This window comes from Eisenbergiella tayi (assembly GCF_001881565.1).
GTDB classification, from domain to species: domain Bacteria; phylum Bacillota; class Clostridia; order Lachnospirales; family Lachnospiraceae; genus Eisenbergiella; species Eisenbergiella tayi.
The window spans coordinates 132,442-190,112 of the sequence record NZ_MPDJ01000008.1; the positions used below are offsets into that span (position 1 = coordinate 132,442).

A 57,671-nucleotide genomic window follows, 5' to 3' on the forward strand; every position below is an offset into this window, starting at 1 on the left:
CTCGCTCGGATAAACACGCAGCGGTACTAAGGCTGCACAGGACGCAGCCTAAGGACCGGCGAGTTTATACGCCCCTTACAGGATCCCCTGTATAGCCGGGCAGGCAGGCGGGGAGACGGACAGCACGAAGGGCCGGAAGCAAATCAGGCGCAGGGGCCGGGGCAACTGTAGAGTATGGCTCTACTACCATTATAAAAGGAATGCTGCACCTACTCAATGTAGTATCTTTGCCGAAAAAAACAGTTCATGTATTATCTTGACTTCTTAAGAAATGAATAGTTCTGTTTGGAAAAGGGAAAACAATATCGTATAGTTTGTGGACGGTAAGAAATGTTATAAATTTATTTTCTGAAAAGAACCGATAGGATAAGAAAAGGCAGGGCATGCTCCCATTTTGGGAAAACAGCCCTGCCAATTTTTATTCGCAGAGAATGAAATTTTTATAGTTCTCAAGATCCTCCGGAATCTCATCGATCAGGATAGGGTACTGATCCAGATTGGCTATCTGGACCATGGTCACAATCCCGTATTTGGTATGATCGATTAAAAAATAAGGCTGACAGGAATTGTTCAGGGCCAGAAGTTTGATAACACGCTCGTTAATATCGTGGTTTGTAATGCCGGAGGTTATGGAAAAACCATTGGCGCCCAGAAAGCACTTGCTGAAATATAAGGTTCGCAGGGTGGTTTCCGTGATAGGGCCGATGCAGGAGTTGGTGGTTTTTTTGATGGAACCGCCCACCATGATGCAGGGGATATCAAGCGCAACCAGCTGGTTGATATGGGAAATCCCATTGGTGAGGACGGTGATATCCTTCCCGGCAAGAAAGGGTATCATTAAGTATGTGGTGCTGGACGGATCCAGAAAAATAGTATCGCCGTCCTCCACCAGCCCTGCCGCTTTTCTGGCAATACGTTCTTTGGCGTCCTTATTCATTTCAAGCTTGGTGAAAATATTGAGCTCCACAGTTTTCGGAGCCAGGCGTACGCCTCCTCCGTGAAGCAGTGTTATCTTTTTCTCCCCTTCCAGCTTAATCAGATCTCTGCGCAGCGTGGAGACAGATACCTGCAGCTCGTTCATGAGAGATTCCACGGTTACTATTTCGTTGTTAGATAAGATTTCCAGAATTTTTTCCTGACGTACAGCGGGAATCATTTGCTTTACCTCATTTCTGTTCAAAAAAGTGAACTGTCATTATACAAGTGCATTATAGCACGTGACGAGCAAAAAATGAATATTTTTTCATAAAAATGTGAAAAAATATGAAATCTAATGAAAAAGAAAGAAGTAGAGTACGTGATTACCAGCAGGGGCAGAGCATAAAGAACTCTATAAAAAGATATGAAATAACACGTAAAAAATATAAATGAGATCACATGGAAAAAAAGTTGTCCGGACGTCAGAATGAATTATGGAAGATTTTGAAAGAATCATGAAAAGTTTATGAACGAATTTGAAAAATGAAAAAAGATATAATGTGAGCCAGGATGATTGATAAATTACTTGATAAAGAAAGTGAAATAGTTATTAATTGTGCAAAATAACTAAAAATGTGAGGCACAATTTATTTATTATCACTTAAATGAGATGATTTATCTATTGCTGTGCAAAATAAATTCAATTTTATATCAAAAATATTCAAAATATATTCAATTATAGGTTGCAAAAGATGAATATATATGATAGTATAATGACACAAAGCAAACATGCTGATGAAAAAACAAGATAAATAAGGAGGAAATGGGAGCATGAAAAAGAAAATGTTGGCAGGCCTTTTGGCAGCGGCAATGGTGATGACGGCCCTGACAGGATGCGGCGCTAAAGACAGCAGCACCAAACCGGCAGCAGAAAGCACAGCAGGTGCAGCGGCAGGAACAGAGCAGAGCTCTGATGCACAGGCGGCGGCTGAAGATAACGGTGAAGTAGTGGAACTGGAATTCTGGGCATGGTGGAGCTCTGATGCGAGAAAGCCTTATGTGGAACAGATGGTACAGGATTTCAACGATTCACAGAGCAAATACCATGTTACCTATGTTGATATTCCCTGGGGTGATATCTTCACCAAAAACATCGCACAGATCGCGGCGGGAAAGCCCTGTGACATCATGGCGAACAGCATGGAAGAAGTGAAATTCCGTGCGCAGGAAGGCCAGGCGGAACCTCTGGACGCTTATCTTACGGACGATGTGAAGAACGCTTTCTATGAGCAGTATATGGATGCCTGCACAGGCGATGACGGTTCCGTATACGCACTGCCTCTTTCGGTAGACACACGCGTTATCTACTATAACAAAGCACAGTTTGAAGAAGCCGGCATCAACGCGGATGAAATCAAAACCTGGGCTGATCTGGAAGAAGCGGCTCATAAGCTTGATGTAAAAGACGGAGACAGGTACTCCAGAATTGGTTTTATGCCTACACTTGGAAACGGCGGCGTTGACACATGGCTGATTAATGCAAACAAGAAACCCTGCTGGTTTGATCCGGAGACGGGGGAGCCTACTGTAAACAGCGATGTGAATAAAGAAGCTTTTGCATGGGTAAGAAGCTGGATTGAATATTATGGACAGAGTACATACGATGAGTTCTCCGCAGCCTTCAGCTCCGGCATGACAGATCCTTTTGCATCAGGCGCGATGTCCATGCTGGTACAGACCTCCGCATATACTTCTTCCCTGGCACAGACAGCACCGGATCTTGATTATGGAATCATGCTGCTTCCTGAATTTAAGGAAGGCAACGGTAATACGGTAAACGGCGGCGGCTTTGTCCTGGAAATCCCCAAAGGAGCCAAATGTCCGGAAGGATCCTATGAATTCATTAAATTTGTGACCAGCTATGATACACAGGATTTCCTGTGCTCAAGCCTTGGAGATTTCTCTGCAAGAAATGACTTTGATGAGAATACCGAATTTTTCAAAAAACCCCATGTGGCTGAGATCGCTGAGGCACTGGAGCAGACCTCCACAGTTATTACCCCTAATGAAATCAAAGGCTACCAGGATGTGGTAAATCCGCTTGTAGAAGAAGGAACACTCGGAATAAAATCTACGGATGCGGCACTGGATAATGCCCAGAAGGCATTTGAAGATTTCAAGGCAAGCAATTAAAGGGAAGATAATTAAATAATAATCTGGCAGTCTGGCTTTATCGGGCTTTTCGGCCGGATGTATAAGAACTACTGAAGGGAAAGGCTCTTACTGACAAGTAAAGAGCCTTTCTTTATAAAGAAAGAAGGGGATGCGGTATGTTTGGTAAGGTACTTGACAAACTTGGCATTAAAACGAGAAAAGGGAAAGAAAATGCATACGGCTATATTTTTATCCTGCCGTGGCTGATTGGTATTTTGTGTTTCACTCTGGGACCTATGATTTTCTCCCTGATTACCAGCTTTACGAATTACAATATGCTGAAGATGGATTTTACAGGGCTGGCAAACTATAAAAAAATGTTTTTCCAGGATCAGCTTTTCTGGAAAGCGTTAAAAAATACATTATACTATGCGCTGCTGAATATTCCGCTGATAACCGCGGGCGGCGTCATTGTGGCGGTTATTCTGAACAAGTCCATTTTCGGATTGAGGACGTTCCGGACGATCTACTACCTGCCCTCCATCATGGTTGGTGTGGGAACCTACTTCTTATGGATGCTGCTTCTGGATCCTGCCAACGGCCTTGTAAACTCCGCGCTTGCCCTGATCGGCATTAAAGGGCCTGCATGGCTGACGGATCCCAACTGGACCAAACCCGCCATTATACTCATGCATTTGTGGGGGCTTGGGGGACAGATGCTTTTATATCTGGCAAGGCTTCAGAGTATTCCCCAGGATTATTATGAAGCCGCAAGCCTTGACGGCGCCAGCGGATTTAAGAAATTTACCAAAATTACGGTTCCGCTTCTTTCCCCGATTATTTTTTACAACCTGACAATCGGCATCATCGGAGCATTCCAGATTTTCCAGGAAGGATATATTTTTTCCGGAGACGGAACGGGAAAACCGGCGGGTTCCCTGCTGTTCTATAACCTGCATCTGTGGAACCAGGCCTTCAAGAATTTTAAAACGGGCTATGCCAATGCGATGTGCTGGTTCCTGTTTGCCGTTGTCATGATACTGACTGTGATAAACCAGAAAATCTCCAATAAATGGGTTTACTATGAGGAGGGAGAAAGCAATGACTAAATCAGTAAAACGAAGAATTACCAATATCCTGCTTTTTGTTATCCTTTCGCTGGGAGCGGTGCTCATCCTGTTTCCCATCGCGTGGATGCTGAGTACGGCATTAAAGTCGGCGCCTGAGATTGCCATGTATCCCCCCAAGCTTCTTCCTGAGAAGCTCATGTTTGAAAACTTTGCCATTGCCTGGAGCAAGGCGCCTTTTACCAGGTATACCATCAATACGCTGATCATTGTATTTTTTACCATCATCGGCAATGTCCTTGTGAACTCCTTTGTGGCTTACGGCTTTGCGAAGATCGATTTTGCAGGGAAGAAATTTCTGTTCAACGTGATTCTGGCTACTATGATGATTCCCGGATTTGTTACATTGGTTCCCACTTACGTTATTTTTTCCAAACTGCAGTGGGTCAATACCTATCTGCCGTTGATCGTTCCGGCCTTCTGCGGAAATGCCTTCCATATTTTCATGATGCGTCAGTTCTACAGGACCATTCCCAATGAACTGATGGAGGCGGCAAGAGTGGACGGAGCGGGTCATTTTTACATATGGGGAAGGCTGATGATGCCTCTTGTAAAGCCGGTTCTGGCTACGGTGGCGCTGATTTCCTTTAAAGGCGCGTGGAGTGATTTCCAGGGCCCTCTGCTTTATTTGAGCGACAGGGCGAAATACACCCTTCAGCTGGGCCTGCAGGTTTTCAAGGGGCAGGGCTTTACGGAATGGAACTATCTGATGGCGGTCTCCTTCCTTTCCATGCTGCCGATCCTTCTGTTGTTCTTCTGCTTCCAGAATTACTTTATTGAAGGCATGAATGTAGGCGGGGCGGTAAAATGATGAAAAAGAGTGACCATATACAGAATGGAGAAAATGAAATGGCTGATATACAGAACCTGACAAAACTTTTAGCAGATGCAAGAGAGAAAGGATATGCAGTGGGTTCTTTCTCTGCAAGATATACAAAATTAATCCGCCCCATTATCCAGGCGGCGATCAACACCAATTCTCCTGTGATTGTACAGCTGTCGGAAAAAGAAGTGATCCGTCACAAAGTGGGCATTAAGGAATTTGCGGATGAATTTTACCGTGTGGCGGAGGAACTGGATCCTCAGATCCCCCTTTCGCTGCATCTGGATCATACGAAGACATTGGATGTAATAAAAGAGGCTCTGGAAGCCGGCTTTACTTCCGTCATGATCGATGCGTCTGAAAAGGATTTTGATGAAAACACGGCCATCACTCAGCGGGTTATGGAAATGGCAGAGCCGTATCATGCCACGGTGGAGGCAGAGCTGGGGAAAATCGGCACCACGGACTTCGCGGAGACGGATACGGATGAAGAACTGTATACCAATCCGGAGGAAGCGGCGGAATTCTGCAGGCTTACCGGCGTGGACTGTCTGGCGGTTTCCGTAGGGACCGCACACGGCGTATATACGGTACGTCAGCCCAAGGTGGATTATGAGCGTCTGGAGGCTATTAACAGGCTGACTGACACCCCTCTTGTCCTGCACGGCGGATCCGGGGTGCCCAGCGAAATGGTGGTGAAGGCGGCGCAGATTCCCACAGGCGGCGTGAGTAAGGTGAATATTGCAACGGACATAGAGCTTGCCATGCTGGCGGTGATTGGCAGGGAAGGCCATATGACAGAGGAAGAACTGAATGCCTGCACGGCGGAGCAGATCGAAAAATCCCGGGAAGCGGTAAGGCTGCTTGTAGAAGATAAGATCAGGAATTACCTGCTGAGTGAAAACAGAGCTTGAGGAGACGGAGAGATGAAGGACAAAAAACTGTACATGATTGGAAATGCGCATCTGGATCCTGTCTGGCTGTGGAACTGGCAGGAAGGCTTTCAGGAGGTTAAGGCGACCTTCCGCTCAGCGCTTGACCGTATGAAGGAAGACAAAGATTTTGTTTTTACCTGCAGCAGCGCGGCCTTTTATGAGTGGGTGGAAAAAAACAATCCGGCCATGTTCGCAGAGATCAGAAAAAGAGTGGAGGAAGGGCGCTGGGAGCTGGCAGGCGGCTGGTGGATACAGCCGGACTGCAACATCCCGTCCGGGGAAGCCTTTGTGCGTCAGGGGCTGTATGGACAGCGTTATTTTCTGGAGAAGTTCGGAAAAATGGCGGTGACCGGCTACAACGTGGACAGCTTTGGGCACAACGGCAATCTGCCGCAAATTCTGAAGAAAAGCGGTATGGACAATTATGTGTTCATGCGGCCGATGCCTCTGGAAAAAGGGCTGCCGGGACGGATTTTCTGGTGGAAGTCCATGGACGGCTCCAAGGTCATGACCTACCGGATTCCCTATGAATACTGCAGCTGGGGCAAGGATCTGGAGAAATATACGGATCGTCTGAAATGTGAGCTGGAGGACGGTGAGGATGAGCTCATGATGTTTTACGGCGTGGGGAACCATGGCGGCGGCCCTACGAAGGAGAACATCAGAAGCATTCATGAGCTGAACGGCAGGGAAGATATGCCGGTAATGGAAATGGAGACCACGGAGAATTTCTTCCGTCAGGTGAAAAACAACGGAAAGGAATATCCGGAATTCATCGGGGATCTGCAGCATCATGCCAGCGGCTGCTACAGTGTGCTTTCCCGCGTGAAGAGGGAAAACCGCAGGGCGGAGGATAAGCTGGTGGAGGCCGAGGGCTGGAGCAGCATCGCCAAAGCCGTGGAAGGACAGCCTTATCCGGAAGACTTTAAGAAGGCCTGGAAGGGTGTCTTATTCAACCAGTTTCACGATATTCTGGCCGGAACAAGCATCCCTTCCGCCTATGAGGATGCTTCTTATCTGTTCGGACAGGCGATGGCGGTGGGACAGGAAAGCCTGAACTACGCCATTCAGGCGATCTCCTGGGATATTGATATCGAAGAAGATGTGACCATGCGCCCGATCGTGGTATTCAATTCCCACGCATGGGAAGGAAAAATGATCATCGATCTGGAGGTGCGCGGCCTCTCCAACGATAATTTTAAATTGACGGATCACAAAGGAAACGGGATCGCGGCCCAGAGGATTCAGTCGGAGGCGACGGTGAACGGGCAGTCCCGCCTTCTTTTTGTGGCAGAGCTGCCTTCCATGGGGTATGAGGTTTTCAAACTGTACCTGAACGTGGAGGATGCGCCCCGGACGGCCGCCGTGAAGGTGACGGATACCACACTGGAAAATGACCGTCTGGCGCTTACATTTAACCCGCAGACCGGATATATGGAAAGCCTTTACGACAAAAAGGCGGATTTGGAGGTACTGCGCAGACAGGGCGGGCGGCTTGCCGTGATCGAGGATAAATACGATACCTGGGCACACAACGTTTTCAAGTTTGACAGGCAGCTGGGCGATATGAAGCAGGTATACAGAAAAGTTCTGGAGGAAGGGCCGGTGCGCTCTTGCATCAGGATCAAATATAAGTATAACCAGTCCTATGTGGTACAGGATTTCCGGCTCTACCGTGATCTGGATTATGTCCAGGTCAAGGTCAGTGTGGACTGGCGCGAGCCTCAGACACAGCTGAAAATCAAGTATCCGGTAAACTTCAATTTCCGCAGGCCCACATATGAAATACCTTACGGCTATATTGAAAAGAGCGCCAACGGCGAAGAAGAGCCCGGACAGAGCTGGTTTGATTTTACGGGAGAACATTTTAAGAAGCCGGTGATGTACGGGCTGGCAATAGCCAATGATGCCAAATACAGCTACAACATGGATATTGATGAAATGAATCTGACAGTGCTGAAAAATTCGGTTTTTGCCCATCATGATCCCAAGCAGCTGGAGGAAGACTGTGAATATCGTTTTGTGGATGACGGACTTCAGGAGTTCACCTATATCCTGATACCTCACGAGGGTTCCTGGAAGGATGCCGATGTGGTAAAGCGGGCTAAGGAAGTAAACGTAAGGCCTCAGACGGTCATCGAGACCTTCCATGAAGGAAAGCTTGCCCAGCGCGGTTCCTTCCTGTCGCTGGAAAGCGATCATGCGGTGATCTGTGCGGTGAAAGAGGCGGAGGACAAAGACGGCGTGATCGTCCGTGCATACGAGACGAAGAAGCAGGCCGGAAGGGCGGTGCTGAAGGTACCGTTTTTAAACAGGGAGGAAGAACTCACCTTTACGCCCTGCGAGATTAAGACCGTGAAGCTTCCCTATGATCACAGCTGCCCGATACAGGAAGTCAATCTGCTGGAATTTTAGAGGTGTCATAAAATCTCTGTGACAGTACAAAATAGGGGAGGCATTTTCAGGATGGAATATCTTGCAGGAATTGATATAGGCGGTACGAAATGCGCCGTGACTATCGGTAAAATACAGGACGATCAGGTGGAACTTTTATGGAAGGAAAAATTTCCGACGCCGAAAGGCCCGCAGGCAGCGGTGGATAAGCTGGTGGAGACTTTGAAACATATGCTCTCGGCACATCCGGAAGTAAAGCTCACGGCTGTGGGAATCAGCTGCGGCGGCCCTCTGGATTCCAGAAAGGGGTTGATCCTTTGCCCGCCCAATCTGCCGGACTGGGACGGCATTGATGTGGTAACTCCTTTTGAGGAAGCCTTTCATGTGCCTGCGGCGGTGCAGAATGATGCCAATGCCTGTGCGCTGGCGGAGTGGTTCTGGGGAGCCGGCAGGGGAACCCGTAATATGGTTTTCCTCACCTTCGGGACGGGTATCGGCGCCGGCCTTATTTTAGACGGAAGGCTCTACAGCGGCACCAACGACATGGCCGGTGAGGTGGGGCATGTCCGCCTTCTGGAGGACGGGCCGGAGGGCTATGGAAAGAGGGGCTCCTTCGAAGGCTTCTGCAGCGGCGGGGGCATTGCCAGATATGGCAGGGAAAAGGTGGCAGAGTGGTGCGGCCAGGGAAAAGAAACGCTGATTTTAAAGCGCGGGCAGTCCATAGAGGAAGTGACTACCCGGGATATAGGCCTTGCAGCGCAGGAGAAGGATCCCCTGGCCCTTTCCATTTTAGAATATACCGGAAGAATGCTGGGAAGGGGAGTCGCCATGCTGGCGGATATTCTGAATCCGGAAGTGGTTGTGATCGGCAGTATTTTCCTGCGCCAGGAGGAAATCCTCCGGGGGCCCATGGAAGAGGTGATAGCCGAGGAGGCGCTGGCGCAGACCCGGCAGTCCTGCAGGGTGGTGCCCGCCGGGCTGGGCGAGCAGCTGGGAGATTATGCGGCGCTGTCCGTGGCCGGAAATCTGACAATATAGGAGAAAAGGTATGAAGGTAAAGGATCCTCATTTTATACTGGAGAAAATCGAAAAATATATTCAGGAGGATATCCGCCCGAGCCGCATCAGGGCGGCGGTGGATCTGGAAAACTGGAAGTATTATGAGACTTCCATGGAAGAGAAAACGGATACTGCCTGTGCGGCTGATTTTGATGACAGCGCATGGCAGGATTTTAAGCTCTGGGATACATGGGGCGGATATGACAGGGTGGCCTGGTTCCGGACGAAGGTGGAGGTACCGGAGGAACTGATAGGAAAGAATCTGGCAGTCCGGCTTTTGGTGGGGCCCAGAGACGGCGGCGAATCCACGGCGGAAACCCTGCTGTATATTGACGGCAAACCCGTACAGGGAATCGATATCTGGCATGAGGAAGCGCTTCTGGAAGAAGCTTTATGCCGGAAAAAAGAAATGCAGATCGCGCTGAAGGCCTGGAGCGGCGTGCTGGTTCCGCCCAGATTCCGCACCTTTAAGCTGGCGCAGCTGTTATGGATAGACGGCAGGGTGGACCGGTTCTGCTTTATGGCCGACACGGTACGCAGGTGCGCGCTTCTCCTGGATGAAAACGATCTGAGGAGAATACGGCTGACAAAGCTCCTGAATCAAACCTTCGAAAAGATTACCTTTTTGAATTTCAAAGAGGAAACCTATTATCAGTCCATTTATAACGCGCTGGACTTTCTGCAGGCAGGGCTGGACGAGATGGGAAGGACGGAGGAGATCAAGCCTGTGGTTTACGGCGTGGGCCATTCCCATATCGATATGGCCTGGCTGTGGAGGCTGTCCGCCACCAGGGAAAAGGCATCCCGCACGTTCTCCACGGTGCTCAACCTGATGAAGCAGTATCCGGAGTACCGGTATATGCATTCTTCCCCGCAGCTGTATCAGTTTTTAAAAGAGGATTATCCGGAGATTTATGAACAGGTGAAGGAACGCATACGGGAAGGCCGCTGGGAAATCACGGGTGGCATGTGGGTGGAGCCGGACACCAACATCCCCTCCGGGGAATCCCTGGTGCGGCAGTTCCTTTATGGGAAACGTTTTATCAGGGAAGAATTCGGAAAAGAAACAACCCTCTGCTGGCTCCCGGATGTGTTCGGCTATTCCGCTGCATTTCCGCAGATTATGAAAAAGAGCGGCATGAAGTATTTCATGACGACCAAGATTTCCTGGAATCAGTATAATCATTTCCCTTATGACACGTTCTGGTGGAAAGGGATTGACGGTTCCGAAATCTTCACCCATTTTATCACCACGCCGGAGGATGGTTCCTGGTTTTACACCTATAACGGGCACATGGATCCGGAAGAGGTGACAGGGGTATGGGAAAATTACAAGGATAAGGATAAAAATGACGAGCTGCTTATCGCATACGGATGGGGCGACGGCGGAGGCGGCCCCACAAGGGAAATGCTGGAGCAGAGCAGAGTGATGAAAAATATCCCGGGAATCCCCAGAGTGGAGATGAGTTCTGCGGAGGGGTATTTCCGGAGGCTGTATGACCATGCGGATAAGGAAAATCTGGGGAAATGGGACGGGGAACTCTATTTTGAGCTGCACCGCGGAACCTATACCTCTCAGGCGGAAACGAAGCGTTATAACCGCAAAACAGAGATCCTTCTTCATAATATAGAGCTGCTGGCGGCGCTGGCCCATCTGGATGGCGCGGCGTATCCCAAGGAAACACTGGACGGCATATGGGAAAGGGTTCTGCTGAACCAGTTCCACGATATTCTGCCCGGCTCATCCATCAGACAGGTATATGAGGATACGGCCCGGGACTATGAGGCCATTCGGGAAAAAGGAGCGGTGCTTTTAGAGGAAGCGAAGGAAAAGCTCTCAGAGAAAATCCGGGTGAACAGGAACAGCGTTGTTCTGTATAATACGGCGGGGTATGAACGGAGCGATTATGTTTGCATCCCTTACAGGGGCGCAGTGGAAAGGGATACCGTGCTTCTGGATGAGGACGGGCCGGTTTCTCAGACGGCAGGAGAAGACGGGATTCTGGCTTATGTGGAGAAGCTTCCGGCCTTCGGATACAAGACATTGCAGATCGCAGGGCAGGAGGCTGCCGCAGATGTCGGGGAAAAACGGGTATCGGTATGCTGTGATGCGGTGATCAGTCCCTTTTACCGGATCACCTTCAATGCCAACGGCGAAATAGAAACCTTGTATGACCGGGAAGCGGAAAGACAGGTGGACTGCGGACGTCCCATGAATGTATTTGCGGCTTTTGAGGACAAACCCCAGCGTTTTGATGCATGGGATGTGGATGTTTATTATAAAGAGAAGCCTTATGCGCCCTTTGTCCTGACCAAAAGAGAGGTGGTTTCCCAGGGAGAGACCGCGGTAATCCGTTCCTCCTGGAAGTTCAACAGGTCCGTCCTGACACAGGATATGATTGTCTATGCCGATGACAGGCGGATCGACTTTGTCACCACCGTGGACTGGAAGGAAAAACAGGTTTTCTTAAAGGCATATTTCCCTGTGGATGTCCATGCGGGCAAAGCTTCCTATGAAATCCAGTTCGGCAATATCAGGCGCCCCACTCATACCAATACGGAATGGGATTTTGCGCGCTTTGAGGTGCCGGGACACAGATGGGCGGATCTGTCCCAGGGTAATTATGGCGTGGCGATATTAAATGACTGCAAGTATGGCTATGACGTGCATGAAAACGTGCTGGGCCTGTCCCTGTTAAAATCGGCGGTAAGGCCGGACGAGACAGCGGACCGGAAGGTGCACCATTTCACATATTCGCTCTATCCGCACAGAGGCACGGCGGAAACGGCCGATGTGACAAAGGCTGCCATAAATCTGAATATGCCGGTGCTGACACAGTGCGTGCCGGCTGCCGGACAGGGGGAAAGCTTTGTACGGTCTTCTTTTGTACATACGGACTGCGGGCATATTCTTCTGGATACGGTGAAGCTGGCAGAGGACGGAAAGTCCTGTGTGGTCCGTCTCTATGAATATAAAAACTGCAGCGATGACAAGGCAGGACTGTTCTTTGACAGAAACCTGAAGCGGGTGACGGAAACCAATCTGTGTGAAGAAGAGGAAAGGGAAATTACTGTAAACGGGAACGGCATTGCCTTTGCCATAGGATGCTACGAAATCAAAACCTTTAAAGTGTATTTTTAAGCAGGAGCCGATATGAATATTTCACTGTCAGGATTACATTGGGAAGTAAAAGGATACTGGCCGTATGTGCCGGAAAAGGAGAAAAGCATGGAGACCGGCCAGACCCTGCATGGGGTGACGGACTGGCTTCCGGCAAAGGTTCCGGGAGGGGTGCACTATGACCTCTTCCGGGCAGGCCTTATCGAGAATCCTTATTATGGAAAAAACAGCCTGCATTGTGAATGGGCGGAAAACCGGTGGTGGATGTACCGCGCCGGTTTTCCGTCAGTTTTCAACGGCTGTGATCTGGCGAAAGAGAGAGTGAGGCTGACTTTTGAAGGAGTGGATTATGAAGCCTCCATTTTCTTTAATGATCAGCTGTGTGCAGAGCACAAGGGCATGTATGAGCCTTTTTCCATAGATCTCACCGGAAGGATCCGGGAAGAAAATAAGCTGGTGGTTCTTTTAAAGGGAATCCCTCAGGAGATGGGGCAGATCGGTTATACCTCCAGGACGTTTACCCAGAAGAGCCGGTTTAACTATAAATGGGATTTTTCCACAAGGCTGGTGAATATCGGTATCTGGAAGGATGTCGTGCTGGAGGTTCCGGGACAGGCAGAGCTGTCGGATCTGCATTTGGATACCGGCTATTATGAAGAAACCGGGAGGATTTATGTTTCCGGACAGGGGCAAGATTACAGAAACTGCCGGGAGACGCCTCTCTGGGTGAGGATCACGGCGGAAGATCCAGGGACACGCTGCAGCGGGGATGCGGAGCTTATACGAGAGCAGGGCGCTGGAACGGCGGGAAGAACAGCCGGAAAAAGGGACGGTATCAGCAGGACGGTTCCCCTTTGTGATGGGCGGTTTGATACCGTCCTTCTGGTAGAGGATCCGCTTTTATGGTATCCCAACGGCGCGGGCCCCCAGTATTTATACCGGATCCGGATAGAACTTCTGGAGGAAAAAGACGGACGGGAAAACGTGTTGTATCAGACGGAAAGAAATACGGGCATCCGCAGCCTGAAAATGGTGCATAACGAGAAGGAGCATGAAAACGCGCTGCCCTATACCTTTGAGGTGAACGGACGAAAGCTGTATATCAAAGGGGTAAATATGACACCCCTGGATCATATATATGGAAACGTGACAAAGGAACAATACGGCTATATGGTATCTGCCATGGTCAACGCGGGGGTGAACCTGGTGCGTGTCTGGGGCGGCGGCCTGATCGAAAAAGAGGAATTCTATGATCTCTGCGATGAAAACGGGATTCTGATCTGGCAGGAATTCATCCAGTCCAGCTCCGGCATCGACAATAAGCCGAGTGAACAGGAAGAGTTTCTGGAGCTTTTGAAGAAAACCGCAGAATGTGCGGTAAGGGAAAAAAGAAATCACGTTTCCCTAGCGGTTTACAGCGGAGGAAACGAATTGATGAAAGCGCCGGACAGGCCGTGCGGGATGGAAAATAAAAATATTGCCATGCTGGAAGAAATCGTGCGCAGGCTGGACGGGCGCAGGGCTTTTCTTCCTACTTCGGCATCCGGCCCCAGGGAATTTGTCACTTCCGAAAAAGGGGTGAGCCATGATGTTCACGGCAGCTGGCGTTATGAGGGAAATCCCGGACATTATGTGCTGTATGGGGAGTCTGACAGTCTGTTCCACAGTGAATTCGGGATGGATGCGGCAAGCTGTGAAAAGAGCCTGAAAAAGTTCCTGCCCCGGGCTTCCCTGCATCCGACCCCCATGTCCCAGGATCCCTGCTGGCAGCATCACGGAGAATGGTGGGGAACCTATTTCCGGGATTGCGAAATGTTCGGTTCTATAGAAAAGACACCTGAAAACCTCGGGCTTTTCACCAGATGCAGCCAGTACATGCAGGGGGAAGGGCTGCGCTTTATCCTGGAGGCGGACAGGAGAAGAGCCTGGCAGAACAGCGGAACCATCATCTGGCAGCTCAATGAACCATGGCCCAACGCTTCCTGTACCAATCTGGTGGATTATTACGGGGAAACCAAAACAGCCTATTACCAGGTGAAGAGAGCCTATGAGGAAAGACATGTATCCCTGGATTACCGGACACTCACTTATAAAAAGGGAGAAAACTTCTGTCTTCCGTTTTATGTTTCCAACAGCGGGGAAGCTTTTTCGGGAAAAGTGAGGATACTGGTCAGGAGTCTTTCCGGAAAAGTAATATCCGAAGACAGCCGGAGAGCTGAAATACCGGAAAACCGGAGTATACAGGCAGGAATAACGGAGGGAACAGTACCGGAGGAAGCGTTATTTTTTGTCACTTTATATCTGGAAGAAGAGGGCAGGACTCTTTCGGAGAATACATATATGTTCGGCACCCGGGAAAAAGAAGTGTTTGCCCCTCTTTTCAAGAATACAGGAAGGGCGGAACTCAAATCAGAAAAATGGGAGACATGCAGAGACGGCAGACAGTGTGTAAAAGCCACGCTCACAAACACCGGAGATAGAGCCGTGCTGGATGCGGGTATTGCCCTCGCGGGAAATCAATATTACCTTCTGGGCAGTGACAATGACAGGGTGCTGTTCCCGGGAGAAGAGAGGACTTTTTCTTTTGTTCTGATACCGAAAAAATCCGGAGGCTTTTCGGAGAGTGAAAACTATGACGGCAGCGAAGTGCCGAAGCTGACAGTACATTGGCTGTGAGGGGAGCTTTTTATGGCAACGATAGCGGACAGATGTGATTTTACGCTGGAACTGGAATTTACAAGAATATACAGGGAGAATGCCGCCGCCCACCGGGCGGTGCGGGAGGCCAAATGCCTGGCCTGGCAGCTGCCGCGGATCATCCTTGATATCGATGAGGATGATCTGGTGCCGGGAGGCTGCCATTATGGAGCGGTCGGTTTTTCCAGCCAGATCGGCGGATTCCTGTACTATGCACATGACAATAAGATCCGGGAAGAAATAGACAGAAACCGGGATCGTCCGGAATATTGCCGGCAGCTGGAGCAGATGAGAAGCTTCTGGCAGGAAGAGGACTGCAGGCACCGGCTGCGGCAGCGCTACAGCCCGCGGCAGCTTCTTGCCATGCCCACGGATGACTGGGAAGGGGAAAAAGCGATAACGTATCCTCTTTACCGTATCGCGGGAGGGATCCTGGATTTTCAAAAGCTGCTTTCCCTGGGGCTGCCGGGACTTAAGGCGACGGCGGAAAAAAAGTATAGTAAGACGAGGCCCGGCAGTGAAGAAGCAGGCGTGTATGAAGGAATGCTTTTGTGTCTGGAGACGCTGCGCGGGATCATGGAGATTTATGAAAAGAGGGCGGCACAGAAGGCGGATTTGATCGGACAGCGGGAGAATACGCCGGAGAACAGGAGCGCTTTTTTGCGGATGAAGGCGATTCAGGAAGCCATGGCGTCCATTCAGAGCAAAAGACCGGAACATCTGCTGGAAGCGGTGGAATTGTTCTGGATGTATGTGCTGGTGTCTGAGGTTCGCAATTATGGCCGGATCGACAGCTATCTGGGCCGTTTTTATGCGGATGATATTGACAGCGGATATCTCACGCAGGAAGAAGCGGATACCATCATACAAAAGCTGTGGGAACGGATGGGAAAACGGCGCACCATTACCGACGGCCGTATTTTTATCGGCGGCAGGGGACGGGAGCAGGAGGAAAAGGCGGACCGCCTTGCCAAAGCCTGTATCAGGGCCACAAGAAAGCTGAAAAATCCGGATCCCCAGCTTTCCCTGCGTTTTTACAAGGGAATGGATCCCGAAATCCTTCAGATGGCCTATGATGCTATTGGAGAAGGATGCACCTATCCTGTTCTGTACAGGGATGAAACCGTGGTTCGGGATGTCTGCAGGGCCTTTGAGCTTCCGGAGGAAACGGCAGTACACTATGTACCCTATGGCTGCGGGGAATATGTGATAGACCATGCCGGGTTTGGTACGCCAAGCGGCGTGATCAACCTGATGAAGGGGCTGGAACTGTTTTTATATACTCCCGGGGTGCAGAAAGAACCAGACGCGGAATACCTGCAGGGAGAAGAGGGAGAAAAGCGTTTGACGCTGCTGCGCAGGGAAGCCGGAATTACCCGGTGGGCTGAGGAATATGAAACCTTTGAGCAGTTTTATGAAGCCTATAAAAAATGGATTTCCTTCCATATAGAGGTGATGGCGGAGCAGGAAAGGATGGAATATGATTTTGCGGGGGAAGTCTGCGGCCTGTCTTATCTTTCCATGCTTTATGATGACTGCATGGAACGGGGAAAGGGAATTTTCTCCGGCGGCATACGTTATCTGGGCGGAACGCTGGAAAGCTACGGTAATGTGAATACGGCGGACAGTCTCACAGCCATCAGGAAGCTGGTGTATGAACAGAAGCTGGTGGGATGGCGCGAGCTTTTAACGGCATTGGAAGCGGATTTTAAGGGATATGATCTGCTTCGGAAGCGACTGAAGCGCTGTCCGAAGTTCGGCAATGATCAGGAAGAGGCGGACGGTATGCTGAAAAGTCTGCACCGGTTTGTCTGTCTGACCGCAAAGGCACAGGCAAAACGGGTGGGGCTGGACAGCTATCTGATCGTAGTAATCAATAACAGCGCGAATACTTCGCTGGGCCTTCTCACCGGCGCTGGCGCGGACGGAAGGCATGCCTTTGTGTCCATGGCGAATGCCAACAGCCCCCAGGCGGGGGCCGATGAAAACGGGATCACGGCGGTGCTGAATTCCATGCTGCAGGCGGATACGGATATCCATGCGGGGGCCGTGCAGAACATTAAGTTTTCCAAAGAAACCTTTAATGAATCCAGAACTGCGGCGGTGAAAGTAATGGAAAGCTACTTTGAACGCGGCGGTGCGCAGCTGATGGTCACGGTAGTGGGACGGGAGGATTTGGAAAACGCTAGGAAGCGCCCTCAGGATTATACAGGGCTTCTGGTACGGGTAGGCGGTTTTTCCGCACGGTTCGTCGAACTGTCTGAAGAGGTGCAGGAGGATATTTTGAGCCGCAGCTGTTACTAAACCATTACAGGATGTATGACGGCATACGGCGGCTTTGGAGGAAGAGATGACAGGAGAAATTTTTTCCATGGAGAGGTTTTCCATCCATGACGGCCCGGGGGTACGGACCAGTATTTTTTTAAAAGGCTGTCCCCTGCACTGTATCTGGTGCCATAATCCGGAAAGTCATGAGAGGGGCCCCGTACTGCAGTATCTGGAAAAAGAGTGCGTGGGCTGCGCCGGCTGTGTATCAGCCTGTCCGTCCGGGGTACACAGCTTCATAAACGGTAAGCACAGGATGGATCGTGGGAAATGTACCGGCTGCGGACAGTGCTGTCTTGCCTGCCCGGGGGATGCCCTGCGTATCCGGGGAAAAGCCTGCACCGCAGAAGAAGTGCTGCAGGTAATCGGGAAAGACAGGCCTTATTACGGGGAAGAAGGCGGCGTGACGCTTTCCGGCGGGGAACCGCTTCTACAGCCCGATTTTGCGGCGGAAATTCTGAGACTCTGCAAAGAGAGGGGAATCGGTACCTGTGTGGAGACTGCCGGGGACGTATCCCAAAAGGCTTTCTTAAAGGTAATCGCTGATACGGATCTGTTTCTGTATGACTACAAGCTTGATACCCAGGAACAGATGGACCGTTATACGGGCGGCAGCCTGAAAAGAATACGGGAAAACCTGGAGCTGCTGGCGGGGCATGGAAAAAAAGTAGTGCTGCGCTGTCCCATCATACCGGGGATCAATGATACCCGGGAGCATTTAAAGGCGATTGCAGAGCTGGCGGACAGGCTGTCCATAGCGGATACGGAGCTGATGCCATATCATGGATACGGGGAAGACAAATGGCGGCAGATCGGAAAGGAATACGCTCTTTCGGGGCTTCCCAATATGGAAAAGGAAACGGCAGATATCTGCAGAAGGCAGCTGGCCGGGCTGAGGGCTGGCTGTCATGAGAAAGGGAGAGAAGTTTGAAACAAAGTACGTTTCAAATATTGAATGAATGTCCGCTGAAGCGGACAGGGGGTATAAATATGAAAAAGTGGTATCGCGTGCAGGAGAACGGTGTCAATCTCGTTTTTCTTGTAACGGAAAATGGAGAGGTTTTCTTTGTACACTGTCAAAAGAGCGGATTTGAGGAAAAGGAAATACCGGAGGATCAGCTGGAGGGCTACCGGCTGGTACAGCTCCAGGCCGCAGGAGAGGATCAGGATGATCATCATGGGGCTAAATATACGGGGACGCTGCCCGGCTGCCGGCTCATATTTGATTCCTTCCTGGATGAAAGGAAGAAAAATGGCAGGCGGATCACCATTGCCCAAAAGGATCCCGTGACAGGCCTGCTGGTAAAAAGCTGTCTGCAGTTTACCGGGAAAGCGGCGGTGGCAGAGAGCTGGACAGTCGTGGAAAATGAAGGAAAGGAGCCTGTGGGGCTCACCTATGTATCCTCCTTTTGCCTGAACGGCCTTACCAAAGAGGTATCCCTGCCCTGGGATCAGGCCCTGTCTTTGATGGTGCCCTCCAACAGCTGGTACGGGGAATTCCAGTGGAAGCGCCATACGCTGCCCGGCCTTGGAATGTATAAGGTATTCCATTATTCTACAAAACGCCTTTCGTATTCGGCCACAGGCACCTGGAATTCGCATGAGTATCTGCCCATGGGATATGTTTCCAATGATCCGGCAAAGGAGGGCTGGTATTTTTCAATTATTCATAACGGTTCCTGGCACTGGGAAATCGGAGACAGCAGGGATCAGCTTTATCTTCAGCTTTCCGGACCAACAGAGGCTGAAAATCACTGGTATCATGAGCTGAAGCCGCAGGAAAGCTTTGAAAGCGTCCATGCCGCGGTGGCGGTAACGGCGGAAGGGTTTGAGGATGCGGCGGCGCAGATGACACAGTGGCGCCGGCTTATGAGGAGAAAGAATGAAGATGATGAAAAGCTCCCCGTCATTTTCAATGATTTCATGAACTGCCTTGGCGGCGATCCTAAGGAAGAAAAGGAATATCCTCTGATTGATGCGGCGGCTGAAATCGGCTGTGAGTATTATACCATTGATGCCGGCTGGTATGCGAACGGCTCCTGGTGGTCCCGGGTGGGCGAATGGGAACCGGCCGTGCAGCGCTGGCCGAACGGTCTTGAAACCGTCCTTTCCTATATCCGGGAAAAAGGGATGGTGCCCGGATTATGGCTGGAGCTGGAGGTGATGGGCATTCACTGTCCGATTGCCGATAAGCTGCCGGACGACTGGTTTTTTATGCGTCATAAGAAACGCGTCATCGATCATGGCAGATACCAGCTGGATTACCGGAATCCGGAGGTCCGAGCCTTTGCGGACGATGTGATCAGAAGGCTGGTGGAGGACTACGGCGCCGGATACATCAAGATGGACTACAATATTAATGCGGGGATCGGAACGGAGCGGGATGCGAACAGTGCGGGAGATGGCTTGCTTGGCCATAACAGGGCTTACCTGGAATGGCTGGATCATATATTTGCCAAATGGCCGGAGCTGATTATCGAAAACTGCGGCAGCGGCGGCATGCGCATCAATGATGCCCTGCTTTCCAGGCACAGCATACAGTCTTCCAGCGACCAGACTGATTATACCAGGTATGCAGCCATTTCGGCGGCAGCCCCGGCGGCGGTCACACCGGAGCAAAATGCCGTCTGGTCCTACCCGCTTTTTGATGCGGATGCCGAGCAGACAGCCTTTAATATGGTGAATGCCATGACCATGCGCATCCATCAGAGCGGTCATCTGGCGAAGCTTTCAGAGGAGAATAAGGCTCTTATCAAAGAAGGGATCGACTGCTATAAGTCTTACAGGCACCTGATTCCGGAATCCTTTCCCTTCTGGCCTCTTGGGATCCCATCCTTTGACGATTTACACCCTGCAGTTGGTTTTTATCAGGAGGAATGCGCTTTTCTGGCAGTGTGGAACCTGGAAGAGGAAGAAAAGGAAACCTGCCTGCCTCTACACGGTGCAAAGCACAGGCTCGCCGGTGCAGAGCTGATATATCCCGCAGCCCTGCCATGCAGCTATACCTTTGATGAGAGGGAAAATAATCTGATCGTAAAACAACCGGCCAAAAGTGCAAGGCTGTTCCGGCTTATCTATGAGTGAGGTAAGGGGAGGTATCAATATGCCGAATGTGATCCTGATTACCACCGATCAGCAGCGCTATGACACACTGGGCTGCAATGGGAATTCTTTTATACATACCCCGAATCTGGATGAACTCGCGGCACAGGGAGCCCGGTTTGAAAGGGCATACTGTACCAATCCCGTGTGTACGCCCTCCCGGGTGTCCATCATGACGGGGCAGCTGCCCTCACACCATGGTTCCTATAATATAGGAACTGTGGCGGCCGATACCTCAGGCTTTTTGAGCAGCGTCCTGACCGATGCCGGTTACCGCACCCATCAGCTGGGAAAGGCTCATTTTTATCCCTGGGACACGGCTTCTCCGGAAACGCGCAGGCCGGACGGCATGGAGCCTTTTTATGACTTTGCAGGCTTTGAAACAGCGGAGCTTTCCGTGGGACACAGCGACTGGGGCGTAAACAGCCATTATGAAAAATGGCTGGAAGAGAAGGGGATCAGAAAAGGGCGGCATATGCCGCAGCTGCAGGTGAAGCGGCTTTTTCCAAACGACCCTTATCAGACCGGGGACTGGGGAATGCCGGTAAATTGCCATTCAGGCGCATGGATCGTGGACAGGGCGGAGCATTTTCTGAGAGACAGGCCGAAGGACAGGCCTTTTTACCTAAATATCGGCTTTCAGGATCCTCATCATCCGCTGGCGGTGCCTGAAGAATGGCCTAAAATCCCGGAAGATACCATACCGGATCCGGAAGGTGCTTTCGACCCTGGGCTGGCTCATCTGAAGGCGCTTTCGGAAGGAAGGATAGAAGAAGCTTTCGGGGGCCGCTATGGCATTGCAGGAAACCAGGACACCGTGTGGAAGGATGTGCCCCTGGAAATCAGGAAAAAGGTACGCAGCTATTACTATTCCATGGTGGAGCTGTTCGACAGGCAGATAGGGGAGTTAATCGCTCTGCTGAAAAAGTACGAAGTCTTTGAGGATACGCTGCTGATGATTACCAGCGATCACGGAGATATGCTTTTTGATCACGGCCTGGGCGAAAAAGGCCCCATGGCCTTTGAAGAGGTGCTGCGGGTGCCTCTTATCATGGGGCTGCCGGGAAGAATCCGGCCTCAGACGGTCAGCGAGCCGGTATCCCTGGCAGACCTGTATCCCACGGTGCTGGATTATCTTGGCCTTTCCGCAGAAACATTCTGTGACGGCATATCTCTGCGTCCTTTGCTGGAAGGCGGTGCGATGACCAGAAAAGGCGTTCAGGCAGAGTTTATGGAGGAAAAGGATGCCATCCGTTACCGTTGTTTTATGACAAAGGAATGGAAGCTGGCGGAATATCCGGGAGAAAGCTTCGGGGAATTGTATCATCTCACGGAGGATCCCAAAGAGCAGCATAACCTATGGGCAGAGCCGGAATACCTGATGATAAAATATGAACTGCTGCGGCAGTATCTTCAGGAAATGCAGCGGCAGGAGCCTGCGGCACAGCGGCCCTGCCGGTGCTGAAAAAAAATGGCAGAAGGCCGGTGAATTTTTTGCAGGAAAAGGAGTAAGCAAAGATGGGGACAGACAGAAAAAAGTATTACATGGTCGGCTATACGCATATCGATCCCGTATGGCTGTGGAACAGGGCGGAAGGGATGCAGGAAGTGAAATCCTCCTTTATCTCCGCACTGGATCGGCTGGAAGAATTCCCGGATTTTAAGTTTATGCACACGAGCATTTCCTATCTGGCGTGGCTGAAGGAGAACTGTCCGCAGCAGTACGCCCGTATCCATAAATATGTGGAGGAAGGCCGCTGGGAAATTGCGGGCGGCATGTGGGTGGAGCCCGACTGCGACCTCCCGTCCGGAGAAGCGCTGATCCGCCATTTTTTATATGGCACGGCATTCGTAAGGGAAGAATTCCAAAAAGAAGTGACGGTGGGATTTAATCCGGACAGCTTTGGACACGGCGCCAATCTGCCCGCCATTTTGCAGGGCTGCGGCATCCGGTATTATGCGCTTTCCAGGCCGGGTAAGGGCAGTGTCAGCCTGCCGCCTGTTTTTCTGTGGAAGGCAAAAGACGGCAGCAGTGTGGTTTCCGAGAGAACCGGAGGGGAATATATGGCATGGACCAGGCCTGCCGTGGAATTTAACCTTAAGGAGAGCCGGGAGGCGCTGGAGGAAATCGATTATGATAAGATGGCTGTCTTCTACGGCGTGGGAAACCATGGCGGAGGCCCTACCATCGATAATATCCGTACTATTTATGAAATGCGCCAGGAATATGGGAAAGAGGAACTGGATTTTTCCACGCTGGAGGCCTCTTTTGAGAAGGTTGAGCCGGAACGCCTTCCTGAGGTGACGGGGGAACTGGGCCGTATTTTCTATGGCTGCTACAGCTCCGACAGGGGCATCAAGCAGGCAAACCGCAGGGCGGAATGGACGCTTCTGAAGGCAGAGGCTGTAGCGGCTATGGCGGCCGGCATGGGAATATCCTCATACCAATACCCGGCGCATAAGTTGGAAGAGGCCTGGAAGGAAGCTTTGTTCAACCAGTTTCATGATGTTCTGGCCGGAACCAGCATAGAAACGGCAAGGGATCAGGCCTGCAGAGAGTTTTCCGCCGCGATCTCCGCGGGGGAACGTCTGATTCATGACGGCGTCCAGGCTATTGCCAATGCCCTTGATACCAGAGGGGACGGCTTTCCGCTGGTACTTGTCAACCCCACGGGAAATGATTTCTCAGGCATCTTTTCCGCCGATGTGTATGTGCCGAGGGCGCAGAAAAAACCGCTGCGCCTGCGGGATGTAAAGGGAGAGGAAATTTTATACTGCGAGACCGATTATCATAATACAGCCCCGGAGAGCAGGAAGGGGATTTTGTTTGAGGCTCAGATTCCCGCCTTCGGCTATGCAGTTTACCGGGTGATTGGAGAGGGGCCGAATACGGAAAATACCCTGCCTGCCATCCGGGCATCCGAAACCTGCCTGGATAACGGAATCGTCCGCATGGAACTGGACGAAAAAACGGGATGTCCTTCCCTCATAAAAAAAGGAGGGAAACAGCTGCTGGCAGCGCCCTGCCGGGTACAGGTGTTTTATGATGACAGAGGCGCCTGGGGAGAGACGGTTTATGAGGAAAAGACGGTCGGCGTCTTTGAACGGGTCAGAAGCTATGTGGTGGAGGCGAATGCCATGCGCGCCGTATTGCGGGTGCTTCTTGCATTTGAACATTCGGAGATGCGGATTGATTATATACTGGAAAAAGGGAGCGATATCCTGAAAATGGATGTCCGCCTTCATAATATGGAGAAGCACAGACAGATAGATTTCTGCATGCCTGTGAAGGCAGAACAGCCGTCTGTCCTGACGGAGACGGCATTCCTTGCGGAAGAAAAGATTGACTGTGAAGACACAAATACGGAGCATTACCAGCACCGCTTTGCGGATGTGTCGGGAGCGGACGGAAGCGGAATTGCCATTATAAATGACAGCATCTATGCCTGCAGGCAGGTTAAAAACGAATATTGTCTGATTTTATCCCGAAGCAGCGTTTACGCGCGGGGAAAGGGCGGGCCGCTGGCTGAGGATATGGGAACCGCTTTTATGGATCAGGGAACCTGGGATTATGAGCTGCGGCTGATTCCCCATACAAAGAAAATACAGAAGCAGAGGCTGTTCACAGAGGCGGACTTTTTACATATGCCGCCGGAATATCTGGGGGACAGCAATCATACAGGAGAAAGATGGCTGCGGACCGGCTCCCTGCTTCAGATAGAAAAAGAAAATGCGGTGGTATCCTGCTTAAAGAATGGATTCCGGGATCCCGGATCGCTGGTACTGCGTATATTTGAAACGGAAGGAAAGGGCGGCAGCTGCAGAATATGCGGTATGGGAAACCAGGCGGAGGCAGCCCTTGCTCCCTGGCAGATCAAAACACTCACACTGACGAAAGAAGGCCTGAAAGAATGCGATATGCTGGAACGGCCGGCAAGGGGGCAGGAGACATAAAATGGAAACGGAGCAGCAGCTTTTTACAGGCCGGGCACTCAGGGCGCTGATCATTCCGCTGGTATTGGAACAGATTCTGGGACTGACCGTGGGGATGGCGGACTCCATCATGGTATCCAGCGCGGGAGAGGCGGCGGTTTCGGGCGTATCACTGGTGGACTCCATCAACATTCTGCTGGTCAATACTTTTATCTCCTTGTCGACGGGAGGGGCGGTAGTGGCTGCCCACCGTCTGGGAGAAAAGAAAAAAGAAGCCGCACAGAAGACGGCGGATCAGCTGTTATTATGTGTCACGGGGATTGCGCTTCTCATAACCGTATTTGCTGTGGCGGCAAATCGTTTTCTCCTTTCCGCCATTTTCGGGAAAGTGGATGAGGAGGTCATGAGGAATGCCGAAATCTATTTTTATCTGATCGCTTTATCCTTCCCTTTTATGGGTATCTATAATGCCAGCGCGGCTTTGAGCAGAGCCATGGGAGATTCCAAAATTACGATGCTCATTTCTGTTTTCATGAATGTGGTAAACATCGTGGGAAATGCGGTATTGATCCTTGTGTTCCATTTGGGAGTATACGGAGTGGCGCTTTCCACACTGTTTTCCCGCATTCTGGGCGCCCTGATCCTGTTCGGCATCATGCGCCGGGAAGACCGGGAACTGCATTACAGCCGGCGGATTACATTTGCATTCGATAAGGATATCATTAAAAATATTATGCGGATCGGCATTCCCACCGGCCTGGACAACTGTATTTTCCAGGTGGGAAAGATTCTTGTCCAGAGCCTTATCGCAGGGCTTGGAACAGTGGCGATTGCCGCTAACGCCATTGCGGGAGTGGTGGCGGGCGTGGCCGTCATTCCGGCTTCTGCCATGGGAATTGCCATGATTACGGTGGTGGGCCAGGCCGTCGGCGCAGGGGCCGCAGGCCAGGCAAAGCATTATGTGAAAAAAATGATGGGATATTCCTATCTGTTTATGGCAGTGCTGAATATTGCGATTATTTTAGGAGCAGGGCGGATCGCGGGCCTGTATCAGGTTTCCGGGGAAACGATTGCGCTGGCGGAAAAGGTTATTATTTTCCATTCCGTATGCGCCATGCTTTTGTGGCCCACCGGCTTCACCCTGCCCAACGCACTGCGTGCCGCAATGGACGCCAATTTCACCATGATTGTATCGATAGCCTCCATGTGGACATTCCGCATAGGCTGCAGTTATTTGTTTACCGTGTGTTTTCATATGGGATTGATGGGAATCTGGGCCGCCATGGGTGTGGACTGGGTTTTCCGGTCAGCCTGTTTTGTATGGAGGACCCTCAGCGGGAAGTGGCTGAGGTGAATCAGAAGGAATAGGGCCTGCCGTCATTTACCGGAGTTAGACTCCAGAGTAAATGACGGCAGGCTTTTTTGCAGTCCATTTTTTCATTATGGCTGCTTTCCGTCTACAGAAGAAAGATATGTTAATATAATCCACACATTCAAAAAACAACGGCATTGTTTGCTCCCGACTGTCCAGGTATGCTGTATTCATAAGAAAAAGAGCTTGCTGAAAGAGGAGGAGTGAAATGAAGAGGGAAAAAATGACGGTGCAGGCAGGAAAGAGTAGCCGGTACCGCAGGAAGGAAATAACGGCCGCCTATCTTTTTATAGCGCCCCAGATTATCGGGCTGACCCTGTTTGTACTGGTGCCGCTTATCTTTGCGGTAGTACTGTGTTTTTGTTCCTGGGATTTTATGAATGCACCGCAATTTGTAGGCGGTCGGAATTTCTGGAACGTGTTTGTGTTTGACGGGGACGTCTTTTATAAAACCCTTCTGAATACGGCGATTTTTATTCTGGGCATTGTTCCGCTGACTATGATATTTTCTCTGGGACTTGCTTTGCTGGCCAATCAAAAGCTGAAGGGGCTGTCATTTTATAAAAGTGCGTTTTTCATGCCCATGGTTACCTCAACAGTTGCTGTCGCCATGGTCTGGTATTGGCTGTATGCTCCGGATATGGGACTGATTAATTATCTGCTGGGATCGATTGGCATTGAAGGGCCGGGCTGGCTGGCGGATCCGGTATGGGCGAGAGTGGCGGTGATCATAATGTCGGCCTGGTCCAAGATGGGATATTATTTCCTGCTTTTTCTGGCAGGGCTGAAAGGGATTTCTTCCACCTATTATGAGGCGGCGGAAATGGACGGGGCTTCCTTCTGGCAGAAATTCAAAAGTATTACACTGCCCATGCTTTCTCCGGTAACTTTTTTCATTTTTGTGATGCTGATGATTGACGCTTTTAATATGTTTGATCTGGCTTATATCATGACACGGGGCGGCCCGATGTTTTCCACCTATTCTCTTGTTATGTATATTTATAACCAGGCCTTCCAGTATTTTGATTTGGGTTCGGCCAGTGTGGCGAGTATAGTCCTGGTGCTGTTTGCGGGTTCGGTCAGCGCCATTCAGTTTATCGTATCTAAAAGGTTGGTGAATTATGACAATTAGCAGAAGAAAACATATTAAGAACTTTTTTAGCCATCTTGTACTGATGGCAGGAGCCATCACTATGATATTTCCTTTTTACTGGATGCTTAAGACCTCCTTCCTGACTGACAGCCAGGCGCTGGAGATGCCGCCAAAGCTATGGTTTTCGTTTCCCCTATACTTTGGAAACTATAAGGAAGTTTTTGAACTTGCGGCGACGGGAAGAGCGATATGCAACAGCCTGTTTATTGCGGTGGTATCAACAGCCGGTGTCCTCTTCACAAGCTCCCTGGCGGCATTTGCCTTTGCCAAGCTTCGTTTTCCGGGAGAAAAAAAGCTGTTCGGCCTTATTTTCGCCACGATGCTGATTCCTTCACAGGTGACGCTGATACCCTTATATGTGGTTTTCAGCAAAATCGGGTGGGTGGATACCCATCTGCCGCTGATAGTACCGCAGATCATGGTTAATGCTTATGGCGTATTCTTAATACGGCAGTTCATGGTATCGGTGCCGGATTCTTACATAGAAGCGGCAAAGCTGGACGGTGCGGGATATCTGCGGATATATGCCGGAATCATGCTCCCGCTGTGCAAGCCTGCCTTGGTGACCCTGGGGATGTTTACCTTTGTGGGCAACTGGAATAACTTTGTCGGGCCTTTGATTTACCTGAATACGGAGGAATTGTTTACACTGCCCTTAATCATCAATTCCTTCCGTTCCGCTTATGCGGTTGACTGGGGACTTTTAATGGCAGGCTCCACGGTAGCTGTTCTGCCTTTGCTTCTTATTTATCTGTTTGCTCAGCGTTCCTTTATCGAAGGCATCGCGGCAACCGGATTGAAGGGATAAAATGGCTCTTTCAAAAAGAGCCGAAAAACATTAAAATATTTAAGGAGGGTTTTCAATGAAAAAGATGAGAAAAGCAGTATCGATTCTGTTGGCAGGGTGCCTTGTTCTGGGGCTGAGCGCCTGCGGGGGGACGAAGAATGCCGCGCAGGATGCGGTTTCACAGACCGCTGCCGGGCAAAAGGAGGATGGCGGCACGGCAGAACCCGCTGCGGATAACAAAACCGCGGATACCGGGGAAAAGGTGGAAATTTCTTTTTCCATGGCGGCTTATTCCAATGAAGTGGATGGCTGGACAGCCATGATTGATGAGGCAAACCGTCAGTTGGAGGCGGAAGGAAAAAATATTGCCATTAAGATCAATAAAGTGCCCTGTACCGGATGGCCGGAATATTATCAGAAGGTTATTACGCAGATGGCAGGCGGCAGTGCTCCTGATATCGGCAGGATCGCTGAATCCTATATGCCCATGCTTATCAACAAAGGGCAGGTGGTTGATCTGACGGATTATATGGCAAATGATTTCGACATGAGCCAGTATTATGAAAAAACCTTTGAAAATTCCGCATTTGCAGACGGCCGTTATTATGGCCTGCCCTCCGGCCTGAATTATTATCTGGTGTATTATAATAAAGATATGTTTGATGCGGCAGGTTTGGAATATCCATCGGCAGACTGGAACAAAGCTTCCAGCTTTGAGGAATATAAGAATATGGCAAAAGCCCTTACCGGCGGGGAAGGCGCAACAAAAACATATGGATTTTCAGCAGGGCCTTATATGGCTGCGGTTGGTATGTTTAATAAATCATTAGGCGGCAATAACGTGTTTGATGATAACGGAGCGCCTACTATGAATGACTCTGTCAGCAAAGAAGTGTATGCATGGTTCGATGAAATGCTGCGTGTTGATTACAGTATGCCCCGCCCTACAGATACAAAGGTAATGGGAGCGTTTGATATGTTCAAAGCGGGACGCCTGGGCATGATACTGGACGGAACATGGTGGCTGGGAGCTATCAAGGATATTAAGGACTTTAACGTGGGTATAGCAGCTATTCCTTCAGGAACAGGCGGCGAGGCTTTTACAAGCCAGTTCGTGGATTCCTTTGTTATCTTTAAAGGAAGCAAACACGAAGCGGAAGCATGGGAAGCCGTAAAGGCTATCATGAGCACTCCTGCTTTCCAGGCGCTGGCTAAAACCGGTGTGGGCGGTGTTCCTGTGGCAAAGGATGTTGCTAATTCGGTTATTGACGAAAGCCTGGGAAGCGCGGTAGACGAAAATGGTAAGAAATGTGCGGAGGAAGGGATGAACCATACGATTAAGGTTCCTTACAATTCTTATTACCAGGAAGCCGATCAGAAGGTAAATAACGTGATGGATGAATGGCTTTTGGGGAAAATATCCTCCGATCAGTTTGCAGAAAATGTACAGCAGATTCTCGTGGATTATGCTGCAAAAGATGCGTCTCAATAAGAAAATGTAGTTTTGGCAAAGACCCTGCAGGCTGCAGGGTTTTTACCGTCTTAATATGAAGGGGAAATCATGCACAAGGTTTTGATTGTAGACGATGACTGGCTGATTTTGGAAGATATCTGTAATCTGATACATTGGGAGAACTGTGGATTTCAGGCTCCGCTGACCGCACAAAGTGCTGGGCAGGCTTTAAAAATATTGGAAGAAATACCGGTGGAACTGGTGATTACGGATATCTCCATGCCTGAAATCAGCGGTGTGGAATTAATCCTGCAGGCAAAGCAGATCTGCCCGGATATAGTTTTTGCCGTATTGAGCAATTATGATGATTTCCTGTATGTGAAGGAAGCCATGAAGGCGGGAGCTGTGGAATATCTCCTTAAGTATGAGATTGAAAGAGAGAATCTGAAAAAGTTCCTGATGCAGATGGAAAAGGAAATACAGGCGAAAAAGCGCTCCATTCAGGAACAGGAACAGCTGTTTCAGATGCAGAAGGATGCACGTTATGACCTGGGCTGTCTTTTCTGGCAGCAGGTATATCAGGATCAACTGGATTACCGGAGGATGTATGACCAGGCCCTGCGACTGGAGATTCCTGTGAACGGGGGAGCCTGGATCCCTGTGCTCGTTGAATTTGAAGACCGGGAAAAACTGAAGGATGCGGAAGGATTATGGAAGAAGCTGGAGAATGCCGCCCTGCGTGCAGGCGGGGAATGCAGGATTTATGGAGCTCCTGTTAAGGAAGGGCTTTTATTTCTGGCAGTCTTTATCCCGGAAGTGAGTTTTCTTATAATAATTACCCTGATGACAAAGCTTTTGAATATACTGCAGGAAGTATTTACCTATATGGATATGTCTGTCTTTATGTGTGCAGGCCGGATCTGCATGCAGCTGAAGGAACTTCCGGAAGGGCTCCGCGGGATGCATGAATACTGCCATCTTCGTTTTTACCGGGGGTACAGGACTATTACGGACAATATTTCCGGTCTGGTGGAAAAAGGGGCTTTTCCGGAGGATGGCTGTAAAAAAGGTGAGTTTCCTTTTGCGGAATGGGAAGAACTTATTTCAGTCATGGCAACGGAAAGCCCGGAGAAGGTTGAGAAAAGTTATGAGGAATTCCGTCAGGCCGTTGTCCGCCAGGAGCCGCCGGAACAGATTCTGAAGCGGGAAACGGCCGGGAAGCTGCGTGATTTTCGTGAAAGCATGGAAAATCAGGAAAAAAGGCTGTCCGAACTTGAGAATGCATCCACGTGTTCCGCTTTTTTTGAACAGCTGAAAGAGATTGTCAGTGAGTGCGGTAAGGCGGTTTCCTTTCTGCAGAAGATATCCAGAAGAGAAATACGGGAAACAGTAGTATATCTGTTTCAGCATTATGAGGAAACCGTTACCTTAAATCAGCTGGCGGAGATGGCCTGCATGAGCCGAGCCTATTTCTGTAAGATATTTAAGGATGAGGTGGGAATGAATTATACGGATTTACTGAATCAAATCCGTATAGGCCATGCCATGCAGCTGCTTCAGAAAAGCAGTCTGCACACAAGGGAGGTGGCGCTTTTGTCGGGCTTCACGGATTATCGTTACTTTTGCAGGCTTTTTAAAATGATGACAGGAAAAACCTGTGGGGAATACCGGAAAAGTAGTCTGATGGAAAAAGAAGAGGGGAGAGGAGAAGGAGATAATGCCGCATATCAGCCTTAAATACAAGCTGTCTGTTTTTCTGATATTATTGACCCTGCTTCCAACTCTGACTACAGGAATTTTTTCATATCGGGTATTGCTGAAGTCCCTTACGGAAAACACGCAGAAAAGCGAAATGAGTATCCTGGAAAACCAGATGACTAATTTCGATTTGGCCATGCACAATTTTGAGACTATTCTGAATGATCTGGTCACTTCTGAGTCTACTCAGGGATTCCTTCAGTTCAGGAAAGAAAAAGAAAGTGAAATATATTATTCCGATCTTCTGCTTTTGACATCCAAACTGGACTCTTTGATAAGCCAGCGGGGAGATTCCCTGAATATGGCGGCGTTTTTATGGAATGACGGTGATCTTCCTCTGATAAGGGGAAATAGCGGCGGGATGAATCTTGCCGGGGATTATACCAAAAGGGAGCCTTTTTCCGGTTTCCTTCAGGCTGATGCTTCTATCCACTGGAAGGTATTTACAGAAGGGGAGGAGCCGGTTATCTATGCCTATCGGACTATTTATGATGCTTCTGCAAATGCAAATATCGGGGTGGCGCTGATTAATTTTACATCGGAGTATTATAAAGAACTTCTGACAAGGACGATGGATAAAGGTGCTTTTTATGTCCTTTTGGATGGAGAGGACAGAATTGTCTATACGGACGGTGCATCCGTGGAAGAGGAGGCAAAGCTGCAGGAACTGCTTTGGAAGGAGGGGGCGGGAGGCGTTCTTTCAGGGGAAAAAGGAGTAGTTTCCCTCCTTCTGGAGGATAGAACGTATCTTGTGAGCTTTGCCGAATCGGAAACCAATGGCTGGACATATTTGTATTTTAATCCTTTGACCAATATTAATGAGTCGATTCATGCCATTACCTGGCTGGTATTATTTGTTATGGCGCTCACAGCCATTCTGGCCGTGATAGCGGCTGTGGTTTTGTACCATTATCTGAATACTCCAATCGGACGGCTAAGCAAAGCGATGGCTAATATGGAAAAGGGAATTTTGGAGACCCGGGTGGATATTCCCAGAAGAGATGAATTAGGGCAGCTGGGAGATGGCTTTAATCAGATGTCGGAAAAAATCAGGAATTTAATCAGCGATATAGAGAAAGAGCAGAACGAGAAAAGAAGGGCGGAAATTCATTTCCTTCAGGCACAGATCACTCCTCATTTCCTTTATAACACTCTTAATTCTATTAAATCTCTGGCCAGGCTTAAACGTACGGAGGACGCAGCGGATATGACCACTTCTCTGATATCCCTGCTTCGGCTTGTGAACAGCGGAGACGAGATCATCACCCTGTCACAGGAACTGGAGTATGTAAAAAATTATGCGGCCATTATGTCCTTTCGGAGAAACCAGAATTTTCAAATCAGGGCGGAACTGGATGCTGGAACGGAGAACTGCAGGATTCCCAAATTCTCTCTGCAGCCTTTTGTGGAAAACAGCATTATACATGGATTTTCAGAATCAGGAATGGAAAACGGAAATGAGGAATATCAGATTCTGGTACGCGCTTATTTTGAGGAAAGCAGGCTCTGCGTTCAGGTTGCAGATAATGGCAAAGGCTTCCGGACGGAAACAATTGCGGAAAAGCCCGAGGAAAATGGGATACGGTTCAGCCATATAGGAATGGCGAATGTGGAAGAACGGATTCATCTTTACTTTGGAAAAGAGTATGGGATAAAAGTAGACAGTACTCCGGGGAAGGGAACTGTTGTTTATTTAACTCTGCCGGGTAAGGATAGTGATAATTTATGAGAAAATAGGACACACATTCCAAACAGGAGGGCCTTTGTGCGGGAAAGGGAAGCCTGTATACTGAAAAGCATCATAACAAGCAGAAAAGGAGGTTTATTCGATGCAGGATTTAAGTTTTACATTTCCAACCCCACATTTTTTTCTGAAGGGGATTGAATTTTCCATCATGATTTACACATTTCGGAATGCTTATGCCCCTGATGAGGCCGGGATGGTCGTTACACAGGAAAAGGAAGAATTGACGGCAGCCGGAAACGGGCTGTGTTTTGCCGGAGGGCAGATGAAGGTGCCGGGGTATGTAAAAGTGCATGCCAGAGCCTGTGAAAACGGGATACGGATTAAGGCGGCTGCACAGATTGACAGTTATGAAGAAGATATACGCTGCATAAAAGTTACCATTCATGGAATAGCCGAGGGGAAACTGATTAATCTTATCGATTCCAGGCCCAGAGAGATTCCGCCCGAAGGCCTGAATCTGAAATATCCGGAAGGCTGGCGCGATGTGGGAACGCCGCTTGTAATTTTACAGACAACGGAGGGAAGGCTGAACTATTACCGCTCCCTGGATACTTCAGTGAGGGATAAGCGTTTTGTTTTTGTCCGTACAGGAAAAGAGCTTGCGGCGGAATTGATTTTTGAGGAAAATGCCGCACAGATGTCGGGAAGAATAGAAACCCCGGAATGGGAAGTAGGGCAGGGAGAGAGTATGGAAGCTGTCTATGAGCCTCACCGGCTTCATGTGGAAAAAAGTTATGGTCTTGTGCCATGGGAAAAAAGGGAGGATGTACCGGATTGGGCCAGGGAAATATCACTGGTTGCCGCTGTTCATTGTCAGCATTGGACCGGTTATATATTCAATGACTATGAACAGGTGCTGGAGAATCTGAAAAAGATTTGTGAACAGGTGGAAGGACGCCGTGTGCTCGCTTATCTGCCCGGCTGGGAAGGACGATATTACTGGAAGTATGGAAATTATTCCCCGGATGAACGAATGGGAGGAAAGGAAGGCTTCCTGAAATTATGTCAGGGAGCAAAGGAGCTGGGCGTCCACGTAATGCCTATGTTCGGGATAAATATTGTGGGAACCCATTTTGATAATTATGAGGAATGGGGACTGCCTTCCGAATTCCGGGGACCGGGAGGAAATCAGTATGGCGGCAGCGTGGATTGGGATGGATCCCGCCATTACGATCATGCATCCAACCGCAATCTGAACCCGGCGGCACCCAGATGGCAGAACCGGCTGTATTCCCAGGTGACGGGGCTGATGGATGAGTATGGTTTTGACGCGGCATTTTTTGATATCGCTGCGGTATGGATGAACGATCCTAACCATAACCTTTATGACGGGGTCAAACAGCTGATGAAACGGCTGAAGGCTCATAATCCTGAACTGCTTTTATCCGGAGAGGCCTGGTACGATGGTCTTGCAGCCTGCATTCCGCTTCTTCAGTGCGGGCACACGGACGGAGTCCTGCATTGGCATGACGAAGCCTATGCGCCCATGTTTGATACCTATGCCAGGGGCTTCGGGCATCTGTGTCTTGGAGATGTATCGAGAGGGAGTACCGGGGTACATGAGCTGGGATATAACCCTATCCAAAGATGCCCGCTGAGAAAGGGAATTATCCCTACAATCACCATTGTAGACGGCACATTGGAGAAAGCGCCGTTAAAGGCCGCAGAGATATTTGCGGATGCAAACAAATATGCGGAGATGTTTCTGTAAGGATATATGTTATAAAAGGTATTAAGGCCGGGGGATAAAGTACAGAATCAGTCAGAAGTCACGCGGTTTTTCCCGGCCTTTTTCCCCTGATACATACAATGATCCGCGCGTTCCAGAATAGAGGCCGGCGTATCATCATTCCTTATCAGGGCGATTCCGACGGATACGGAGATATGCAGAGCGGTGTCTTCATGGGCAACCTCTGTGTTCAGGACCATCTGCCGGAATTTTTCGGCGATGATGGGAGCATCATAATCATTGACAACGGAATAGATCCCTACGAATTCTTCTCCTCCCCACCGGCCGATCAAATCATTACGGTTCATATTTTTCTTTATGCTGGAAGCGATATTTACCAGCACTCTGTCGCCTGTATCATGGCCATACTCATTATTGAAATGACTGAAATCATCAATATCCGCAAAAAGTACCGCAAATAAACGGCCAAACCGTTTATACTCATTTAATTTGTAATTTAAAAAGCTTTCCAGGTAACGGCGGTTCGGAAGCTGGGTGAGGGCATCATGCATGGCGATGCCGGAAAGATGTTCTACCAGATTATCTTCATAGACTGTAGGGGAATTCTGAGTAAAGATTTCAATGGCTCCCACGATTTCCCCGTTCTTTTTCATTGGAGAGATATTAACTAATATGGGAATACGGTAACCATCCTTATGCCGTACAAAAACGCGGGCCTGACGCTGTTTTCCGTCTATAATGGTAGCAAACAGAGGACAGCCGATAACGCACAGCGGCCTGCCATCCTCATCGATATGATTAAGTATGTTATCCTGACATTGCCTGCCCATGATTTCATCGGCACTGTAGCCGGTGATCCGTTCCGCTGCCTTATTCCAGAAAAGGATTCTCCGGTCAAGGTCGACGAAATAGACTCCGTCATTCAGGTTATTTATAATAGTAAGGTACAATTCATCCATTTCAAATTCCATTTTATCTGCTCCTGTATCCTGTATAATTTTATGAAAGGTAAAGATTCATTCGTACATATAAATTCGGCTGAAAACGTATAAAAGATAAGGTGCAAAATGGAAATTTTTTTCCAGCAGGAACGATTATCCTCTCAAAGCATCAATTTCCGAAATATCTTTTTCCAGCCGGCGTTCCTTTGCAACAGATACAGCCGGTGAAAGGGGCGGACGGGAATCTCCCGGACAGGCGAACTGCCGGCTGAATTCCAGATTGGCCTGTATCAGGTTATATTCCAGAAGAAACTGCAGGGTCTGGGTCAGGCATTCCGTTTGTTTGCAGTTTACATCACAGAGGTCTTTCAGTGAGTGGGAGAGGTTGAGAATATCCAGGGAAGTAATAGCCATGGCCTGCTCCTGTATTTTTCCATTTATATATTGTATTGGTGTGAAAAGAATTATGTGCATGGAAAGTGTTACAGTTCACTCCCAGCTGCCCCTCCTGCACGCGATGTCCCCTTGTCCTTTGGCTGTCGCCTGCCTGCTGGCTCACTCATTTTATCAGGCGGCGTACCATATGGATCGTCAGCTGTAGACAAAAACAGGGGCTGTTTCTAACCATTTTATACCTATACTCCGCTGCCAACGCGGCTGAACTCCTCCCTTTGGTCGTCAAACATCGCCGCTAAGGGCGGGCAGTGGAGCACAGGTACAAAATGGTAAGAAACAGCTCCCTGTTTTTGAGATACAGCTGACGATCCATATGGTACGCCGCCTGATAAAATGAGTGAGCCAGCAGGCAGGCGACAGCCAAAGGACAAGGGGACAGCGCGCAGGAGGGGCAGCTGGGAGTGAACTGTAACAGGAAGGCAGATTTAGAAAATAGTAACAATTAGGTTTTTATTGTAATTGAAAATTATCAGGTGTAAAATAAAACTGCTCCGTGAAACTTGGAATTTTATGCTGAAAGATGGAAGACGGTGCTTACAATGCCTTTTATTACGATATGTGATGACAGTCTGCAGGATTTGATGTATATGGAGAAAATGCTTTATCATTACAGGGAGAGGAATCCTGATAGTTTGTTTGCTGTTAATAAGTACTCGGATCCGGGAAAGCTGTATGCCAGGATTGAGGAAGGGGAGTATGCGGATATTTATATTCTTGATATTCTGATGCCGGATAAATCCGGGATAGAGTTGGGGAATCTGATTCGTGCCCAAAAACGTAAAAGTATTATAATGTATACTACGACATCGGTGGATTATGCGCTGGAGGCTTATCAGGTGCTTGCATGCAGGTATTTGGTGAAGCCGTTGGAAGAGGCGGTGTTTCAGGAGGCGGTGCAGTATGCCCTTATGCAGGCGGAATTGAACCGGGAACCGGTTTTCCGGATTAAAACGGCGGAGGGAGTTCTGACTTTTGCCTATTCCGGTATTTTGTATGTGGAATGCAGGCAGCGGAGTCTGTATCTTTATGCAAAGGATGGGACATGTATTCATAGTATTGTGCTGCGCAGGCCTTTTGAAAAGGCGGTGGAGGAGCTGCTTGACAGCTGGACTTTCGTGCAGATACATAAGTCTTATGTGGTAAATATGGAATATATCAGCCGGTATAAGCAGGACAGCGTCACAATGGAAAACGGACAGATACTGCCGGTCAGCCGGAACAAAGCTCCCTGGGTTAAACGGAAATATCTGGGCTTTATGACCGATAAGTACAGATAGGGGGGCGTATGTTTGATATATGGAATTATTTTCTTGGAATTTTGTTCCTGATGCTGTATCTACTTTCTTTTCTGCCGCGCAGATATTCTCTGCCTAAAACAGCTTTCTTTTGTTTGGTTGCGATAGTCCTGGATACATTGGCCTATGCGTGGAAGATTTTATATTCCGACGGATTTGGCGGGATTAATATTGTGATCACTGTGATGCAGATCCTTTTGATACAGGGGACTGTTTTTCTGGTATCCAGAAACCGGGATGCACGTGATCTGTTTATCGGTCTGAGTGCCTCTAATTATACTATGGCGGGAGGAATTGCCGGCGGTGTGGCTTTTGTTTATACGGGGAATATGGAACAAGGCCTGCTGGTTGCTTTTGCAGTGCATCTGGGTCTTTTGCTGCTTCTGATACTCAGAATCCGCAGAACTTATCAGCTTGTTCTGCAGCAGACCAACAAGGGCTGGCTGCGGCTTTGTCTGATACCGGCAATGTTTTATGGTACCTTCTGCATTATTGTATATCTTCCTGTATTCCTGGATAGAAAGCCGCAGAATATTCCTGTGGTTTTCTGTCTGTTATTTACGATGATGGTTTCTTATATCATTATATTGTCCCAGGCCCGGCAGGACTTTGAGTATGGGAAAATCATGGAACAGAATGCTGTGCTGGAGTCTTATCAGAAAGGCCTGGAGCTGGAGTGTGAGGCGATTGAGGAGGCGGAACAGAAGCTGATGGTGCTGCGTCACGATCTGCGGCATTATGCCTCCGCGGTCTATGTCCTTCTGGAACAGGAGGAATATGGGGAGGCCAAAAAACTGATTCGGGAATTGACAGGAGAGATACAGGAGGGAAAGCTGAAGCGCTACTGTGAAAATCCCACATTGAACAGTGTATTGTGCAGCCTGGCGGCAAAAGCGGAGGAATTTGGGGAAAAGGTGCAGATTACCGCGGCGGTACCCAGGGAAATTGCCCTGAGTACTATGGAACTGGCGGCAGTAACAGCTAATCTGCTGGAAAATGCCATTAACTTTGTAAGGAATAAGGAACCAGAAAAACGCAGGGTAAACCTTCTTCTGCGTTATGAACAAGGGCTGCTGATAGTGGAAACGGTTAACAGCTGTGAAGAATATGAAAAGCCGGATATTGATTTAGATGGTGTAATTCCGGATAGCGGGGAGAAAGACGGCCATGGACTGGGACTCAAGGGGGTAGCAGCTTTTGTGAGGAAATATGGGGCACAGTTTGACAGTTATTATGGAGAAGGCCTTTTTACTATCCGGATACTGGTGGATGTCAGGGAGAAGGTAAGAGGATAATCTTTTTTGCGTAAAAGAGGTGCTGTTTTGCGCAGAAAGAGAAGCGGTCAGGCTCGAAAGCCTCTGTAAGAAACAATTATAATTAATGTTAATAATTTTTTCTTACGGAGGATGAGTTAATGAAGAGTGGCAGTCATAATAAAGGGCATAAAAATAAAAGGTGGGAGTTGTTATCATTGGCTCTCGCTTTTTTCTTGTTTTTCAGTTCCGGAATTGTAAAGGCGGAAGAGGCTTCTTCAGAAAAAAGCGTATCAGGCAATAATGGACCGGCAGTTACGGAAACGGAAGAAGAAACTGAGGAAGAAACGGGCGGGACGGAAGAAGCTGCGGAAACAGAAAATGTGGATGAGACGGAAGAGACAGACGAAACGGAAGAAACGGACGGAACCCAGGAGACAGAGGAAGAAACGGACAATATGCTGAAGGGTTCTTCAAAGCAGACAGTTACGCGGAATGGCGGAGAGGATAAGACGAATTTGATTAACGGAGATCTGTCTGCGATAGTGAGCCAGGATGGAGGTACGGTAGATCCTGATGGAGAACTGTCTTCTTTAAAGACCATTCATATAAAGTATCAGATGGATCGTATCCCGGTAGCAGGAGATGATAATATAGATGAACATGCTGATGACACCTATATAAAGGGTGGTGATTATGTCCTGCTTCCCATTCCTCAGGAACTTGAGGTAACCGGAGGATATGTTGATGAACTGTGGACCACAAATGGGGTGAAAATCGGTGATGTAACATTATATGATGATGGGGGCAGCTCCTATATCAAGATTATATTTAACGGTGAGTTAGATAATCCTGGTTTATTTAGGGTTTCAGCCTACTATGAAGCAAATATGAAATATGCTCCTGATCCGGCGGATAAAGCGCCGGGAAGATATAATATATCTATTCTTGGAGACAACTATTATGTGGTAGTACCGGAAAAAGAACTGGTGATAACAGGCAAAAAAACAGGGGAAGCGGATCAAGGAAACAAGGTTGTCAACTGGAAAATCCGGGTAAAAGCAGCTGAAAAGGAAGGCGGAGCTGACGGAGACCTGTCAGGATATATATGGAGTGATGATCTGGATAGTGTGGGTGCATATGTTGCAGGTAGTTTTTTTGTGGGTAAAGCGGAGAATGGTTCGGATAAGCAGCCGGTGGCAGACAGCAAGGTTTTTGATTCGGCTGAAAATACTCTCACCTATGAATTTGAATGGGAGAAAGCATCCATCGGGGATACCTGTGAAGGGGAAAGATGGCTGTTCTTTCAAACCGAAATACCGGCTGATAAACTGGAAAGTACCGGAGAGCAGAAAATTACTAATAAAGCTATTGTAAGCAAAGGGCAGGAAAAGGTACTGGAGCTTCCGGCAGAAGTGAAGTTCGTGCGAACGTGGATCAGCAAGGAAGGTGCAGCTGAAAATGAGTATAATGGCGGCGTATATGATCCGTCAGACAGAAAAATAAAGTGGACAATAACGGTGAACCAGGTCGAGGAGACGATTACGGATGCAAAGATTACGGATACTTTGCCGGAAGGGCTGGAACTTGATACCAATTCAGTTACTAAAAAAATAGGTGATGGAGGAGTAAATCAGGTATCAGGTGGAGATATTTCATATTCAAGCAACAGTAGATATCTGTCCATTAGCCTTGGAAACATTACAGAAAAGGTAACAGTAACCTTTGAAACGAAGGTTACAGATACAAGCCAGTCAGTAGAAGTGAAAACATTCAGTAATAAAGCTGCACTGGAATTTGGAAGTTCTTCATATGCGAGTAACGAAGCTAAAGTTTCCATAGGAATCAATGCCCTGTCAAAACGCGAAGGCAGCAGTAATTATGACGCCGCATCTCATACGCTGTCATGGAAGGTAACGGCGGATGTGAAAGGGCAAAGTTATAATGATCTGTGGATTATGGAAGTGCTTGTTTATGGGGATCAGGATAGTTTATCGGCATTGGATATAAACAGTATTTTATCTTCGACAGGTCTTAGCACTGACGAAAAAGTGGCTTGCGAGAAAATGATACAAGATAAGAAAGCCGGTTATTATCAGAAATTTGCTGCAGGCAGTTTTTCCACATCATCAGCTATACAATACAGAGTAGTAACATTGCAAAATAGCGGAAAAGCCATAGCCGATGTATTGATAGTCACTGGAAGCAGCGGCGGTTTTACCCCAACTGAAAATAATTCCTTTGAATTTAAAGCGGTAGTTACGAACCCTGATTACTATGCATCTAATAAAGAAACTACTATCAGCAATACTGTTGTATTGTGGGATGGAGCAAGTGAGGTACGTACTGCGTCAGGTAATCAGAAGATACAAAGCAATATGCTTTCTAAAGAGATGCTCAGCAGGAATGCAGTTAGTGAAATAGAGCAGAACATCCAAAATTACAGTGCGGTCAATTCTTCTTCCACAGCAGACAGCTTTGATTATATTGATAAATCTGTTGTATACCGGCTCTATGTGAATGAAAATAATATAGCGGATGTTACTGCAGAAACAACGCCGGACGGAACGGCACTTGGGAAATTTGAGATAAGCGACGAACTGCCGGAGGGCTGGGATTTCCGTACATTGGCCGGGGAGAAATTCCTGCTTTATAAAGCGATTGGTAAGAATGCTTATGAACAGGTTACGGATTCGTCCGCTTTTCTGAATGTATCCAACAGTATGGTTAATGGAAAGAATGGAATTACTTTTACATTCAATGAGTTGAAAGGTTCCTATGTAATTCTTCTTAAGGCCGGGCCGAATGAAGATACCGCGAAGGAATATTTCAGCAAAAACGCAGAATATGAACCGCAGAATCAGGCCGCGCTGAAAAACAATAATTTATCGACTGCTGTCAGTGTAAATGCGAAGCCCAAGATTAAAAGCGAGATTCTCAGCAAAAAGGTGCTGAACGGTAATTCCTCGATTGGTGAACTGACATGGGAGGTATTGTATTGTCCATATGGGATGTCCCGTGACGGACAGGTAGAGATAACGGACATTTTACCGACCGGCGTGGATTTACGAACCGATGCAACCGGTAAATTGATTATGGAAAACAACATAACCATAGAAAAACTTACTATGCTTTCGGATGGTACCTGTTCGGGAAATGAAAGTATAACTCCGACAGCGGCGAATTTCCGATATGACAGTGCGACACGTACGATTACATTTATTCCTCCGGATAAGGAAGAAGCATATCGCCTTCGTTATGTGACGGATATAACAGGAACGATTGGACAAATTTCCAACAAAGCCCAGTTGTCCGGTCTGGGAACACAGCCTGAGAAGGCGGAGCAGAGGTACAATATTGATGCTACTTCGGCAGGCGCTGTCCTCACCCGCAGCGGATGGATAAAGATTACGAAAAAAGATGGTACGAATCCTCTACAGGGGGCAGAATTTACTCTTTTTTCCAAGGAGAGCGGTGCAGAAATCAGAAAGGCAGCATCCGGGTCGGATGGTACCCTAATGCTGAAGGCTCTTCCTGCAGGAGAGTACATACTGCGGGAAACACAGGCTCCTTCCGGATATAATCTATCAGGCCTTTCCTATCAGGTTGTTGTGGAGAATGGATCCGGGACTCCGGTAACAAAAATTGACGGCGGAGGAAATGAAATAGAAGTACAGAACTACAGGCAGGGAACGGTAGGAAGTCTTACTGTTAAAAAACAGGTAGCCGGAAATGACGGAGAAACAGGACGGGAATTTACCTTCACCCTTTCTCTTAAGAATGCAGACACAAGTTCTGTGCAGGGCAGCTATTCCTATATTAAGGGAGGAAGTCAGACCGGGACATTGTCAGACGGTGATACCTTCACCCTCCGTCACGGACAGGCCTTAACCATATTTGATTTACCTAAAGACATTACCTATGAAGTACAGGAGCAGGATTACAGTTCAGAAGGCTACGCTGTGAGCAGATCAAATGGGACAGGTACAATTACCGCTGACACGGAGACTATCGTTACCTTTGTAAATACCAGAAATAGAACGGAAGAGAACAATCACGGCGACAACGGAAATTCCAGAGGATCCGGCGCTGATGCTTCTCCGGCATCTTTATTACCCCAGGAGACACAGACTCAGCCTCCTGTAATACCGGCCGCCGGATTTGGGGGGATGATAGATTTCAGGGTAGGAAGTGTTCCGGATCCATCCCTTCAGGACAGCCCTTCCGTTATCCGTGTATGGAAAGAGGATGGAAGCCTGCTGGGTGAATATACCCGTTATCAGAAACCGGACGGCACCTATGAATACCGGAATGCTTATGGTGAGGTGCTCGGTGAATGGGCCATGGGGCAGACGACAGGAGATACGGCGCCTGTTATCCTGTATGTGTCCCTTGCCATAGCTGCTGTTATAGTATTAGTTTTGTTTCTGTTTTTGCATATAAAAACAGAGTAGCTTTTTGATTATCTTTTCATAAATCTTCAAAGTGTCGATATATCCTTATTTTTCAAGGCTTTTCGGCATTTTCTTATTGGCTGAACCCTCACTTAACTTAGGTAAAACTCCTCATATCTTGGCTCTCAAAAGTTGTATAATGCGTTGTAAATCAGGCTATCAAACTTCGCATTTCTTTGTTTGCTCCAACTTCCGAAGCATGAGCATATAAGTCTAATGTTATCGTAATACTTGAGTGTCCCATGATATACTGTAAGTTCTTTGGGTTCATGTTCATTTGTGCTAACTTCGTACAGAATGTATGTCTTAATATATGCGGTGTGATGTTCGGTAACTGCTCCTCATGGTTCTTGTTGTACTTCTTCACAATCCCTCTAAGTGCATATTTATAGTTGCTTTCTTGCATTGGATAACCCTTAACGGAAAGAAATAGAAAATCTTTGAAACCGTCAATCTCTTTAATCTTCGATTTCTGCTTTCTTTTCAATACTCTATGAAATGCTTGTTCTGTTTCATCACTCATTGGCACTTTACGAATACCGCTCTTTGTTTTCGGTTCGTCTATGTAGTAGCCGTCCTTGTCTTTCAGTAATTGATGATTGATACAGATTGTATGATATTCAAAATCGATATCTTTCTTTGTCAGTCCGCAGAACTCTGATATTCTAAGTCCGGTTTTAAGTAGTATCAGCACATCATCATAATACTTCTGATACACATTGTCATGCTTGATAAAGTGAAGCAGTTCTTTTTCTTGCTTTTCATTTAATGCGATTTTCGGTTTACTGTCATCTTCAATCACATCACTTAAACTAAAGTCAAACGGATTTTTTCGTACACAGTCATCTTGTATCGCCATATAAAAGGATGCTTTTAGGGAACGCTTGTAATTGCTTATTGTCTTGAATGAAAATCCCTTTTCTTTCATGCGTATCGCCCATTCTTTAGCGTCTGATGGTTTTATACGGTCAATACTCATTAAGCCCAGTAAATCGTCCTCTAAGGCTTGCATAAGGTATTTACGACCATTAAGCGTATTCTTCTTTACATTCGGTCTTTGAGCGTTCTTTTTAGCGTATAACTGGCATAAGGTCATCTTGCTTCCTTTGGTGTCGATACCGTCATACAAATCTTTCTGTATGTTTCGTTCCTTTTCCCTTAATGACAAATCTTCTCGTTTGCCTTTTGGTGTTCTGTCCGTAGGCAACAGTTTCCATGCGTAAGCGTATTGTGGTTTTCCAAGTGCATTGACATACTTGTAACAGTATCTGCCGTCTTTTCTTTGACTTTCACCCCTTTGTAATACTCTGTTCTTGTTATCTCGTCTTTTTAATGCTGACATCTTTCTAACTCCTTTCAAAGTAAGAAAGAGCCTTGTATATACGACTTGATACTATCATATCACGCACAAGGCTCTTTTTCACTAGATTTGTTCCAATTCATCTATCAATTTTTCAAATGCTTTTTTCTTGATAAGCATACGATTGCCGTTTTGAAGCACGCAGACATCTTTATGTTCATTTGCGACTTCACGAAGTTTGTTTTCGCCGATACGGAAATACATGGACGCTTCTTCAATCGTCATCAAGTATCGTTCCCATAGTGGCATACTTAAATCACGCATAAAATGACACCCCCTTTCTGTCATGGATTTCTAAACAGTCTGACGGCTTTTATCATAGCCCACAGGAGTTCCACCTCTGCATAGTTCTTATGTAGCCGTACCCATTGCGTGCGACGCTCTTAACGCTCAAGCTGTGGCTGTACGGGAGTATCATTATCTGACAGAGCAGGTCATGGCAAAGATATTTGATAAAGGTATCTCATGAAACATTGACAGTATTCGCTCGCTTTTATAAAAGGTCATGGCGTATCAATTTCAACGGCTTACTGCTTGTCAAAGGTATCAGACTGTTTTATTCAGTTGTCAAAGAACACCGAAAGAAGAAAATTCCTTTTCGTATATACCGCGTTGGATAAGTAGGGAAAGATAACCAATCTTTAAAACTTTTTTATTTCTTTCACATCAACACTCAACTGTAAGGTGCATTTTGCTAACCATTTCAAAAATCTTTTTACTTCTTTCACATAACACTATCCAGTAAAAGCGAATTTGCGACATATTTTCCGAAAAAGTTTTATTTTCTTTTTCTGCACCATATCTGTCCAGTAATCAGTCATTTAATGACTTCTTGATGAAAAAATCTTCTTTCCATATCATATAAGGAACGGAACTGTCGATTTAATGGCCTAATATTGAAAAAGATTTAATTTCTTTCACATAATACTGTCCAGCAAAGGCTGATTTGTATGGTGGATTACGAAAGAATTTTATTTTTTCTTCTTCTACTCTATATAGGGACAGCAACAGTCGATTTGCTTCCATAAAATGAAAATAATTTGATTTTCTTCTTCCGTAACATATCTGTACAGTAAAGTAAGATTTGTGACGCTTTCTCGACAAAAAGTTATATTTTTCTTCATTCACATCATATCTGTACTGAAAGTGTCGTTTTGTTGCAAAAATTAAAAAATACCGTCATCTTCTTGTGAAATGTCGGTATAAATTCGATCTTCTATATTCGATTTTTCTAATTCCAGTAAATGCTTATGCTTTTTCTTGAGTTCCGTATTATTTATCATGTCTTTTAATATTGTGGTATTGTTTTGCTTATCCAATTCTTGCAACATCTTGATTGTTGGTGCAACTTGCCTTTGTACCCAGTTTAATGCTCTCTCTAGGGTATATGGTTCGGGCTGTGTTGTTAATCGTATCTTTTCTCTGTTTTTTCCGATAAACCATTCCCAGTCCTCATCAAGTTCCCATGACCGTTTTGGCAAGGTATCATCTCTTTTTAGAAAACGCACATAATGATTGATGATAGAAAAGGCGGTATGCTCTGCGTCATAATAGGTCAGTAAATCAACAACCACATAATAGGCTCTTTCATTCTTCATGCGGATTTCAAATCGGTTCTTAATCTCGCATTCTTCAAGTTCTATCCCTTTCTTGACTGCTTGCTCATAATTCTTTTGATAGGCACACATATATAATTCACTACTTGTAGAACCAAGATACAGAGTCTCGCCAGTATTTTTAGGAACATCACTTCCGCATTTTTCTGTACCGTCATAGCCTTTCTGATTGCGAAATAAGGAGATACATTCGCCAGCCTTATATTTTGCCTTTAAGCGTGGAATATCAAGTATTCCTGCTCGGTCATTGATTGCCAAATCAAGTCGTTTCATTTTACCGTCAGCGGTCATACAGTCCATCATAAAGTCATACCATGAACGCTCTTGTGCTAATAGGTAGGCTTCCATTTGACGACAACCACGACCTTTTAATTCAAGCAGTACCCCTAACTGCTCATTCGCAGAACACATAACAAATATATCGCCAATATAATACTGACTTTCATATCCGTATTTTCCGTAATCTTCACGAAGCATATGTTTCGGGTTGAGTTTCAATACATTCTTGATAACCGACAATGCGTCTGTGGTAGGGAAGCGGACACGAAAATAGTCAATCAATATAAATAATGGCTCTTGTGGATTAAGTCGCTCTAATTCGCTTGTAAGCCTTTCTTTGAGTTCATCTGTTAATGGTAACTTGCCATTTTCAATACGGTTATAATATTCTCTAGTGATACCACAAGCAGTTGCTATTTGTATTTGTGTTACTCCGTATTCATCACGCTTTTGTTTCAATTCTTCTAAAAAGTTTTTATCATTCATTTTAAAATTCCTCCAATCAAAAAAGGCAACTACCATACTTGATAATTGCCTAGTCATAAATCTTCACATAAGAAAAGACAGTCAATCTTTTACAATCAACTGTCTAATCTGCTTTTCAATATTCAATTTTCCATAGTGACATTCATGTAAAAAAATGTCACACCCTATAAAACAGGATTTTCCCTTATATATTCAGCGTTTCCGCTTACCTTTGTCTCTTGTCTCTTGTTTTTTATGCCCCCCTTGTTAGATAACGGGGGCTTGATAATCGCTTGCCACAGGCTCGCTCACAGATGGAGCAAACCGGGCACTTCCAAAGGATGTCGGAAAAATCTGAGAGATTTTCCCGACACCGTGCCCGATTCACTCCATCTGTTTTCTATTCATGAGCAAAAGCTTCTTTAAAATCAAAGAATACTAGCTGTTTATTGAAAAGTATTATCATGTACTTTCAATTTTAAATTGGTACAAATATTTGTCTTATCATTATCATGAAAATCATTTGGAGTTATTTTTCCAAAGGCAAAAACCATTTATTATTATAGAAATAGCAGTAAAAATCCAATACATTTTGGTCATAGTGGGAACTATATCCTGCAATGATGACCAATCTTGATTGTTCACATAATCAGCACTCATATTATGAAATGCACATAGTGTTAAAGCAGTGAGAGATATTGCAACAAATCCAAACCATTTTCCATTTTTATGATTTAGTGTAAACAACATATTTATTGCTGTAAATAAAATTGCTAAAATTCCAAATAGTATCCACATAATAAATTCCTTTCCTCATTTTACCGTTTAATATTTTATTCATTATATCATAAAATATTAGTATCTTAGTTACAGCCACCTCTGACAAATCCCCAGTAGCCTTTATCCTGCCTCCACGGTTCAAGATTCCATGGTGTTTTGAATCCTTTTGCAAAGTCTGCATGACATACAAACTGGTTATACATACTTGTTTGCTTTGTATCATTCTTTACTTGAGTATACATGGGATGGTATTGAATAAATTTATATATCTCTGACCAAGCAGATTCTTTGCTAATTGTGAAAGGACTGTTAGGCATTACGCTCAGTGATATACCATCAGAACGACTTATCCAAGATATGCTTTTAAAATGTTTAAAACTGCTTGCTCTCGTCTGTATGTAGACAGTAGGCTCTAAAATAATTGATATTCCCCTGTCTTGTGCTTCTTTTAAGAATGGGTCTTCCTCTAAACTTCCATCTAAATAAAAAACAGAAATAAAGTCGATAGAATCCCAATCTATTAAAGAACTGTCGTATGTAGATGATAATGAATCGATTTCTTCAACATTATTATCTTCAATATTGGGCATCTCTTGTGCATATACAGGAAATCCAGTAACTCCTAAGCATATGATTGTAGCCAAAAGCGAACACATAAGTTTTTTCATGAATTTCATCTCCTTTTAATTCAAATTCTATCAAGTCAATAAGAAAACATATGCATGAAACAGTTGTGTTTTATCTCATTTTGAATAATACTATAGTCATGGATAAAAGTATGTTTATACTCTATCAGTTAACACATGTAATAACTGATAGAGTGATATAAAACAAATTTCATATACCAAAATTTACCTTTTATCATACTCCTACCTCCAACCTTCAATAAGAATTTGATTTGAATTACTGTCTAATATCTTCAATTTTGTTCCAACATAATATATTTGTTTTTGGTGAATTAAGAGAATCCAAAGCTATTTATTCATCTATACTAGCGTCGAATGACAATGTTGGCATTTTAACTAAATGACATTCCCCTTATAATTCTTCTTGATTCATATAGAAGAACATGTCTGGATTAGGGAGAGTGGGGTTAATCCAGACAAAATGTAAAGAGGGGGAAGGGCAAGTATAAATTAAAAAATCAACCAAACAACTTACATTCAAGTTATTAACGATGCCAGTAAGTAAGTGTATGTATATGTTTTATTTTAGAAAAGGACTTCCCCCCCATAATCAATATATATTAAATTAGTATGATTAGCAAATAATCAGTATTTTTTCAATTCAAAAAATCGAAATATACATAAATATATCACTTTTTACGTACATCGATTATTTTTATTTTTCAAAACCAAAGCTCCTGATAGACATATTAGTCCACCTATACATGTTATGAATGCTCTAAATAAAAACGAACTAAAAAATACAACAGGTAATTCTAATTTAAATAATTTGCCTACTATATCAACAAGAATACTAATGATATCATTAAAAGATATTAACATAGCAATAATTCCTAAGGCTACTAATAATATGCCTATGCTCTCTTTATTCTTCATATATTACTCACTCCTAACCTCATTAAGCTCATCTGTCATTATCTACTGTGCACCTGTAAGACCATAACGCTTTTAATACAAATATTCACGCGTATAATATCAGAAATAAGTGTGCATTTATACTCTATCGGTTATTATATTATATGAATTAACTGATAGACTGTAATAAAACAAATGTCGTATACCAAAACTTACCTTTTATCATATTGTTTCCTCCAAGAATACCAATTACTAAATCAAAAAGATTTTATAATATCTATAACCGTATTTTAACATAATATATTTTGATTTTTTGATGAAATTAAGATTAATTAAGATTTTTATGATTTAATTAAAGTTGGTTATAAAAATCCTCTATCACATAATATCCATTTATTTCTTAGTATAAGTCGTCATATTAGGCTCTTTCATTTGTTGTAATTCCGTTGTAATTCATTGATTTTTATTGGCTTTATTTGTCTATTTCCCCTTTATTTATAAGGATATTCTCATTTTAGTACCCGTTTTTCTCGAGAAAAAAGAAAAAGCAGGATAATCATAGATAATCGGCAGCAGGTATGAGGATCTGACAATAATTATAAAATGAAGTTACTGTATATTTTGAGGAATAAATATACAGTGCTTCATTTTTTATTTTGTTCTGCTATAATTAGATAAAAACAATTCGGCAGGTTGCTGCAAGGCAGTGAATTGATTTGTAGAAGAATTGATGAGGAGCAGAGGAATGGGGACAGATAACCGCTTTATTCTGGAGCAGGCAGAATTACTGTATGATGTCAGATTAGTTCATGAAATTACAACAGGCAATTCCGGCAGCCTGGTTTTTGAAGTGAATAAAGGAGAAAATGCATACATACTGAGGGCATCAGAGTATAGCATCGATAATAAAAAGCATACCGCATTTGAACTGAAATGGATGGAATATTTATCGGATAATCTGTCTGAAATTGTCCGGCCGCAGAAAAGCTTAAGGAATTCTCTCTTTGAAGTAATAAATACCGGGGATAAAGCATATATCCTGTGCCTGTTCGAAAAAGCGCCCGGAAAAACCGTTGATATAGATAATCCGGAGGAGTTTAATGAGGAACTATTTTTTCATCTCGGGGAGCTTATGGGGGAGATGCACAGGCTTGCTGTGGGCTATGAGGATATTATCATAAGTCCTGAATTTGAATGGACAGGTTCCGTAAACGCATGGCGTTATGAAAGTGTTATAGACGATGAAAGGGTTCGGCTGTGTCTGAAAAAATATTATGATGAAATAAACAGGCTTCCCAAAAGGAATGACAATTATGGTATTATTCACTGGGATGTCCATACCGATAATTTTTTTGTGCATAATGGGAAAATCAAACTTTTTGATTTTGATGCCTGCCAGTTTAACTGGTATGCCGCAGATATTGCCAGCGCCATATTTTTTATGGTATTGAAAGGTGCCGGGCCGCTGAGACACAGAAGGGAAGAAGAACGGACAGAGTTTGCTGAAGGCTGTTTGATTTCATACTTAAGAGGATATTCAGCGGCAAACACAATAAGTGAATATTGGATTAGGAAAATCGACCTGTTCATGAAATATCAGATGGGCGATGAATATCTGTATGCCCAGAATTACTGGCCCGATGAGCTTACGCACCTTCGGGCAGAATATCTGGACTGGTTTAAAGAACGGATAACAAAAGATTTGCCATTTGTTTCTGTCAATTATGATAAAGTCTTAAAGAGTATACCGGCAATATAGGAATAATGTGCCTTTGGGCTGTTGATTTTTGAAAAATCCGCTGCTAATCAGGCAGAGGCCATCCGGCGGATCAGCAGCCGTAATAAGGTTGTGAACACGATGCCCGCAGGCTGGCGGCCGTCAGTGTTTCTGCATTCCGCAGCATCTCCTCAGGAGTTCCGGCAAAAACAACCTCTCCTCCGTTTTTTCCTCCGTCTGGGCCAATGTCAATGATCCAGTCCGCCTGCTTCATCACCTCAAGATTATGCTCAATCACTATCAAAGTATTTCCGCGTGACACGATCATGTCAAACAGCTTCAGCAAATTCTGAATATCAGACATATGCAGGCCTGTGGTGGGCTCGTCCATTACAATTATGCCGCCCTTTTTCCCCAGATTCTTCGCCAGCTTGATTCTTTGCCGTTCCCCGCCGGACAGCGTGCCAAGCGGCTGTCCCAACGTCAGATATGACAGCCCTACCTGCTGCATCACTTTCAGATGCTTCCTGATTTTGGAGTCTTCGAAGACTTCCATTGCCTGAGATGCGGTCAGGCTCAGCAGTTCCACAATATTTTTCCCCTTGTAGGTATAGGCCAGCGCCTCCTTGTTATACCGCAATCCCCCGCAGGCCTCACATTCTGTTACAATCGGATCCATGAAAGCGAGTTCGGTCACAAGGATGCCTTTCCCTTTGCACACCGGGCATGCCCCGGCGGAGTTGAAGCTGAACAGGCTGTCCGGCCTGCCGCTTTCCCTTGCCAGCAGCTTTCGTATTTCATCGAAAAAACCGAGATAGGAGGCAGGTGTTGAGCGGTTCGTGGCTGTGATGGGGCCCTGATCAATCATTACGATATCATCCGCATACTGCCTGGCAAATACCTGAGATATCAGAGTGCTTTTTCCCGAACCGGCCACACCGGTGACAACAGTCATGATGCCCAGGGGGATATCCGCGTCCACATGCTTCAAATTATGCAGGCAGGCATCACGGATCGGCAGGCTGCCCGACGGCCGCCGCGGCGTTTGCTTGACCGGCAGGGTCCGGAGCAAGGCCTTCCCTGTCAGGGTGCCGGACTTCAGCAAGTCCTGATAGCTGCCCGCAAAAACAATTTCACCGCCGTTTTGGCCTGCCTGGGGCCCTACATCGATGATATGGTCGGCAATCGAGATGACATCCGAATCATGTTCCACCACAAGGACTGTATTGCCCTTGTCACGCAGCTGCTTCAGCAGGTTATTCATCCGGTAGACATCCCTGGGATGCATTCCTGCGCTGGGTTCGTCAAAAATATAAGTCATTCCGGTCAGGCTGCTGCCCATATACCGGACAAGCTTCAGGCGCTGCGCCTCCCCGCCGGACAGAGAAGGAGTTTCACGGTTCAGGTGGAGATAGGGCAGGCCGATTTCAATCATCCTGTCCAGCCCCTCTATGAGAGTCTGCACCAGCAAATCAACTGTCGGCTCGGAGATTTCTGTCAGGACCTCCCGCAGCTGTGTCAGCTCCATCCCGCACATGTCCGCAATGGAAAATCCATTTATCCTGCAGTTCAGGGCAGCCGGATTCAACCGTTTTCCGTGACAGTCGTTACATTCTGTCTCAGCGATTAAGTTTTGGGATTTCTCCTGGGTATGACTGCTTTTGCTGCTGATATCCCGATTCAGAAGAGTCTTTGTATATTTATGGTACAGACCGGTTACCTTCGGATTTTCCGGCGCTCCTTTGCCGTCCCGGGAACCGTATAAAAGAAGATTATATTCTTCGCGGGAATATTCTTTTACCGGCTTGTCCAGAGGAAACAGGCCGGACTCGGCATACTGCCGCCAGTACCAGGAGCCGGGACGGTACAAAGAGTCCTTTACACAGCCTTCATTCCAAGATTTATTGAGATCTATTATGGAAGCCACATCAACCCTGGTTATTTTTCCAAGACCGGAGCAGGTTTTGCACATGCCGTTAGGATCGTTAAAAGAAAAGTAGGATGCCGTACCTGCATAAGGCTTTCCTACCCTTGAAAACAGCAGCCGCAGACTGGAGTACAGTCCGCTGATGGTTCCTACTGTTGAACGGGCGTTCCCGCCCAGGGGAGACTGATCCACCACAACGGATGCCGTTAAATTATCAATCCGTTCCACGGCCGGTTTGGGGTATTTAGGGAGCCTGGAACGCACGAAGGCCGGGTATGTGGAATTCATCTGCCGCTGAGATTCGGCGGCGATGGTATCAAAAACAATACTGGATTTGCCGGAACCGGAGACACCGGTAAATACCGTAATTTTCTCTTTTGGAATATGGAAGGTGACATGTTTCAAATTGTTTTGAGTGAGACCCTGTATAAATATATCTGCCATTTGTTTGCACCTCTTTCTGTTGTTTTGAAAATAAGGATGGCCTGCGGAATGCGGCATTCGTTATATCCATATTTAGCCGGTTATGTTTTGTCGTTCTGATGCTGCGGTTTTTCATTATACAAAAAATCCGGGCTGTATGCATGATATTTTTTGCGCTTTTTCTACTCGGACAATATAAAATGCAGTATACTGTAAAGAAAGCAGAGAAGGGAGAGGTCAGTTTGAAACAATTATCCCCTTTAGAAAGGGCAGTTGAATATATTGAAGAGCATTTGAATGAAAATATCGGTTTAAGTGATGTATCAAGGGAAACAGGGTATTCTTACTATCACATGACACGTCTGTTTTCAACCGTATTGGGGGAATCGGTTGGACGTTATATCAATCGGCGCAGGCTGTACAATGCCTCCGAAAAGCTTATTCATTCCGACCGGAGGATAACAGATATCGCGTTTGACAGTGGTTTTGAATCGGCAGAGGCATTCAGCAGGGCTTTCAAGAATGTCTTTGGAAGCAGTCCGGCGGATTACCGGAAGGCCGGGCTTGATCTGGTAGTTAATGCCAAAAGAGAAATTGCGCCTGAGGATGTGAGCCACATTGCGAACAATATTTCCCGTTCTCCAGAAATAGTTTGGCTGGAAGAAATAAAGATTGCCGGTATCAGAGGAATGACCTCCATTTCCGATAACCGGCTCCCGGGATTATGGAAGCAGTTCAGGAGCCTTCATACAGAGTTTTTCGGGACGGAGCGGACCGGGTACAGTGTTTGTGAAACGCAGCAGGCCGTATATACAGAAGATGGTGACGTATTGTTTTCCGTCATGCTGGGCTGCCCGGCGGATAATTTTGAGGAGCTGCCGCCGATGCTGTCCGGAAAAACGCTGAGCTCCGGGAGATACGCCGTATTCACTCACAGGGGAACCCTTACAAACCTGTTCAAAACTTATAAGTACATTTTTGGGACATGGCTGCCGGCAGCGGAGGAGGAACTGGACGACCGTGAGGATTTTGAGGTTTACGAGCGTGAGGTAACAGCCTTTGATGATCCGGATAATAAGGTTAAAATATATATCCCCATAAAGTGAGGAAACACAGGAAAAGTATAGGTAAATCCTGCAGTTTTTTGATGCAGGATGAGGGAATTTGTGATAGAATAATCCTGTCGGTTGATAATAGACAAAAATGTGGTCAGACAGAAATGGGAGGGTAAATGGTATGGCACTTTTACATGTGGACTTTTTTTCAGATGTTCTGGGAATGAGCGTGAATATGGATGTGATTCTTCCCCAGAAAACAAACGGACAGATCGGTATGGAGGGGATAGCCGCTGACGGCAAATATAAAACGATGTATCTGCTGCACGGTATGAGTGATGATCAGACAATCTGGCAGAGAAGGACCTCAATTGAAAGATATGTGAGCAAGCTTGGTATTGCAGTGGTGATGCCTACCACACATCTGGCATTTTATACGGATACGTGCTATGGAATGCGCTATTGGACATTTATTTCGGAGGAACTGCCCAGAATCTGCAGGGAATTTTTCCCGAATATGTCGGACAAGGCTGAGGATACTCTGGCTGCCGGTTTATCCATGGGCGGTTATGGCGCATGGAAGCTGGGACTGGGAGCGAGTGAAACCTTCGGAGCGGCGGCATCGCTTTCGGGAGCGCTGGATATCGTACAGGATTACATAAGGAATTCTGAGGAAAACCAGAATAAGAACCCGCTGTTCCGGGGAATTTTCGGAACGGAGGAAGATCTGAAGGGTTCCGATAACGATATTCTGGCACTGGCGGAGAAGCTGGCGTCACGGAAAAAGGAACTGCCCAGACTGTATGCATGGTGCGGAACGGAGGATTTTCTGTATGAGGGGAATCTGAAAGCCTGGGATCATGTGAAAAAACTGGGATATGATTTGACCTGCTGCGAAACGGCAGGGGATCACCAGTGGAAATACTGGGATGAAAAGATTCAGGATGTGCTTCGGTGGTGGCTGGGTACGGATATGGATCTGCAGTAAAGTTATTATAAATGAAGGATTTTCTGTTGCTTTTATTCGTGCTTTGCATCCGGATTATTCCGGCCCTGCAAAGCACGTTGTGGTTTATTCATTTTTGTTATCAATAAACATGTTCCGGATCCTCTCCTTAATCTCTTTCACATGTATCTCATCATCAATTTTATATTCTTCAGCCAACCGTTCTAATTTTTCAGCCCGGATATTCATATCGTCTTCAGAGCAGTTTCGGCAGCAGCCGTCAAAGAGAAGATTACAGTTGAAATAGCAATGCTTTTCTTTTCCGTCACAGACACTTCTATTGCAATTTTCAGGGAAAGCCAGGAGAAAATCTTTGGCAAAGCCCCGTTCCCATGACAGCATGGTAGCCTGAATTTCAGACCATAATGACTGGGAGTCTTTCCCAATATCGTTTTGAAACTGCAGCAGATGCCCCATCTCATGCGCCGTTATGGCCCTCAGTACATGATGACCATAGCGGTTTAAAGCATTTTCCGGGACGATTATATAATATACAGGATTGTATTCTGCAATAAATCCGTTTTTCCTCAATGCCAGATAGATTTTCCCCTTTAATTCCGGATAACCTTCGAAAGCCGGTTCCACATAGCTTTCTGCATACTGGCGCAGGATTTCTTTCCGTTCCTTTTTACTCTTTTCACATAAATAACCCCATCCGTTTTTCTGCATTTCCATATTTTGCACCCCTTCCTTAACTCGTAGTATAGCATTAAAAAAATGTGTTATCAATCTCCGCGAACCTGTTTGGAGTGAACTTGTTGGGGCCGGGATAAAAAGCAAAACCGTCATTTCATGCAAGAGCAGCAGCGTCCCTTGACAGCCTTAATAAAATAATATATCATATGATATATAACATAAGATATATTATGGAGGGCAGTATCTTGGCACCGAAACAAAAAATCACAAGAGAACAGCTTTTGGAAATTGCATTTGATATCACGAGAAAGGAAGGCTTCTCAGCCGTGACGGCTAGAAGTGTGGCAAAGGCGGCGGGATGCTCTATACAGCCGGTTTTCAGCCAGTTTGATACGATGGAGGCTCTGCGTTCAGCCACATTTGATTATGCCTGTGAACACTTTATGAATGAGATTATGGAAAAAAAAGACCGGCCTGATTTCATAGCCTGCACCAGCAGATGGGTGCTGAATCTGGCAAGAAAGGAGCCGAATCTGTTTCACCTGTTATATCTTTCGGACAGCTTTCAAGGGGATAATCTTTGGAATGTCATGATGGGGTATGAAAGCAACAGCAAAATGGCGGCTGTTTTCCGGGAAAGCTATGGGTTGGAAGAGGAGGAATGCAAGGATATTTTTTTGCGCGGCTACCTCCTTCTGCATGGAATCGCAACGATGATTGCTACCAACCATATGAATTTTACAGATGATGAAGCGGCGGAAATGGTAAAGCGCACGGTGGAAGATATGGTGGCAGGGGCAGGCAGAAGAGCGGCTGCGGCCAGCGGAGGGGAGAGTTGAGTATGAAAGAAATCGGGTTAGGGAAAGCATTGGCGATGACCTACAGGGCAGGCAGGATGACTCCCGGAGAACGGAAGGAGCTTGCACAGAAGCGCCTTAAGGAGCTGGCGGCATATGCCGGACAGAACAGTCCCTATTACGGCAGACTATATAAGGGCCTGCCGGAGGACTGGAAATTAACCGATTTACCCACCGTAAATAAGGTGGACCTGATGGCTCATTTTGATATGTGGCTGACGGATCGGACAGTGACGGAAGAAGCGGTTAACAGCTTTATGGAGGACAGGGAAAACATTGGGAGGCTTATGGATGGAAAATATCTTATCTTTACCACCTCAGGCTCAACAGGCAGCCCGCTGGTGGTCCTCTACGACAAAACCTGCATGAACATATCTTCCGCACTGTCTGTGCTGAGAGCTTATGCCAGAAAAGAGGATCTTTCTGCCTTCATAAAAAAAGGAAAACGGACAGCCAGCATTTTTGCCGAAGGATTTTATCTGGGCAGCGGGTCCGTGAAATATCAGCTGCGCCGTATGCCATGGAAAAAAGGGATGATGATGAATTTGGACGTCAGAACGCCGACCGCAGAAATTGTGGAGAAATTGAACCGCTTTTCACCGGTCATGCTGGGCGGATATCCCAGCGGCCTGGAGCTTCTGGCAGATGAGCAGGCTGCCGGCCGCCTTCATATATCGCCTGCCATTGTTATGACAGGCGGAGAATTGCTGAGAGATGAGGTGAGGGAAAAACTGGCTGATGCATTCGGCGGATATGTACAAACCAATTATTCCTGTACGGAAGGCGGGACAATGTGTCATGAGTGCGTAAACCGGCATCTGCATATCAATGACGAATGGATCATGATAGAGGCGGTTGACGAAGATAACCGTCCGGTGCCGGACGGAACGCAGTCCGCTAAAATCCTTCTCACGAATCTGGCCAATAAGGTTCAGCCTTTCATTCGTTACGAGGTGAGTGATCGGATTGTCATGCATCATGGGGAATGCGGCTGCGGCTGTGATGCGCCATGGCTGGAGATTGAAGGGAGAAATGATGATATCCTTATGTTTGAAGAGGGAA

39 protein-coding genes (1 of these 39 running past the window's edge) are annotated in these 57,671 nt (G+C 46.8%); 28 read left to right on the plus strand and 11 right to left on the minus strand.

Annotated elements, in window-relative coordinates; genetic code table 11:
* Positions 1 to 418 precede the first annotated feature (418 nt).
* On the minus strand, positions 419 to 1,156 hold the full coding sequence (locus BLA28_RS25610; RefSeq protein ID WP_009253536.1) for a DeoR/GlpR family DNA-binding transcription regulator: 738 nt from the start codon (positions 1,154 to 1,156) through the stop codon (positions 419 to 421).
* 593 nt (positions 1,157 to 1,749) lie between these two features.
* Here BLA28_RS25610 and BLA28_RS25615 point away from each other — a divergent pair.
* The 20 genes from BLA28_RS25615 to BLA28_RS25710 all read left to right on the plus strand — a co-directional run bounded on the left by BLA28_RS25615 (position 1,750) and on the right by BLA28_RS25710 (position 34,569).
* Complete coding sequence (locus BLA28_RS25615; RefSeq protein ID WP_069157014.1) at positions 1,750 to 3,111, plus strand: ABC transporter substrate-binding protein; 1,362 nt, start codon at positions 1,750 to 1,752, stop codon at positions 3,109 to 3,111.
* A 137-nt stretch (positions 3,112 to 3,248) separates the two neighbouring features.
* Entirely contained in the window at positions 3,249 to 4,181 is a 933-nt protein-coding gene (locus tag BLA28_RS25620; protein ID WP_009253534.1) for a carbohydrate ABC transporter permease, read from the plus strand.
* Positions 4,174 to 5,010, plus strand: a complete 837-nt coding sequence (locus BLA28_RS25625) for a carbohydrate ABC transporter permease (RefSeq protein ID WP_050018962.1) — start codon at positions 4,174 to 4,176, stop codon at positions 5,008 to 5,010. The genes BLA28_RS25620 and BLA28_RS25625 overlap by 8 nt, the downstream gene beginning before the upstream one ends.
* Complete coding sequence (locus BLA28_RS25630) at positions 5,007 to 5,936, plus strand: class II fructose-bisphosphate aldolase (protein ID WP_081329947.1); 930 nt, start codon at positions 5,007 to 5,009, stop codon at positions 5,934 to 5,936. Before BLA28_RS25625 ends, BLA28_RS25630 begins: the two co-directional genes overlap by 4 nt.
* 12 nt (positions 5,937 to 5,948) lie before the next feature.
* Positions 5,949 to 8,372 carry an alpha-mannosidase gene (locus tag BLA28_RS25635; RefSeq protein ID WP_069157015.1) on the plus strand — a complete coding sequence of 808 codons (2,424 nt, stop codon included), beginning with the start codon at positions 5,949 to 5,951 and terminating at the stop codon, positions 8,370 to 8,372.
* Positions 8,373 to 8,423: 51 nt separating this feature from the next.
* Complete coding sequence (locus tag BLA28_RS25640) at positions 8,424 to 9,389, plus strand: ROK family protein (protein WP_044972156.1); 966 nt, start codon at positions 8,424 to 8,426, stop codon at positions 9,387 to 9,389.
* 10 nt (positions 9,390 to 9,399) lie between these two features.
* Positions 9,400 to 12,552, plus strand: a complete 3,153-nt coding sequence (locus BLA28_RS25645; protein ID WP_069157016.1) for an alpha-mannosidase — start codon at positions 9,400 to 9,402, stop codon at positions 12,550 to 12,552.
* Positions 12,553 to 12,564: 12 nt separating this feature from the next.
* On the plus strand, positions 12,565 to 15,207 hold the full coding sequence (locus BLA28_RS25650; RefSeq protein ID WP_069157017.1) for a beta-mannosidase: 2,643 nt from the start codon (positions 12,565 to 12,567) through the stop codon (positions 15,205 to 15,207).
* A gap of 12 nt (positions 15,208 to 15,219) precedes the next feature.
* Positions 15,220 to 17,532, plus strand: coding sequence for a pyruvate formate lyase family protein (locus tag BLA28_RS25655; protein ID WP_071699641.1), 2,313 nt, complete (start codon positions 15,220 to 15,222; stop codon positions 17,530 to 17,532).
* Positions 17,533 to 17,578: 46 nt separating this feature from the next.
* Positions 17,579 to 18,484, plus strand: a complete 906-nt coding sequence (locus tag BLA28_RS25660) for a glycyl-radical enzyme activating protein (protein ID WP_071699642.1) — start codon at positions 17,579 to 17,581, stop codon at positions 18,482 to 18,484.
* A 59-nt stretch (positions 18,485 to 18,543) separates the two neighbouring features.
* Positions 18,544 to 20,637 carry a glycoside hydrolase family 36 protein gene (locus BLA28_RS25665; RefSeq protein ID WP_071699643.1) on the plus strand — a complete coding sequence of 698 codons (2,094 nt, stop codon included), beginning with the start codon at positions 18,544 to 18,546 and terminating at the stop codon, positions 20,635 to 20,637.
* A gap of 19 nt (positions 20,638 to 20,656) precedes the next feature.
* Positions 20,657 to 22,120, plus strand: coding sequence for a sulfatase family protein (locus tag BLA28_RS25670; RefSeq protein ID WP_071699644.1), 1,464 nt, complete (start codon positions 20,657 to 20,659; stop codon positions 22,118 to 22,120).
* 53 nt (positions 22,121 to 22,173) lie between these two features.
* Positions 22,174 to 24,609, plus strand: coding sequence for a glycoside hydrolase family 38 N-terminal domain-containing protein (locus BLA28_RS25675; RefSeq protein ID WP_071699645.1), 2,436 nt, complete (start codon positions 22,174 to 22,176; stop codon positions 24,607 to 24,609).
* Between the two features lies 1 nt (position 24,610).
* Entirely contained in the window at positions 24,611 to 25,942 is a 1,332-nt protein-coding gene (locus tag BLA28_RS25680; protein ID WP_069157022.1) for an MATE family efflux transporter, read from the plus strand.
* Between the two features lie 226 nt (positions 25,943 to 26,168).
* Positions 26,169 to 27,092, plus strand: a complete 924-nt coding sequence (locus BLA28_RS25685; RefSeq protein WP_207648279.1) for a carbohydrate ABC transporter permease — start codon at positions 26,169 to 26,171, stop codon at positions 27,090 to 27,092.
* 61 nt (positions 27,093 to 27,153) lie between these two features.
* Entirely contained in the window at positions 27,154 to 27,921 is a 768-nt protein-coding gene (locus BLA28_RS25690) for a carbohydrate ABC transporter permease (protein WP_207648280.1), read from the plus strand.
* 55 nt (positions 27,922 to 27,976) lie between these two features.
* The gene (locus BLA28_RS25695) at positions 27,977 to 29,392 is read left to right on the plus strand and encodes an ABC transporter substrate-binding protein (protein WP_069157023.1); all 1,416 of its coding nucleotides are present in this window, start codon (positions 27,977 to 27,979) and stop codon (positions 29,390 to 29,392) included.
* A 69-nt stretch (positions 29,393 to 29,461) separates the two neighbouring features.
* Positions 29,462 to 31,090 (plus strand): response regulator transcription factor, encoded by a 1,629-nt coding sequence (locus BLA28_RS25700; RefSeq protein ID WP_069157024.1) that lies wholly within the window; start codon positions 29,462 to 29,464, stop codon positions 31,088 to 31,090.
* Complete coding sequence (locus tag BLA28_RS25705; protein WP_069157025.1) at positions 31,071 to 32,840, plus strand: cache domain-containing sensor histidine kinase; 1,770 nt, start codon at positions 31,071 to 31,073, stop codon at positions 32,838 to 32,840. Before BLA28_RS25700 ends, BLA28_RS25705 begins: the two co-directional genes overlap by 20 nt.
* 100 nt (positions 32,841 to 32,940) lie before the next feature.
* Positions 32,941 to 34,569 carry a DUF6259 domain-containing protein gene (locus BLA28_RS25710; RefSeq protein ID WP_069157026.1) on the plus strand — a complete coding sequence of 543 codons (1,629 nt, stop codon included), beginning with the start codon at positions 32,941 to 32,943 and terminating at the stop codon, positions 34,567 to 34,569.
* Positions 34,570 to 34,616: 47 nt separating this feature from the next.
* Here BLA28_RS25710 and BLA28_RS25715 read toward each other — a convergent pair whose 3' ends face one another.
* Together BLA28_RS25715 and BLA28_RS25720 are read right to left on the minus strand one after the other, a co-directional pair.
* Positions 34,617 to 35,519: a sensor domain-containing diguanylate cyclase gene (locus BLA28_RS25715; RefSeq protein ID WP_050018608.1), complete on the minus strand. Its 903-nt coding sequence runs from the start codon at positions 35,517 to 35,519 to the stop codon at positions 34,617 to 34,619.
* A 123-nt stretch (positions 35,520 to 35,642) separates the two neighbouring features.
* On the minus strand, positions 35,643 to 35,903 hold the full coding sequence (locus BLA28_RS25720) for a hypothetical protein (RefSeq protein WP_069409046.1): 261 nt from the start codon (positions 35,901 to 35,903) through the stop codon (positions 35,643 to 35,645).
* Between the two features lie 581 nt (positions 35,904 to 36,484).
* Here BLA28_RS25720 and BLA28_RS25725 point away from each other — a divergent pair.
* From BLA28_RS25725 to BLA28_RS25735, 3 genes are all read left to right on the plus strand, one after another.
* Positions 36,485 to 37,222, plus strand: coding sequence for a LytR/AlgR family response regulator transcription factor (locus BLA28_RS25725; protein ID WP_069157027.1), 738 nt, complete (start codon positions 36,485 to 36,487; stop codon positions 37,220 to 37,222).
* A gap of 8 nt (positions 37,223 to 37,230) precedes the next feature.
* Entirely contained in the window at positions 37,231 to 38,535 is a 1,305-nt protein-coding gene (locus BLA28_RS25730; RefSeq protein ID WP_071699646.1) for a sensor histidine kinase, read from the plus strand.
* Between the two features lie 119 nt (positions 38,536 to 38,654).
* Entirely contained in the window at positions 38,655 to 42,947 is a 4,293-nt protein-coding gene (locus tag BLA28_RS25735; protein WP_071699647.1) for a DUF7601 domain-containing protein, read from the plus strand.
* A 151-nt stretch (positions 42,948 to 43,098) separates the two neighbouring features.
* On the opposite strand, the gene BLA28_RS25740 is transcribed toward BLA28_RS25735, so the two are convergent.
* The 6 genes from BLA28_RS25740 to BLA28_RS33520 all read right to left on the minus strand — a co-directional run bounded on the left by BLA28_RS25740 (position 43,099) and on the right by BLA28_RS33520 (position 49,009).
* A complete protein-coding gene (locus BLA28_RS25740; RefSeq protein WP_071699648.1) occupies positions 43,099 to 44,289 on the minus strand; it encodes a site-specific integrase in 1,191 nt (396 codons plus the stop codon).
* An 81-nt stretch (positions 44,290 to 44,370) separates the two neighbouring features.
* Positions 44,371 to 44,571 (minus strand): excisionase, encoded by a 201-nt coding sequence (locus tag BLA28_RS25745; RefSeq protein ID WP_043037450.1) that lies wholly within the window; start codon positions 44,569 to 44,571, stop codon positions 44,371 to 44,373.
* Between the two features lie 902 nt (positions 44,572 to 45,473).
* On the minus strand, positions 45,474 to 46,688 hold the full coding sequence (locus BLA28_RS25755) for an XRE family transcriptional regulator (RefSeq protein WP_071699649.1): 1,215 nt from the start codon (positions 46,686 to 46,688) through the stop codon (positions 45,474 to 45,476).
* A gap of 498 nt (positions 46,689 to 47,186) precedes the next feature.
* Complete coding sequence (locus BLA28_RS25760) at positions 47,187 to 47,465, minus strand: hypothetical protein (protein WP_071699650.1); 279 nt, start codon at positions 47,463 to 47,465, stop codon at positions 47,187 to 47,189.
* A 65-nt stretch (positions 47,466 to 47,530) separates the two neighbouring features.
* Positions 47,531 to 48,115, minus strand: a complete 585-nt coding sequence (locus BLA28_RS25765) for a DUF2599 domain-containing protein (RefSeq protein WP_071699651.1) — start codon at positions 48,113 to 48,115, stop codon at positions 47,531 to 47,533.
* A gap of 654 nt (positions 48,116 to 48,769) precedes the next feature.
* Positions 48,770 to 49,009 carry a DUF2583 domain-containing protein gene (locus BLA28_RS33520; protein WP_143131527.1) on the minus strand — a complete coding sequence of 80 codons (240 nt, stop codon included), beginning with the start codon at positions 49,007 to 49,009 and terminating at the stop codon, positions 48,770 to 48,772.
* Positions 49,010 to 49,733: 724 nt separating this feature from the next.
* On the opposite strand from BLA28_RS33520, the gene BLA28_RS25770 reads away from it, so the two are divergent.
* Positions 49,734 to 50,747: a phosphotransferase enzyme family protein gene (locus tag BLA28_RS25770; RefSeq protein ID WP_071699652.1), complete on the plus strand. Its 1,014-nt coding sequence runs from the start codon at positions 49,734 to 49,736 to the stop codon at positions 50,745 to 50,747.
* Between the two features lie 70 nt (positions 50,748 to 50,817).
* On the opposite strand, the gene BLA28_RS25775 is transcribed toward BLA28_RS25770, so the two are convergent.
* Positions 50,818 to 53,076 (minus strand): ATP-binding cassette domain-containing protein, encoded by a 2,259-nt coding sequence (locus tag BLA28_RS25775; protein WP_071699653.1) that lies wholly within the window; start codon positions 53,074 to 53,076, stop codon positions 50,818 to 50,820.
* A gap of 221 nt (positions 53,077 to 53,297) precedes the next feature.
* On the opposite strand from BLA28_RS25775, the gene BLA28_RS25780 reads away from it, so the two are divergent.
* Both BLA28_RS25780 and BLA28_RS25785 read left to right on the plus strand, forming a co-directional pair.
* Positions 53,298 to 54,161, plus strand: a complete 864-nt coding sequence (locus BLA28_RS25780; protein ID WP_069157366.1) for an AraC family transcriptional regulator — start codon at positions 53,298 to 53,300, stop codon at positions 54,159 to 54,161.
* A 130-nt stretch (positions 54,162 to 54,291) separates the two neighbouring features.
* A complete protein-coding gene (locus tag BLA28_RS25785) occupies positions 54,292 to 55,098 on the plus strand; it encodes an alpha/beta hydrolase (protein WP_069152927.1) in 807 nt (268 codons plus the stop codon).
* An 84-nt stretch (positions 55,099 to 55,182) separates the two neighbouring features.
* Here BLA28_RS25785 and BLA28_RS25790 read toward each other — a convergent pair whose 3' ends face one another.
* Positions 55,183 to 55,791, minus strand: a complete 609-nt coding sequence (locus tag BLA28_RS25790; RefSeq protein WP_069157032.1) for a hypothetical protein — start codon at positions 55,789 to 55,791, stop codon at positions 55,183 to 55,185.
* Positions 55,792 to 55,997: 206 nt separating this feature from the next.
* On the opposite strand from BLA28_RS25790, the gene BLA28_RS25795 reads away from it, so the two are divergent.
* Together BLA28_RS25795 and BLA28_RS25800 are read left to right on the plus strand one after the other, a co-directional pair.
* The gene (locus BLA28_RS25795) at positions 55,998 to 56,591 is read left to right on the plus strand and encodes a TetR/AcrR family transcriptional regulator (RefSeq protein ID WP_069157033.1); all 594 of its coding nucleotides are present in this window, start codon (positions 55,998 to 56,000) and stop codon (positions 56,589 to 56,591) included.
* Between the two features lie 2 nt (positions 56,592 to 56,593).
* A protein-coding gene (locus tag BLA28_RS25800; RefSeq protein ID WP_069157034.1) for a phenylacetate--CoA ligase family protein crosses the window boundary here: on the plus strand, positions 56,594 to 57,671 show its 5' portion. 269 nt of this gene lie beyond the right edge of the window; the window shows 1,078 of its 1,347 coding nt (coding positions 1–1,078); its start codon is at positions 56,594 to 56,596; the stop codon falls past the right edge of the window.

Excerpts from the sequence above, each read along its gene's own strand:
- BLA28_RS25610 (WP_009253536.1), bottom strand. The coding sequence starts at position 1,156 with ATGATTCCCGCTGTACGTCAGGAAAAAATTCTGGAAATCTTATCTAAC.
- BLA28_RS25615 (WP_069157014.1), top strand. The coding sequence starts at position 1,750 with ATGAAAAAGAAAATGTTGGCAGGCCTTTTGGCAGCGGCAATGGTGATG.
- BLA28_RS25620 (WP_009253534.1), top strand. The coding sequence starts at position 3,249 with ATGTTTGGTAAGGTACTTGACAAACTTGGCATTAAAACGAGAAAAGGG.
- BLA28_RS25625 (WP_050018962.1), top strand. The coding sequence starts at position 4,174 with ATGACTAAATCAGTAAAACGAAGAATTACCAATATCCTGCTTTTTGTT.
- BLA28_RS25630 (WP_081329947.1), top strand. The coding sequence starts at position 5,007 with ATGATGAAAAAGAGTGACCATATACAGAATGGAGAAAATGAAATGGCT.
- BLA28_RS25635 (WP_069157015.1), top strand. The coding sequence starts at position 5,949 with ATGAAGGACAAAAAACTGTACATGATTGGAAATGCGCATCTGGATCCT.
- BLA28_RS25640 (WP_044972156.1), top strand. The coding sequence starts at position 8,424 with ATGGAATATCTTGCAGGAATTGATATAGGCGGTACGAAATGCGCCGTG.
- BLA28_RS25645 (WP_069157016.1), top strand. The coding sequence starts at position 9,400 with ATGAAGGTAAAGGATCCTCATTTTATACTGGAGAAAATCGAAAAATAT.
- BLA28_RS25650 (WP_069157017.1), top strand. The coding sequence starts at position 12,565 with ATGAATATTTCACTGTCAGGATTACATTGGGAAGTAAAAGGATACTGG.
- BLA28_RS25655 (WP_071699641.1), top strand. The coding sequence starts at position 15,220 with ATGGCAACGATAGCGGACAGATGTGATTTTACGCTGGAACTGGAATTT.
- BLA28_RS25660 (WP_071699642.1), top strand. The coding sequence starts at position 17,579 with ATGACAGGAGAAATTTTTTCCATGGAGAGGTTTTCCATCCATGACGGC.
- BLA28_RS25665 (WP_071699643.1), top strand. The coding sequence starts at position 18,544 with ATGAAAAAGTGGTATCGCGTGCAGGAGAACGGTGTCAATCTCGTTTTT.
- BLA28_RS25670 (WP_071699644.1), top strand. The coding sequence starts at position 20,657 with ATGCCGAATGTGATCCTGATTACCACCGATCAGCAGCGCTATGACACA.
- BLA28_RS25675 (WP_071699645.1), top strand. The coding sequence starts at position 22,174 with ATGGGGACAGACAGAAAAAAGTATTACATGGTCGGCTATACGCATATC.
- BLA28_RS25680 (WP_069157022.1), top strand. The coding sequence starts at position 24,611 with ATGGAAACGGAGCAGCAGCTTTTTACAGGCCGGGCACTCAGGGCGCTG.
- BLA28_RS25685 (WP_207648279.1), top strand. The coding sequence starts at position 26,169 with ATGAAGAGGGAAAAAATGACGGTGCAGGCAGGAAAGAGTAGCCGGTAC.
- BLA28_RS25690 (WP_207648280.1), top strand. The coding sequence starts at position 27,154 with ATGATATTTCCTTTTTACTGGATGCTTAAGACCTCCTTCCTGACTGAC.
- BLA28_RS25695 (WP_069157023.1), top strand. The coding sequence starts at position 27,977 with ATGAAAAAGATGAGAAAAGCAGTATCGATTCTGTTGGCAGGGTGCCTT.
- BLA28_RS25700 (WP_069157024.1), top strand. The coding sequence starts at position 29,462 with ATGCACAAGGTTTTGATTGTAGACGATGACTGGCTGATTTTGGAAGAT.
- BLA28_RS25705 (WP_069157025.1), top strand. The coding sequence starts at position 31,071 with ATGCCGCATATCAGCCTTAAATACAAGCTGTCTGTTTTTCTGATATTA.
- BLA28_RS25710 (WP_069157026.1), top strand. The coding sequence starts at position 32,941 with ATGCAGGATTTAAGTTTTACATTTCCAACCCCACATTTTTTTCTGAAG.
- BLA28_RS25715 (WP_050018608.1), bottom strand. The coding sequence starts at position 35,519 with ATGGAATTTGAAATGGATGAATTGTACCTTACTATTATAAATAACCTG.
- BLA28_RS25720 (WP_069409046.1), bottom strand. The coding sequence starts at position 35,903 with ATGGCTATTACTTCCCTGGATATTCTCAACCTCTCCCACTCACTGAAA.
- BLA28_RS25725 (WP_069157027.1), top strand. The coding sequence starts at position 36,485 with ATGCCTTTTATTACGATATGTGATGACAGTCTGCAGGATTTGATGTAT.
- BLA28_RS25730 (WP_071699646.1), top strand. The coding sequence starts at position 37,231 with ATGTTTGATATATGGAATTATTTTCTTGGAATTTTGTTCCTGATGCTG.
- BLA28_RS25735 (WP_071699647.1), top strand. The coding sequence starts at position 38,655 with ATGAAGAGTGGCAGTCATAATAAAGGGCATAAAAATAAAAGGTGGGAG.
- BLA28_RS25740 (WP_071699648.1), bottom strand. The coding sequence starts at position 44,289 with ATGTCAGCATTAAAAAGACGAGATAACAAGAACAGAGTATTACAAAGG.
- BLA28_RS25745 (WP_043037450.1), bottom strand. The coding sequence starts at position 44,571 with ATGCGTGATTTAAGTATGCCACTATGGGAACGATACTTGATGACGATT.
- BLA28_RS25755 (WP_071699649.1), bottom strand. The coding sequence starts at position 46,688 with ATGAATGATAAAAACTTTTTAGAAGAATTGAAACAAAAGCGTGATGAA.
- BLA28_RS25760 (WP_071699650.1), bottom strand. The coding sequence starts at position 47,465 with ATGTGGATACTATTTGGAATTTTAGCAATTTTATTTACAGCAATAAAT.
- BLA28_RS25765 (WP_071699651.1), bottom strand. The coding sequence starts at position 48,115 with ATGAAAAAACTTATGTGTTCGCTTTTGGCTACAATCATATGCTTAGGA.
- BLA28_RS33520 (WP_143131527.1), bottom strand. The coding sequence starts at position 49,009 with ATGAAGAATAAAGAGAGCATAGGCATATTATTAGTAGCCTTAGGAATT.
- BLA28_RS25770 (WP_071699652.1), top strand. The coding sequence starts at position 49,734 with ATGGGGACAGATAACCGCTTTATTCTGGAGCAGGCAGAATTACTGTAT.
- BLA28_RS25775 (WP_071699653.1), bottom strand. The coding sequence starts at position 53,076 with ATGGCAGATATATTTATACAGGGTCTCACTCAAAACAATTTGAAACAT.
- BLA28_RS25785 (WP_069152927.1), top strand. The coding sequence starts at position 54,292 with ATGGCACTTTTACATGTGGACTTTTTTTCAGATGTTCTGGGAATGAGC.
- BLA28_RS25790 (WP_069157032.1), bottom strand. The coding sequence starts at position 55,791 with ATGGAAATGCAGAAAAACGGATGGGGTTATTTATGTGAAAAGAGTAAA.